This is a genomic window from Ruminococcus sp. FC2018, assembly GCF_000621805.1.
Lineage (GTDB): Bacteria > Bacillota > Clostridia > Oscillospirales > Ruminococcaceae > Hominimerdicola.
In genome coordinates this window covers 1-57,671 of record NZ_JHXH01000013.1, presented here as the reverse complement: position 1 = coordinate 57,671, position 57,671 = coordinate 1, and the positions used below count along the sequence as shown (strand labels likewise).

Here is a 57,671-nt window from a genome sequence, read left to right as displayed (position 1 = left end):
TGGCAAAACGGGAGGACATGATGGTGAAAAAGTACAATGAAAACAAGGCACGCCTTGCGGGGGAATACTTTATGAAAGGATACAACTGCTCACAGGCGGTAGTTGCCGCATGGGCAGAAGATGTGGGACTTGATATGCAAACAGCCATGCGCATCTCCTGCGGCTTCGGCGGCGGTATGGGCAGGCTGCGTGAGGTATGCGGCTCGGTGTCCGGTGCGGTTATGATACTGGGCTTAAAATTCGGATATACCGACGGCTCGGACCAGCAGGCAAAGGGTGAGATGTACAAGCTTATCCAGGCGTTTGCTGCCCGGTTCAAAGAGGAGAACGGCTTTGACAGCATAGTGTGCAGGGAGCTGCTGGGGCTGCCCGGGGCAAGCACACCACAGCCTGCGCAGAGAAACGGCGAGTATTACAAAAAACGCCCGTGCAGAGAGCTTGTGGAGCTTTCCGCAGGGCTGCTGGGTGAATTTGTGGAGGTGCAGGAATGAAAAGGATAATCGTTACACGAAAGAAAAAGCTTTCCTCTGCGCTGATGCCCTTTTGGATAATCCCCGGCTCAAAGCAGATGTTTATGAACCAGTTTGGACTTTTGGGCGACATCACCTCCCACGATATCATGGGACAGCCGGTGGACAGGATAGATGTCAGGGTGCTTGAGGCAAACGGAGTGCGGATAAAAAGCGGCGAACAGAAGGTGCTTGACCTGAGTGACGATACATACACCGTCTTTGCCTGCACCTCCACCGGCAGCCTTTCCAACGAGGTACTTTTGCAGGGCGGTCCGTTTATAAACGGCATAGAGACCTACTATCTCAGCATGACCGTTAAGGGAGGTATGACCACCGTCAGCTACCCCTGGTTTGAATAAAAACAACATCAAGGAGAATTATGGACATTACACATTTCAAAGGGGTCATTTTTGACCTTGACGGGACCCTTGTGGATTCCCACTGGGTATGGTCACAGATAGACATAGACTTTCTTGGCAAGCGTGGGTTTGAAGTGCCTGCCGACTACACCAAGGCGGTATCCGCAATGGATTTCCGCCAGGCTGCAATTTACACCAAGGAGCGTTTCGGGCTGAAGGAGAGCCTTGAGGAGATACGAAACGAATGGCGTGATATGGCGATATGGCACTACGCCAACGACATAGAAGCTGTAAAGGGCGCACCGGAATTTGTAAGAAAGCTCCACTCACGGGGAGTAAAGCTGGCACTTGCCACGGCTTCTTCAAGGGAGCTTTTTGAGCCTGTTCTGAAGCGTCACGGGATATTTGACTGCTTTGACTTTTTTGCCACCACCGAACAGGTGGAAAGGGGAAAGGGTTATCCGGACATCTATCTTTTTGCCGCAAAGGGTCTTGGTCTTTCCCGGAAAGACTGCGCAGTATTTGAGGACATAATCGAGGGAGTCAACGGAGCAAAAGCAGGCGGCTTTACGGTTTTTGCAAGGCTAAATCCTCTTTACACAGCAGACCGTGAAAAGATAATTTCCGCTGCCCACAGATGCTTTGAAAGCTTTACGGAGCTATAATTCGATATCCGCACAGCAACAAAAAGGGAGAAAGCTTCTTTAAAAGCTCTCTCCCGATTTTTTATCCGTCTATCAGCTTTTTCTTCTCACGCTTCTGGACATACAGCAGATAGTCTGCCTTGTCGATTATCTCGGCAATGCTCTTGTATTCACTTGCCTTGCACTCGAAGATACCCATTGACATGGCTATTTTATACGGTCTTTTCAGCCTTTCGTTAAGCTGGTCCATGACCTCGCTGCACTTGGATTTGACGTATTGGGTCATATTATCAAACACCGACGGCATCATTGCAACGAACTCGTCGCCGCCTACTCTGCCCACTATGCCCACATCGCCGATGACCTCACGCAGGCAGTCGGCAACGGCTTTTATAGCGATATCGCCTTCGGAGTGTCCGAAGTTATCGTTTATCATCTTCAGCCCGTCCAGGTCAACAAACACCACAATGAGCCGATCGGTCATCTGCTCAAACTGCTTTGAAGCCTCGCTGTAAAAGCCTCTGCGGTTAAGGGTACCTGTAAGCTGGTCAAGGCTGGACATATTATGCAGTGCAATATTTATTTTATTGAGCTGGATAAGGGTCTCGTTCTGTGTTTTGATAAGCTCCTGTATCTTCACCGCTGCGCTTAGCTGATATGTGAGATACTCAAGATAGTTGAAATAGTCGTATGGCATTTCAAACATTGCCAGTCCATACTGCACGTTGTTGGAATAAAGCACGGTGACAAGCATGGTCCAGCGTCTGTCAGAGGGCAGATACTCATGTCTGAAAAGATCCCTCGCCCGTATTTCCTGTCTGTTGCGGGGGACGATAAACACACGGCGGTCCTCGTTGTACGCTTCAAGGTTCCAGCTGAGCACATCAGGCAGGTCGTTTCTGCTGTTGCAGACAATAGGCTTCTCCAGAAGATAGAGATACCCGGTCTTTATGTTGAGCAAATGGAGCTGGCGAAGCATTGAGCCGCAGGCATTTTCCATATCCTCGGTGGCGAACATAAGAACGTCACGGGTGATGATATTTGATCTGTGGCTTACATCGAAACTGCGGTTGTTGTCATAGGTGCGGTGCAGCTCTATGCTGTAAGCTATCATCTGGTTCAGGTGGGTAAAGACAGTGATTATGTCGCTGAGCCTGTCGGGGAGCCGCTGCACCAGATACTTCATACCCGTATCCACCACTGCAAGGAACTTATTTATATTGAAAGCATAAAAGCCCTCTCTGCCTCTGAAAAGCCTGTTGATAAGAACGATGAAGTCGTCAACGCTCTTTTTGTTCTTATCCCCCTGCCGGGTGAGAAACACATTGTCTGCCATATCCAGGAACCGCTCGCAGGCTTTAAGCGTCTTTTTATATCTGTCCTCCGAAGCAAGATCGTCGTAGGCTATCTTCATTATCTCCCGGGCACATTCCCGGCTGCTGAGGTCAAAAATACCGCTGTAATCGGGATACTCCGCCTTACGGAAACAGGATTCTCTCAGAACGAACTTGGTAGCTACTCTTTCATGCTCCACAAAGTCGGTGTTCCCGTTAAGGTAGTCCACCGCTCTGGCAACGGCGGAATAGGCAAGCCCTTCCGCATCTGCGCTTACAGATGCAAGGGGCGGGTTGAGCTGCTGAGCGATAGGCAGGTCGTCAAAGCCCACCACTGCGATCTGGTCGCCTACGGTGATATTATGCCTTTCAAGGACCTCATAAACGGTGGCTGCGGTGGTATCGTTGCAGCAGACGATAGCGTCCATTTCCGGGTTGTCCGCAAGGAGCTTTTCCACCTGCTCATGGCAGAAGGAGGACATATCGTTGTATATGGTAAGCTTCTCGTTGTACTCCAATCCGCCCTCTTCAATGGCTTCCTTATACGCCGCATTACGCTCGATGCAGTCGTAGTTATAAGGCTCGCCCTTCATAAGTCCGATATGCTTTCTTCCGGATTTTATAAGATACCTTACAGCTTCCTTAACACCGGTCGTATTGTCAAAGATAAGGCTCTCGTAGCCCTCCACCTCGGCAGCAATGGAAAGCACAGGTGTTTTGCCGATGCTTTTCATAAGGCTCTGCATATCCTGTTTGGTCATGGAATAAGCTATCTCGCCTGTGGTTATGATTATATAATCAAGGCTGCGGTTGGATACATGGTTAAGCAGAGTATTGAACATATAATCATACTTTTCGTCGGCACTTTCCGGCGCAACATCTCTGCCAATATACTTCATAGGGATTATAGCAAGATTCACATCCATCTGCTCTGCGGCAGCCATGGCACCTTTGGCTATTTCTTTGCTGAACTGGTCAAAGGCGATATTAGCTATAACAAGTCCTACGGTAAAACGTTTGCTCATTTTTATTCTCCTTTCCCGGAGTATGTGACAAAAGCCGATACAAACGGCTGGGTTATTCAAACAATATTAACATCAACAGTATAACACATAGCTGTTTTTTTTGCAACAGTTTTTTTGCAAATAACTTTTCTGCGCATTTTCGCACTTTTTCGCTTGTGAAATGTCACAAATCCAAAGGCGGGTATTTTGTTAAACTTGCATAAACAATAAATCTCCCCCGGTTTTTCCGGAGGAGATCTTTATTATTTACTGATAAATTCTTATCTTGCTCTTTATCTGAGCGGTATGGGAAAGAATGGTCAGATTATCGTCGATATCCGCTTCCTTCATCGTGGGCGTTATGAACGCTATCTCGTTTTCAGGTCTGCCTGCTCTTTCGATATACATCAGCTTTCCGAACATTTCGCTCAGCGAGCCTTTGAGTGCCTCTGCATTGTCAGCCTGTATCCTTACATAAACAGAGGTATTTGTCTGCTTATAGGGGACCACAAAGCTCTTATCCTCGCTGTCCTCCCAGTTGACTGCAAGAACAGTCCGGGGGTGCTTGAGGCAGTCGATTATATCCCCCACAACAGCCGATGCGGTAGGCAGCTTTCCTGCGCCCTGTCCGTAGAACATTACATTGCCCACGCCGTCGCCCACAACGCTTATGGCATTGTACACGTCGTCCACGCTGGCAAGGAGGTTTGTCTTTGGCACGAACCTTGGGCAGACGATAGCTTTCAGCTTTCCGTCCTCCAGCTTTTTCACAGAGCCGATGAGCTTTATAACATAGCCTGCATTATCCGCATATTCCACATCGTCAAGGGTTATTCTCGTTATGCCCGAGCAATGCACCATTTCAGGGTAGATATGCTTTCCGTATGCCAGAGAGCCAAGTATGCATATCTTTCTGCAAGCGTCCTCGCCCTCAACGTCAGCCGTTGGGTCAGCCTCGGCATAGCCAAGCTCCTGCGCCATTTTAAGGGCATCATCAAATGACATCTGCTCTTTTATCATTTTGGAAAGTATAAAGTTGGTTGTGCCGTTGAGTATGCCGGAGATGCTGAGTATCTCGTTGCCTGCAAGGCACTTGTTTATAGGTCTGAGGATAGGTATTCCTCCGCCTACGCTGGCTTCAAAAAGATAGTTGCACTTATGCTCCTTCGCCAGCTTTATAAGCTCCGCTCCCTTTGCGGCAACAAGAGCCTTATTTGATGTGACAACGCTCTTTCCCTTTTCCAGCAGCCTTTTTGTGTAGTCGTAGGCAAACGTGGTTCCCCCCACTACCTCGGCTACAACGGTGACCTCGTCGTCGTTGAGTATCGTATCAAAATCCTTTATCATCCGATCCGCAAAGGGAGAATCGGGGAAATCCCTCAGATCAAGTATATACTTGATGTCACAGTCCTTTCCCACCTTCCGGGAGATAGACTCACGGTTTTTCATAAAAAGCTCTACCGTTCCCGAGCCTACCGTTCCGTATCCTATTATTGCGACCTTACTCATATGATTTTACCTTTCCTCTCTATCTCTGCTATGCTTCATTCTCCGGATATAAGCTTGACATCCACCACGCCTTTTACCCTGCCCAGCTCGGTCTTTAACTGCTGTGCGGACACAAGCTCATGGTCAAAGCGTACCGAAACGGTGACCGTGGCTACGGAGTCAACGGGTATGTTCTGGTTTATGGTTAGAATGTTTGTGTTCAGCTCATAAAGCTTGGAGATAATGGAGCTTAACACGCCTTTTTCATCCCGCAGGATAAGATAGACAGACAAAATATTGTTTGTGAGCTGTTCCTCATAGTTGAAAACACAGTCCTTATACTTGTAATACGCACTTCGTGAAATGCCCACGGCTCTGCACGCTTCAGCCGACGTTGCAGCCTCGCCCCTTGCCCTCATTCCCTTTGCGGTAAGCACTTTGAGGATTATCTCCGGGAGCACTCCGGAGCTTACTATTACAAGCTTGTCCTCTTTTGCAGACATTTTTTCAGTCCACCTCCTGCGAACAGATGTACTTGCGGTAAGTACGAATATACCACTTTTTGATAGATTTGTCAAGGGCGATCCTGCTTTGCATAAAGAGAAAATCCCCCCTTTGAAACTCCTTTGTATGTGCGTTTTGCACACCACCACAAGATGTTGTGCCCGGGCAAGTTCTTCGCTTCAACAGATTGTGCCCGAAAAGAGCTTGTTAACATAGTTTCCCCTTTTCAATAATGAATTAGTTACAAATATGATTTCGTTAACAAATTAGCCCTTGTTATAATTATTAAAAAGGTGTAAAATGAAAATTAGATTTTATTTTTGTACGAAACGGAAGTGAGAATGTGGATATAATCTCTGAAATCATACAGACAGACAAGCTGGCGGATGCAAAAATAATCAAAGCCAACGAGAAAAAGGCGGAACTTGAACAGCTCACCAATGACGAAATTGCAGGTTTTGAACGTGAGTCATCGGAAAAGGTGGAAACTTACAGGGCAAAGACCCTTGAAAGATGCAAAACACAGACCAAGGCACAGATCGCTAAGATCGAAAAAAGCGAAAAGGACAGGATCGCCGGGATCGACGAGCTTTATTCCGCTAAGCACAGAAAATGGGAAAAAGCCATTGTGGAAAGGGTGTTTTCCGATAAATGACAGCCAGGCGCTTCAAAGGGAGGGACCAGTATGCTTGAGAGCATGTCGTCAAATGCCACAGTGGCAAAAATACGTGCCCTGCACGGCAGGATGCTCACGGAGGAAAACTACCGTGAGATGCTTGCCCGGCGCAGCGTCCCGGAGATAACGGAATATCTTTCGTCTACCAGGCGTTTCGGGGACGCCCTTAAAGACATCGACCCGATGACGGTGCACCGTGGGTTTCTTGAAACACTGCTGGAAAAGGAAAACTTCGACACCTACATCAGACTTTGCAGATTTCAGCAGCTTGACAAGCTGCCCTTCTTCGATTTTCTCATAAGCAAGTCGGAGATAAACTGTCTGCTTATGCTTATCAACAGCATAAATTCCGGGCTGGACAGGTCGTATCTGGATTATCTCCCCGGATATATTACAAACTATTCCGGACTTGACCTGCTGGAGCTTAGCCGTGCAGAAAGCTTTACGGAGCTTGTGAAGCTTTTGCGCACCACCAAGTATTACAAGCCGCTGGTGCGTGTAGCCCTTGCCGAGGACGGCACGGTGGATTATACCGAATGTGAAAGACAGCTGCGGACAAGTTACTATGCCCGTATCCTCAATCAGGCAGAAAAGTCATTCTCGGACGAGGAAAAGGACGAGATGATAAAAATGCTCAAGGACGAGATAAACTTCCTTAACATGATAAATGCATACCGTATGAAGGCGTTTTTCGGCTTTACTCCGGAGCAGATAAAGCTCCACCAGATAAAGCTTCCCGGCGTGGGCAAAAAGCTTGACAACTATTACGAGCTGGACACACCGGAGCAGATGCTGGACTGGCTGAGCCGCAACGAGGCGCATCAGGAATTTGCCGACGGCACCAAAATAGAGGTGGTTATGCAGCGCAACAAGTACAAAAGGCTGGAACACACCCTCTACCGCAGCTTCCATGCTCCGGTGGTGCTTTACGCTTTCACCCAGCTTTGCGACTTTGAACTTTCAAACATCACACACATTATCGAGGGGATACGCTACGGCGTTGACCCGGTGTATATAGAAAACGAACTTTTGGTCTGCTGACAGACCGGGAAAGGAGTAATGCTCAAGTGGGTATTGAAAAAATGGAGCTCGTGAGCCTTGTGGGGCAGATGAACGAGCTTGACCAATGCCTGGGAAAGTGCTGCGAAAGCGGCTGCTTTCACATACAGCCTGCCTTTTCAAGTGCTTCGGCGGCAAACGGTCTGACCCTTTTGAACGAAAAAAACGGCTATGCGCCGCTTCTTAAAACATTTGAACGGCTTGCTGTGGAGCTTGGTATCGAGCTTAAAGAAACCGATTACAGCGCTTACTCACCTGCCTCGCCGGAGGAATTTTCTCAGCGTGCCCGTGAAATAAGCGAAAGCTTTGAGGAGGCAAACCAAAAGAAAAAGGATGCCCTGCAGAAGGTGGCTCAGATAAACGAGACCGTTACGCAGATACACCACCTCAAGGGCATGAACATCAACTTTGAGGACATTTTCTCCTGCAAGTATGTTGCTTCCAGGGTGGGCAGGATACCTACGGACAACCTGGCAAAGCTGGATTATTACGACGAAAACTTCTTCTTCGTTCCCTTTGAGACACAGGACCTGTACTGCTGGGGAATGTACTTCTGCCCCGAGCAGGACAAAGCTCTTGTGGACGACCTTTTCCATTCCATGTTCTTTGAGCGTGTTCATCTGCCCAATTTTGTAAAGGGCGATGCGGACAATGCCATAAAGACACTTTCGGCAGACATGACCTTGCAGCAGCAGAAGGCGGACGAGGCTCAGGCGGAGATAAACCGCATATCCATCCGGGTCAAGGACGAGATGCTTGCGGCATATTCAAAGCTTCAGTATCTTTACGGTACATTCGAGCTTCGCAAAAAGGTGGGATATTTAAGCGGAAAGTTCTATATCAAAGGCTTTGTTCCCATTAAGGACAAAAAACGCTTCAACCAGCTTATGAGCACACTGGAAACGGTGAGCGCAGCTTATATGCCGCCTGATGCGGACGCAAACTGCACACCGCCCACCATACTTAAAAACAGCTGGCTCACAAGACCCTTCGGCATGATGGTGGAAATGTACGGTCTGCCAAATTACGGAGGCTTTAACCCCACCGCTTTCGTTGCAATAACCTACACGCTGCTTTTCGGAGTAATGTTCGGCGACCTGGGGCAAGGCTTCCTGGTAATGCTGCTGGGACTTATAATCGGCAGAAAGCTGAACAGGGATGCCGGAGGAATGATGGTGCGATGCGGACTTTCAAGCATGGTCTTCGGTACCATATACGGTTCGGTGTTCGGATTTGAGGACCTGCTGGATCCGCTGTACGAACAACTGGGAATAAGCTTCCTTCCTCTGAAGGTCTTTTCAAAGACAAGCTTTATCCTTCTGACCGCCGTGGCAGTGGGCGTGGTACTGATAGTTTTATCCATGCTGATAAACATTTACATCGGCTTCAAGGAAAAAGATTACGAAAAGGCGATCTTCGGCTGCAACGGAATTGCCGGGCTTATCTTTTACAGCTCCATTGCCGTGGGGCTTGTGGGAACGATAATGTTCGACGTGAAGATAATGTCCCCCCCGTTTGTTATCTGCCTTATAGTTATACCGCTGATATGTATTTTCTGCCGTGTGCCTTTCTCATTGGCGGTCAAGTACAAAAAGTTCAGACTCAGTGCTGACGAGGAAGAAAAAATGACCATCGGCGGGTTTATCGTGGAAAACTTCTTTGAGATGTTTGAGTTCGTGCTTTCCTACATTTCAAACACTATGTCGTTTCTCAGAGTGGGCGGTTTCGTACTCTCCCACGCAGGCATGATGCTTGTGGTAATGACACTTATGGACGGTGCATCGGCTGCGGCTCAGCCGGTGATACTGGTTATCGGAAACGCTTTTGTAATGGCTATGGAGGGCATGATCGTAGCGATACAGATAATCCGTCTGGAATTCTACGAGATATTCAGCCGCTTCAACGAAAGCGACGGCGTGCCCTTTGAACCTGTAAAAGTACAGTTCAATGCGCAGACAGAATAAACAATAATTTATCTGGAGGATATAAAAATGATCATTTACTTTTTACCACTTATCGCAGTTGCACTTCTGTGCGTTCCTTTTATTTTCACGGCTAAGAAGCTGAAAACAGGAAAGGCTTGCAAGAGGGCGTTTATCGGAAATCTTTGCTCCTTCGGCGGAGTTATGCTCATCGCTCTTATCCTGCCGATCGGAAACCTGGTAAGCGCAGCAAGCGAGGAGGGAGCTGCGGTGGCTCTCACCACAGGCGACGGACTGGGATACCTTGCAGCTGCTCTGGCAGTTGGTCTTGCCTGCATAGGCTCGGGCATCGCCGTTGCGGCAGGTGCTCCTGCGGCTATCGGTGCAGTTTCCGAGGACCCGAAGGCTTTTGTTAAGGCTCTTATCTTCGTGGTTCTGGGCGAAGGTATCGCTCTTTACGGACTGCTTATCGCTATCCTTATCATTTCCGGTGTTCAACAGTAGACCCACAGGGTAAAAAGCAATGAAATTCTATCTTATAAGCGACAACATCGACACGCAGATGGGTATGCGCCTTGCAGGGATAGAGGGCGTGGTGGTACACTCCCCCGAGGAGATAAAAGGCGCACTTGACGATGCCATGAAAATGGAAGATGTGGGAATAGTGCTTATGACGGAAAAGGCTGTTCAGCAGGTGCGTGAAACAGTTTACGACTACAAGCTCAACCGAAAGCAGCCTCTGATAGTGGAGGTTCCCGACAGGCACGCCACCTCAAAAATTTCCGACACAATTTCAAGATACCTGTCTGACGCAATAGGCATAAAGCTCTGAGAAGGCGGCAGACTTTGGCTTTTTCAAAAAACCATCACCGCCCTTCACAGGCAGGCAGGGTGAATGTTTTTGAGATCGACTACCCCCTTGACCGTTCAAAACGGCTGGAGATAACGCCGGAAAAAGCCGGCGGTATCCCCCGCATTACAAACATAAAAACCATTTAAGGAGGAGCCTCTGTACACGGGGCGCACAAGGAATGAAAAAGGAAAGTGAAAGGCTGAATAAGTTTAAGCTGGCGGTGTTTTCTCAGGCGCAGAAGCAAGCTGATGACATTGTTTCGGACGCTCAGCAGGACAGAAAGCAGCGTCTTGCGGACGCCAAGGATAAGACCCACAGCGATATGCTCAGTGAACTTGAACAGATAGACAGAGAATACCAGGCGGACATGGTCCGTGAGATATCCTCCCGCAAGATACAGGCGCAGCGAAATGTGCTCACTCACCGCAGCGAAATGATAGACAGGGTGTTTGACAACATCAGAAAACAGCTGCTGGAGCTTTGCGACAGCGAAAAATATCCTGAGGAGCTTAAAGCAAGGCTTGACAAATGCGCCGCACAGGCTCCGGACAAAAAAGCAACAGCTTATTTCACCAAGCGTGACATAGAGCTGGGCAGAGAGCTTTGCAAGGGCACTGCATTTACGGCGGAGGAAACTTCGGATTTCTCTTTGGGCGGAGTGCTTGTGGTGTTCAAGGACAGCCAGATCGCCCTTGACTGCACCTTTGATTCGGCACTTGAACAGGAACGGGAGAATTTTTCAAAGTCCGCAGGGCTCGGACAGATCTGACGGAAGGGTTTATTTGCTATGGACAAGATTTTTTCTATAAACGGACCTGTTGTAAAGGTCAGAAAGGCTCGCAGCTTTTCCATGCAGGAAATGGTCTATGTGGGGAACAAGCGGCTTATCGGCGAGGTTATCCGGGTCACCGGCGAGTTTACCACCATACAGGTCTATGAGGGCACAACAGGACTTATGCCCGGGGAGCCTGTGGAGGGCACCGGTGCGCCCATGAGCGCAACTCTGGGTCCGGGAATACTTGACAATATCTTTGACGGCATCCAAAGACCTCTGAAAAAGCTGGAGGAGCTATCGGGGGCATTTATCGCAGACGGTGCCAACGTTACGGCGATAGATACACAGAAAAAATACAGCTGCACCATAAAGGTCAGCGTGGGAGACACGCTGAATGCAGGGGATATATACTGCACCTGCCCGGAAACACAGCTTATCGAGCACAGATGTATGCTTTCTCCGCTTTCAAAGGGTGGTCAGGTGATCTGGTGCGCTCCCGACGGAGACTACTCGGTAAACGACACGGTGGTAAAGATAAAAACACCCCAGGGCACTGAGGAGGAGCTTACCCTTTGCCAGAAATGGCCCATAAGGACCCCCCGCCCATGCAGTCAGAGACTGCCAGGCACAAGACCCCTTATAACAGGACAGAGGATAATCGACACGGTGCTGCCGATTGCAAAGGGCGGAACTGCGGCCATACCGGGAGGCTTCGGCACAGGTAAGACCATGACTCAGCACCAGCTGGCAAAGTGGTGCGATGCGGATATTATCGTTTATATCGGCTGCGGCGAGCGTGGAAACGAGATGACTCAGGTCCTTGAGGAATTCTCGGAGCTTATCGACCCTCACACACAGCGCCCCCTTACAGACAGAACGGTGCTTATTGCTAACACGTCAAATATGCCTGTTGCCGCAAGAGAGGCTTCTATCTACACAGGCATTACCCTTGCGGAATACTATCGTGACATGGGCTACCACATCGCTATTATGGCAGACTCCACCTCCCGCTGGGCAGAGGCTCTGCGTGAGATATCGGGACGACTGGAGGAAATGCCTGCGGAGGAGGGCTTCCCCGCTTATCTTCCGTCACGTATTTCGGAGTTCTATGAGCGTGCAGGCTACGTTGAGAACTTAAACGGCACAGAAGGCTCGGTAACGATAATCGGTGCGGTCTCGCCGCAGGGCTCGGACTTCTCCGAACCTGTTACACAGAACACAAAGCGTTTTGTACGCTGCTTCTGGGCACTGGACAAGTCCCTGGCTTACGCAAGGCACTACCCCGCTATCAACTGGAACTCAAGCTATTCGGAATACGTGGGGGATCTTGAGGAGTTTTACAAGAAAAATGTGGATCCCGAATTCATGAATGTGCGCCAGGAGATCTCCAGCATACTGGTCGAGGAAAACACCCTTATGGAAATAGTTAAGCTTATGGGCACAGACGTGCTCCCCGACGACCAGAAGCTTCTCATTGAGACCGCAAGGATAATCCGTGTGGGATTTTTGCAGCAAAACGCATACCACAAGGACGACACCTATGTGCCACTTGAAAAGCAGTATCTTATGATGAAGCTGATATGCAGCTTCTACCGCCTGGCAAAGAATGCTCTTGCTGGATCTGCGCCATACGACAGCATTCTTTCCCTGGGCTGGTCGGACAAGATAATAAAGGTGAAATACGATATACCAAACGACAAGCCGGAGATGTTCGGTGAATACGAAAAGGCAATGACAGCCGACTTTGAAGGGCTGACGGAGGTGGCATAAGTTGGAACTGAAATATGTGGGGCTTTCCGAGATAAACGGACCGCTGGTGGTACTGGACAACGTTAAGGACGTTGCCTTTGACGAGATCGCCCAGATCCGCCTTTCCGACGGCACACGCCGCCTTGCAAGAGTGGTTGAGGTCGAGCAGCAAAGAGCTGTGCTTCAGGTTTTTGAGGGCACAAAGGGGCTTTCTCTTACCAACACCACCACCAGATTCAGCGGCAAGCCAATGGAGCTTGGACTTTCAAAGGAAATGCTGGGGCGTATTTTCTCAGGCTCCGGCAGACCTATCGACGGGCTGGGTGACATTATCCCCGAAAAGTTCAAGGACATCAACGGCAGTCCTCTGAACCCTGTTTCAAGAACATATCCCAGAAACTACATCAATACGGGAATATCCTCCATTGACGCGCTTATGACCCTTATCAGAGGGCAGAAGCTACCTATATTCTCAGGCTCGGGCCTTTCCCACAACAAGCTTGCGGTACAGATCGCAAGGCAGGCAAAGATAGCCGATGACAATGGGCAGGGCTTTGGAATAGTTTTCGGCGCAATGGGCGTTAAAAACGACGTTGCGGACTATTTCAAGAGAAGCTTTGAGGAAACCGGCGCACTTGAAAGAGTTGCCATGTTCATCAACCTTTCAAACGACCCTATCATCGAAAGGATACTTACCCCGAGATGTGCGCTGACCTGTGCGGAATATCTTGCATTTGAGCATAATATGCACATACTTGTCATTCTTACGGATATGACCTCCTACGCTGAGGCGTGCCGTGAGTTCTCCTCCTCAAAGGGCGAGATACCGGGCAGAAAGGGCTATCCCGGCTATCTGTATTCCGACCTTGCTTCCATATACGAAAGAGCCGGCATCGTCAAAGGCTCAACGGGTTCTGTTACGCAGATACCTATTCTCACGATGCCGAATGACGACATCACCCACCCTGTCCCCGACCTTACGGGATACATCACCGAGGGACAGATAGTTATGGACAGACATCTGGAACAGACGGGAACTTACCCTGCGGTGGCAGTCCTGCCCAGCCTTTCAAGACTTATGAAGGACGGCATCGGTGAGGGCTACACCCGTGAGGACCACTCAATGTGTGCAAACCAGCTGTTTGCGGCTTACTCAAAGGTGCAGGACGCAAGAGCTCTGGCGTCGGTCATCGGCGAAGAGGAGCTTTCACAGGGCGACAAGGCTTATATGCACTTCGGCAAGCTGTTTGAGGAGTATTTCATAAATCAGGGCTTTGATGTAAACAGGTCCATCGAGGAGACTCTCGACTTAGGCTGGGCTTTGCTGTCTACTCTCCCAAGGGCAGAGCTGGACAGAGTGGACGACGAGCATCTGGATAAGTATTACGACCCTGATAAAGCTAAAGCTATGTTTCAGTAACTAATAATAACAGGTTTTTTCTGTCCCAAAGTAACCGTTACCACGGTTACTTTAGAGAATGGCTATGCCATTCTCTGCCTTCTTTCTCGTAAAAAAAGGTGGCGGGTCAAGGGCAGCGCCCTTGTCGCTGTCCGCAGACAGCGAAACGCTCCCGTGCCGCAGGCGCTCCGCATAGACGTGAACAACCGAACAGCAAGCTGTTCGCTCGAAAACAGTCCGGTGGACTGTTTTAAAAGAGGGCATGCCCTGCAAGAGAGGGCTGCCCTTATGAAAAGACCTGATGTTTTTCCCTCAAGCCCTAAGGGCTTGACAATCAATTCAGAGATAAAAAGGACGGTGACACAATGGAACAGCAGGTGTTCCCTACCAAGGGTAATCTTATGCTTTCCAAAAAGGCTTTGCAGCTGGCTACGCTGGGCTACGACCTTCTGGACAGAAAACGTAATATCCTTATCCGTGAGCTTATGAAGCTGGTGGACAAGGCACAGATGCTGCGTTCATCCATTGAGGGCACCTACTCTGAGGCTTATCTTGCTTTGCAGCAGGCAAATATCTCCCTGGGGGTGGTAACACCCTTTGCCCTCACCGTTCCCATCGAAAACGGTGTGACTATCAGCTCACAAAGCGTTATGGGGGTGGAGCTGCCTGCGGTGCAGCTGGAGAAAAAGCCTGAAAAGGTCTACTACGGTTTTTCAAGGACCACCTCTGCCCTTGACAGGGCGTACATCGCTTTTGAAAAGGTAAAGGAAATGACGGCGGTGCTTGCAGAGGTGGAAAACGGGATATACAGGCTCTCTGTCGCCATAAGAAAAACACAGCGGCGTGCAAATGCTTTGCAGAACATTATAATCCCAAGAAATCAGAACATCGTAAAATACATCACCGACTCCCTTGAGGAAAAGGACCGTGAGGAGTTCTCACGCCTGAAGGTGATAAAAGCCACAAGGCTGAAGGCAAAAGATTGATACAGACTTTGCAGCAAACAATAACAGGAAAGAGGTAAAGCCTATGCAAACAGTAAAAAGCGTTTTCAAAAACTTCTGGTTTTTGTCTATATTCTGCGCTGTGCTGGGTGCGGCACTTATTGCCGACCCGGGATTTTTCACCAAGACTATCGGCTATATCATAGCTGCACTGCTGGTGTGCTACGGTGCGGTTATGCTGGTTATATATTTCACACGCTCCTCCAACGGTTTCTCCGAGCAGGGTCCAAAGCTTGTGGGCGGACTTCTTCTTTGTGCGGCAGGCATATTCGTATTTATCCAGCCTGACATCATCGCAAAGGTGGTTGCTATCGTCTTCGGAATGTATATGCTCATAAACGGCATAGTCAATCTTCAGGGCACACTGCGTATGCGCAAGGCAGGCTATCCCGACTGGAAAACAACAGGTGTTCCTGCTCTGATAACTCTTGGTCTGGGTATTCTTCTTGTGCTCAACCCAATGATGTCGGTCAGCTTTGCAATGACTATCCTGGGGATATGTCTTTTGTTGTCAGGGCTTGTAAACCTGGTGAACTGTGCAATGATAACCCACAGGCTCAACAAGGTGGCGCAGAACTCGGATTCTACCCAGCTTGCATTAAGAGACGACGACAGCGACTCAACAGACATTATAGACATATGACCCACTGCCGGTTGTCTGTTTTTAACAAAAATACTCCGGCGCAAAGCTCTGCTTTTGCAGGATAGTAAGAAAATAAATAAAGCCCCTTGCAAACAGGGGCTCAATAAAGTATACTCAATAATGAAAAGTAATAGTCAAAGCTCTGAAAGGAGAAAAATGCATGGACATGACAAATGTACCCGGAATTTTCGGTTCGGACGTTTTTAACGAATCGGTGATGAGGGAAAGGCTGCCGAAGGTGACCTATAAACAGCTTAAAAAGACTATCGAGGACGGCGTGCCTCTGAATATCGAGCTGGCAAACGTGGTTGCAAACGCCATGAAGGACTGGGCTGTGGAAAAGGGCTGTACCCACTTCACACACTGGTTCCAGCCTATGACGGGTATAACTGCGGAAAAACACGACAGCTTTATCACCCCTGCCGATGACGGTCATGTTATCATGGAGTTCTCCGGAAAGGAGCTTATAAAAGGCGAACCCGACGCTTCAAGCTTCCCCTCCGGCGGTCTCAGATGCACCTTCGAGGCAAGAGGCTATACCGCATGGGACCCCACCTCTTACGCTTTTATCAAGGCGGGCACCCTTTGCATACCCACAGCTTTCTGCTCCTACGGCGGAGAGGCTCTTGACAAGAAGACCCCGCTGCTTCGCTCGGTGGATGCTATAAACAAAGCTACCCTGCGTATCCTCAGGCTGTTCGGTTCCGACGCAACAAGGGTCATTGCCAACGCAGGTCCCGAGCAGGAATACTTCCTTATCGACAGAGAGATGTACTCCCACAGAAAGGACCTTATCTTTGCGGGAAGAACTCTTTTCGGTGCCCCTGCACCAAAAGGTCAGGAGCTTGACGACCACTACTTCGGCACAATAAAAACCAGAGTTGCCGCATACATGAAGGACATTGACGAGCAGCTGTGGAGGCTGGGCATTTACGCAAAAACCAAGCACAATGAGGCTGCCCCGTCACAGCACGAGCTTGCTCCTATATACAATACCGTGAACATTGCCACAGACCATAACCAGCTGACAATGGAGATAATGAAGCGTACCGCAAGAAAGCACAACTTCAAGTGCCTGCTTCACGAAAAGCCATTTGAGGGAATAAACGGTTCGGGCAAACACTGCAACTGGTCCCTTTCCACCAACACGGGAGTCAACCTGCTCAATCCCGGAAAGACACCTGCCGAGAACGCACAGTTCCTGCTGGTGCTTGCGGCGATAATCAAGGCTGTCAACAAGCATCAGGACATTCTGCGTGCCTGTGTTGCAACCGCAGGAAACGACCACAGACTGGGTGCCAGCGAGGCTCCTCCGGCAATAATCTCCATATTCCTGGGCGACGAGCTTACCGATATACTGCGCTCTATCGTTGAGGGAACAAAATACGAGGGCAAGCGTGTTGAAATGGAGATAGGCGTTGACGTTCTTCCCCACTTCACAAAGGACACCACCGACAGAAACAGAACATCTCCTTTCGCTTTCACAGGAAATAAGTTCGAGTTCAGAATGCCCGGTTCAAGGCTCTCGGTTGGCGGACCGAACACGGTGATAAACACTATCGTTGCGGAGGCGTTTGATGAGTTTGCCGAGGTGCTTGAAAAGGCAGACAACTTCCAGGACGCTCTGGACGACCTTATCAAAAAGACAATAAAGGAAAATTCAAACATAATCTTCAACGGCAACGGCTACTCCGACGAATGGTGTCAGGAAGCCGAAAAGAGAGGTCTTCTTAACCTGAGGACCACACCGGACGCTATTCCTTTCTTCGAGGCACCGGAGAATATTGCGATGTTTGAAAAGTACGGCGTATACACCGAGACGGAGCTGCACTCCAGAGTCGAGATACTGCTTGACGAATACTGCAAGACCCTTTCCATTGAGGCAAATACCATGATAGACATGGCTAAGAAGGACATTCTTCCGGCTGTGGCATCCTACATAAAGGAGCTGGCAAGCACAGCTGAGCTGGCAAAGACCTGCGGTGCGGACGTAAGCTTTGAAACGGACATGGTCAAGCGTCTGTCCGAGCTCTCGGCAAAGATGTACAAGAATCTGGGCGAGCTTGAAAATGCGCACTATGCTGCAATGGGCTTTACCGACGTCAAGGAGCAGGCTAACTTCTACCGTGATATCGTTATCCCGGCTATGAACGAGCTTCGTGCACCGGCAGACGAGATAGAGTCCCTGGTGGGCGAAAAGTACTGGCCATACCCCACCTACGGCGCACTTCTGTTCTATGTGAAATAACAAAAAAGACCGCAATCAAGCGGTCTTTTTTTATTGCTCCTGTCTGTGCGAAAAGTCAAAATCCTCAAGCTGTACATCACCGGACATCTTTATATCCTCTTCTTTGGGCTGCTTTGGCTTTCTCTCCAGCCGCTCAAAGTCCTCGGCAAATACGTCCTGAGAAATAACTATCTCATCTGCATTGGGCTGATGCCTTTCGTTATAGTCCATATTCTGCAGCGTCCCGTCGTCAGGCAGCTCCTGAGGAGCAGGGACGGGGGCATTTTTATTTTTGTCCATGTCACGGTACAACAAACGGTAATCAGTATCGTCCTGCCTTGCAAACTCGTCGTCGGTCAGGGAAGTCACTATCATCTTTCCGTCTATGTAGGTCTTGGTGCGCTGCAAGTAATCCTCGGGAGTGTCACCCTTTTCATAACTGGGCTGCCCGGGGATGGGAACTTCAAAAACCTGCTCGGCATTTTCGCTGCATATGTTCCCCTTTGCGCTTTCTATAAGCTGCATCTTGCGCTGTTGATGTGCCACCTCGAACATCTGGGAGGATACTCTTTCGTTGAAGGGAAACGTGGGCATCGACCGGAGAAACTCAATGTCCTTGTCAACCTGGATAACGTAGAGGCGTATAAGTATCAGATATAAAGATATTACCACCGAAAAAGCCAGGTATATCCAGGTGGGTATAAAACAGAATAGTATCACCTGTATAACAAGCTCAAGTGCTGATATTATCAGAACTATATTGCTGCCCTTTTTTTCCTTGGTGGAAAAAGCAATAACATAGCGCCATATCAAAGATGCAAAAGAGATGGCTGCCGCTGTTAGAAAAAGCGCAACCGAACCGGTGACAGCAAGAAGGGAAACATCTCTTAAAAGATATACCACCGTGGACACAAGCATAATGCCGATCATAAAAACAAAGAATACGCCGGTGGTCAGCTTCCTCATTCTTTTTTTGCTTTCGTAAATTGTTTTCAGGTCTGCAAGCGGCAGCTGCAAAGCCTCTTCACGCCAGTCTGATGATATAACTTTCATTTTTCTCCCCCTCTCCGTCAAGACCTCACCCCAGTCTCATCACAGAGCCTATTTTGCACACATCAGCACATTTTCCGCAGCTGTCACACTTGTCGTAATCTATCACCGCATGATTTGCAACAATGTGGATAGCTCCCTTTTCACAGTTCTTTTCACACAATTTGCACCCCACGCAGCCTCCCTCGCAAAGGGACTTTGTCACCCTTGCGCTGTCCTTTGAGGAACAGGTGACATCAACGCTCTGGGATATCCTTCTTACCACTATAAGATCGTTGGGACAGGCATCAACGCACAGTCCGCAGCCGATACACTTTGACTTATCCACCTTGGCAATCCTGTCGATTATGGATATTGCCCCCCGTGGACAGACGTGGGCACAGTCGCCATAACCCAGACAACCGCTGGTGCAGGTCTTGCTGCCGCTGTAAAATCTGTTGCAGGCAGCACAGCTCTGGACTCCGCCGAACAGGTATTTATGAGGTGTTATATGGCAGTCCCCGTGGCAGCGCACAAACGCCACCTCCGGCTCGCTGACAGTTACCTCAACACCCATTATCTTCGCTATCTCCTTTGCGGTCTTTTCTCCGCCCGGACGGCACATATCGCACTTTGCGCCCTTTGAAACGATAGCCTCGGCATAATCCGAACAGCCTGAAAAACCGCAGGAGCCGCAGTTGACCTGGGGCAGGGCATAGTTTATCTTTTCTATCCTCTCGTCCACCCTGACCTCAAAGACCTTTGAAGCCACTGTCAGAAGTATCCCTGCCACAAGACCGATAAGGGCAAATATTCCCACAGCGATAAGTAAATTCATAGGGAAATTGTCTCCTTTTCAATAGGTTTTCCTTTACATCATACCTGCAAAGCCCATAAAGCTCACCGACACGATCGCTGCGGCGATAAGGGTTGCGGGCACTCCCTTGAAAGCCTGGGGGAAGTCGTTGTCCTCTATCCTTGAGCGCACGCCGCTGAACAGCAAAAGAGCAAGGGTAAATGCCAGACCTGTACCAAAAGCGTTGGTAAGGGATTGTAAGAATGTATAATCATTATTTATGTTGCCAAGGGTAACACCCAGCACCGCACAGTTGGTGGTTATCAGCGGAAGGTAAACACCGAGGGCTTTGTAAAGGGCGTGCATCTTCTTTTTCATCACTATCTCCACCAGCTGCACGAACATGGCTATTACCAGAATGAACGCAACCGTTTTGAGATAGGTCATTTCAAAGTGCTCCAGAAGCTTATACAGCGGATAGGTTATCGCAGTGGCGCAGACCATTACAAAGATGACTGCTCCTCCCATTCCCGCAGAGGACCTGACCTGCTTTGAAACGCCGAGAAAGGCACAGATGCCCATAAACTGCGAAAGGACCACATTGTTCACGAAAACGCAGCCCACAAGGATAAGTATATACGTCATCAGTCCTTACCCCCTTACGCCTTGCACTGCCCGGAGCAGCCTGCCGCATTGGGACAGTTCTCACAGGATATCTCTTTTGGCGGCTTACGCTTTGCTATCTTGTTCACCAGTGCGATAAGACAGCCAAGCACGAAAAATCCTCCTGCCGGCATTATGAATATGGTCATTGGCTTGTCGCACAGATACGGTATCTTCATACCCATCCAGCTTCCAAGTCCCAGTATCTCTCTTACAGAGCCCATGGCGAAAAGGGCAAGGGTAAAGCCTATGCCCATTCCAAGTCCGTCAAGCAGGGAGCGTCCCACATTATTTCTGCTGGCAAACGCCTCTGCCCTTCCAAGGATTATGCAGTTTACGGTGATAAGCTGCAAAAATACGCCCAGAGCCGAATGCAGCCCCGGCAGGTAGCCCTTCATCATAAAGTCTATGAATGTCACAAAGCCTGCTATGATAACTATAAAGCAGGGCAGGCGCACAGCCTTGGGTATAACGTTTTTAAGAAGGGAGATAACAAGGTTTGAGCACACCAGAACAAAGGTGGTGGCAAGACCCATACCTATACCGTTCACCGCCAGCACCGTCACCGCAAGGGTGGGGCACATTCCAAGCATGGTGACCAGCACGGGGTTTTCCTTTATTATTCCCTTTGTAAGATCGTAAAGGGCAGTCCTTTCCCCGTTCATGCAAATATCTCCTCCTTATGTGTGCTGTAAATATCAAGTGCCTCTTTGCAGGCTTTTTTCAAGCCCTTTGAGGAATATGTGGCAGCTGTAAGATTGTCCACATCATCTATCTGCTGGTGTTTGCTTTTGCCGGTAAATTTATCGGTGTAATCCTTATTCGCAACATTCGCTCCCAGTCCCGGGGTCTCGCCGTTAGAGAGAAAATGCAGTCCTTTTATCTCTCCCCGGCTGTCTATTCCCACCAGAAGGTGAAGCCCGCCTTTTGCGTATCCGTCACAGGTAAGCTCGATAAGGCAGTTATTGTTCTTCCTGTCGGCGATTATGGAGTTGACATGGTCAAAGCCGAAATCCACAGCTTCCTTTTCCCCTTTTTCGGTCCGGGTAAGTATCTCATATTCTCCCTGTCCGAAAATTTGGGTGCAGCCCTCTTTCATCTCCTTGGTGAGCACGCCTGTATTGTCAACATAGGTCATTTCGTGGGCAAGCACCACAAGTGCGCATACAACAGCGCATATCAGCGTCAGGACCAGCGGGGGCATAACTTTACTTTTCATTCTCCGCCGCCTCCTTTTTCACCGGTGCCGTACCGAAGGGTCTGCGGCGTGTAAGCAAGTCTATATACGGAGTAACTATATTCATAAGCAATATGGCAAAGGATACGCCCTCGGGGTAGTTGGCATAAAATCTTATAACGCAGGTGAGGACACCGCAGCCAATGCCGAAGATGACCTTTCCGCTGTTTGAAACAGGGCTGGTGACATAATCCGTCGCCATAAATATCGCTCCCAGCAGCAGACCGCCGGAAAGGATCTGATAAACAGGGTCCCTGCCTGCTATCCAGGAGAAAACAAATACCGTTCCCACGTATGCAAGGGGTATATGCGGCACTATCACCCTCATTACCACCAGATACAAGCCTCCTGCTATAAGCGCAGCGGCGCATACCTCCCCCAGACATCCGGTATGAAAACCAAGGAAAAGGTCAAGGTATGAATACTGTCCCGAGCTTGCCACAAGAGGAGTCGCAGAGGTGACTGCGTCGGGAACCACAAGGGGCTTTGACCAGCTGGTCATCTCCCCTGTGAAGGAGAGCATAAGCACTATTCTTCCCACTATCGCAGGGTTTGCAAAGTTCTGTCCAAGTCCGCCGAAGATCTGCTTGGTGATAACTATTGCGGCAAATGTACCTATTATCCCCATCCAGTAAGGAAGACTTGGGGGAAGATTGAACGCAAGTATCATTCCCGTCACAAGTGCCGAAAGGTCACCTGTGGTGTTGGGGCGTTTCATGACTATATTGCACAGCCGTTCCCATACAAACGCAGACAGCATACAAACGCCCGTAAGTATCAATGCCTCGGCGCCGAACAGCACCGCCGACATTACCAGCGCAGGCAAAAGAGCTATCATAACGTGCAGCATTATCCTGGACGTGGTCACATTGCTGCGTATATGGGGTGACGGACTGACCGTTAGATCTTTCAAGAATTACCCTCCTCACATTGTCCTGAGCAAAGCCTTGGCAAGCTGGTTTTTCTCGGCAAGGTCTCTTTTCGCCGGACACACATATGAACAGCTGCCGCAGTTCATACACAGCGACACCTTCATTTTGGACAATGTTTTTCTGTCCTTTTTATCAAACGCTTTTTCAAGCACCGTAGGCATAAGCCCCACCGGGCACACCCGTATACACCTTCCGCAGCGTATGCAGGCTGTCTGCACCCTCTCGCCGGGTCTGTCGCCCCCCTGCCTCATGGCAAGTATCCCGCTGCAGGTCTTGCACACAGGATCCTGAAGGTCAAACAGATCTGTACCCATCATAGGACCTCCCGAAATGACCTTACCTATCTTTTCCGGGTCGCAGTCGGCATACCACAGAACATCCTCAAAACAGGTGCCTACGGGAACATTTACGTTGCATGGGTTGCCCACCGCATCACCGCTGACAGTCAGCCTCCTGCTCACAAGGGGCATACCCGTGCGAAGATATTTTCCTATAAACGCACAGGTGGAAACGTTCAGCACAACAACTCCCACGTCCGCAGGTATCTGTCCCTCTCTGATAATTTTTCCGGTAAGGTTATAAACTATGACCTTTTCCGCTCCCTGGGGATACTTTGTCTCAAGGGCAGTTATCCTCACCGTGCTGTCATACTTGGCGGCGTTGCCACGCATAACGTCAATGGCATCGGGCTTGTTTTTTTCTATGCCTATGTGGACATTTTTTATCCCCAGATATTTTTTTATTGCCGCTATGGCATCAAAAATACTGTCTGTATCCTCAAGCATGGTGCGGTGGTCGCCTGTAAGATAAGGCTCGCACTCCGCAGCGTTTATTATAAGTGTATCCACATTGTATTTCTCACGGTCAAAGCCCAGCTTTACATGGGTTGGAAAGCCTGCTCCCCCAAGCCCGCAGCAGCCCGATTCTCTCACAGCCCTGCAAAAGCTTTCGGCGTCTGTTATCACAGGGGGCTTTATCCCCTCGAGCAGCGTCTGTGTGCCGTCCGTTTCAATGTCAACGCACTTACAGGTCCTTCCGCCTACCTGCAAAAGCTCGCTTATGCCTGTTACCTTACCCGACACCGAGGAGTGGACAGGCACCGACATATACTTATCACTGTCGCCTATCTTCTGCCCCACAAGCACCTGATCCCCGGGCTTTACAAGCACATCACAGGCTGCCCCGGCGCACTGCTGCATGGCTATGCGCACCTGCTTTGGCAGCGGCAGCTCAACCGTTTTAGCCCCGGCGGTATTCTTTTTATGGTCAAGGAACATACCCTTTATATTCATTTTCCGACCTTCCCGTTTTACAGCTGCCCGAAAGAGCAGTTTTTATTTTCAATGGTTATTTTATCTTTTATGCCGTCAGAGGCATAAATGTTACCCTTTTGGTCTATGGCGATAACATCTATCTGCGGAGTCTGCATATATTCTTTAAGCTTTGCCTTGCCGTCTATGAAAATGGCGGTAGAGAGCTGATCGGACATCAAGCCGTTTTTGCAGATCACCGTAACGCTTGTCAGATCGCTCTGCACAGGCTTTCCTGTGGTCTTGTCAAAGATATGTATATATCTTTTTCCCCCTGCTTCAAAGAACCTTTCATAGCCCCCTGATGTGGACACGAAACATTCGCCGCAGGTGAACTTCAGCGCATGGCTCCCGCTTTGGTCAGGGTCCCTCACCGCCACGGAAAAGTCCTTTCCGTCAGGCTTTTTCCCATAAAGCAGCGTGGACGAACCCATAGTCACCACAGCGCACTGTGCCTTCATATTCTCCAGTTTTTCCCTGGCTTTGTCAAGGGCAAATCCCTTTGCCGCAGCACCGGGGTCTATCTGCGATCCATTTTCAAGAGTACAGCTGTTGCCGCTTATGCGCATATTTTCAATGCCGCAGGTGGCAAGCGCAGTTTCTATCTCCCTGTCAGAGGGAACTGTGGGCGACTCCCCTGTAACATTCCACAGCCTTGTCACCGCACCTATGGTCATATCCGCAGAAGGGTAGCTCTTTGTCAGCGCTGCCGAAGCTTCCAGAAATTCTTTCAGGTCTTTTGAAAGCTCTCCCTGTCCGCTGCTGTTGAGCTTTGAAAGGTCCGAATCGCTTTTGTGGCAGTCAAGCTCCTTGTCAAGCCGCCTTATCTCATCGGTGACCTGCCCGGGTTCTGCACCCCATACACGGGCAGTGCAGGACGCATCCATGGCAAAAACCGTATTCTCCGTATATCCCCTGACGGAGGAACTGTCTGCGCAGGACACCGTAAGTATGCAGGCAAGACATATGCTCATTATTGCTCCTGCCGTTTTTCTACGTATCCTCATACCCTACCTCCGTGGCAAATATCCTCTTGAAAAGACGGGAAAAATATGCTATACTCTAACTGTAAAGCTTTGGGCTGTCAGGTTATATCCTCTTCGCAGCAGCCTAAAAGCTCTTCACATTCTTTTATAAAGCTGCGAAGCTCATGCCCCTTTTCCACCGCAAGCTCAAGCCTGCTTCGGTCTATGCGGCAGCCCTGAAGGATACTGCGGGTATGCCCGGGCATACGGCTGATAAGCTTCAAAACACTTTCAAACTCCTGCTGTGCATCTGCGGAAAACACCTTTGAGGTGTTGTGGGGATTTGCTTCGTACAGCTGTCTGAGCACTGCATATATACAAAGCTTGACATAATCCTCAACACCCTTTTCCAGCAGCTCCGACCCGGAGTTCCTCACCAGTTCATCAAGCAGGTCAAGCGCCTGCTGTGCACCGCTTTCCCCGGTGGTCTGCGGCGTCAGACTGCTGTGTGAGACAGCTTCTCCGAAAATCGCTTCATAGCTGACACCGTAAAGTGCAATAAGGTCAAGGATAAATCCCACGGAAAATGCTTTTTTTCCGTGTTCAACAGCGGAAAGGTAAGACTGGGTCCTGCCCGCAGCCTGTGCTGCACGGGACTGCGTAAGCCCTGCGGCTTTTCTTGCGGCGGCGAGTTTTTCGCCTATTTCCAGCATTTTTTCCCTATCCTGCGCAATGCTGCGACCACTGTACAAGGTTATCCCCTCCCTGCCTTTTTGACCTTAAAAGCATACACCATTATTATAGCACAATTATTCATTTTTGTAAATAGACTGACGCCTGAAAGGAGCACATCAGATGAAAGGCTACCGCATTACCTTTATACGCCACGGAATGACCGAGGCAAATGCCGACGGAAGATACATCGGTATAACCGACCTGCCGCTGAGCAGCGAAGGAGCTCAGGCTCTTTACGATAAACTGGAAAAATACGAATATCCCCCCGCTCAGAAGGTGTACACCTCTCCTTTGAAGCGGTGCAAGCAGACGGTTTCCATTTTACAGCCAAACAGGCTCACCGTTGAGCTGCCCGAGCTGGTGGAAATGGACTTTGGCGACTTTGAAAACAAGAAAGTATCTGACCTTATGGATACCGATGAGTACAAAGCTTTTATCAAGGGCGGTCTTGACAATCCGCCTCCGGGGGGCGAAAGCCTGAGGAGCGTGGTAAACCGCTGCTACAAGGCTTTGCAGATAATCATTTCCGACATGATGTATGAGGGACTTACAAACGTGTGCGTGGTCACCCACGGCGGCATTATTATGAATATGCTGTCCTGTTTCGGCGTGCCCAAACGCAGCCCGATGGATTATTCCTGCGATTTCGGCGAGGGATTTGAGGTAATTGTCACAGCATCCATGTGGCAGCGCAGCGAGGCTTTCGAGGTGCTTGGCACCTACCCTGCCCATGAGCAGGTCCAGCCGTACAGCTTCGCCGACATTGACCGTGACGCAGACTAAAAGCTGAGCTTAAAAGCCGGCTCAATGCCGGGCAGCGTCCTGCAAATACCGATAAAAAAGGGGGTATAGACTTGCTTAACGTCAGAGAGATAAAACAAAGCGCCCGTACAGAGCTTAACAAGCAGATAGGCGGCAGTCTGACAGCTACGCTTCATATGGTCACCAATGTCTGTATGATACTGCTGGTGGAATTCGGGCTGTATCTGCTGCTGAACAAATTTGGTCTGGGGTATTATTATAACATCAGAAACGTTTTCAAAATGCCCTGGGTCACACTGATGTGGGGCTTGCAGATCGCAGTCATAGTATGCTTTCTCACCTATCAGCGCCATGTGAACCGCAGATTGTTCCTTGACATAAGCATGGGCAGAGACTATATCCTCACCCGTCAGTATATATTCGCTCACACAAACGAGTTCATACGCCTTAGCCTGCGCACATCACTGGTGCTGACCTTTATGAAGCTGGTAATGCTCATGCCCCTTTTGCTTTCAAGCTACATGATATACCGCTGGAGCATGAGAAACACCACCCAGAGCCTTACCTCCTGGGGACTTTTCGTGTTCATGTTCTTCATCGGCTTCACCATCATCTGGCTGGCGGTGTATATCAAATACTGCGCCTCACTGGCACTTGCGCCGTATATAATGTCCCTTAACCCACGCACCAATATATTTGATGCCTGCGACCTTTCCGCAAAGCTTATGGATGGTCACTACGGGGATTATTTCTCCCTTATACGGTCCTTTGCAATATACCTGCCCCTGGTGGTGTTGGTCTATCCATTCTTCCTTTTGTACCCCTTCTGGGCAGCCTCGTATAACATAATGATAAAAGAGATAATGGGCAGCTACTGGCAGGACAAAATGCCCTCGATGATAAGAAGGTGGCAGAAATACCGGAAATAAAAATAATTTGCGGCAATGCCGAAAATGACCGCCGTCTGAGTGACGTACTGCGTGAGAGGGGCTTTTCCAGAAAATCTCTCACACGGCTCAAACGCACCGACGGCGGTATTATATGCGGTGATAAGCCTCTGCGCACGGTGGATAGGGTACACAGCGGTGACGTTATAATAATCAACGAGAGCCAGTCTGGAGCCACCCAGCCAAATCCACAGCTGGAGGTTTCGGTGCTTTTTGAGGACGAGCATCTGGCGGTTTTTGACAAGCCCCCTATGATGCCATGCCACGAGTCAATAAAGCACCGTGGAGATACCCTTTCAAACTTCTTTGCCGCCCATTGTCCCGGTGTGACATTCCGCTGCATCAACCGCCTTGACAGAGACACCAGCGGCTGCGTGGTCGTGGCAAAAAGCAGATTCTGCGCCAATGCCCTGCAAAGAAGCTGCGATAAGGTCTATTATGGTATATGCAAAGGACCAAAGCTGAGCGGAGGGCGTATATGTGCTCCCATCGCAAGGGAAAAGGATTCCATTATAAAGCGCTGTGTACGTGAGGACGGGCAGTTCGCCGCAACGGTGTTTTCAACTGTGCAAAGGCACGGGGACTATACCCTTTGCAGGTTTATTCTCGAAACGGGCAGGACCCACCAGATCCGCTGCCATATGGCGCACATTGGTGCTGCTTTGGTGGGGGACGATATGTACGGAGAAAAAAGCGAGCTTATCCAAAGGCAAGCCCTGCACTGCGGCAGGGTGAGCTTCACCCACCCTGTGACCGGAGAACGCATAACCGTAAACTCCCCTCTGCCGGAGGATATGAAAAGAATAATGAACACATAAAAACTCCCGCATCGCACTGATACGGGAGTTTGATTTATTATGAAAAGCTATCAGTCTATCTTCTCTATCCAGCCGAAGTCGTCAGGGATAGTGCCCCACTGGATACCTGTCATGGTATCATACAGCATCTGGGAAACAGGTCCTATCTCGTTGTTGTTGATAGTCATGACCTTGTCCCCCCACTTGAGATGACCAACAGGTGAGATAACAGCCGCTGTACCTGTGCCGAATACCTCGTCCAGCTTGCCGTTGTCGTAAGCATCGGCGATCTCCTGAATGGATATTCTTCTTTCGCTTACCTTGTAGCCCTTGCTCTTGCACACTTCAAGTGCGGACTTTCTTGTAATACCCGGCAGAACCGAACCTGTCAGCTCTGGAGTGATGACCTCACCGTCGATAACAAAAAAGATGTTCATCGAGCCGACTTCCTCAACGTACTTTCTCTCAACGCCGTCCAGCCACAGAACCTGCTCATAATCCTGCTCGTGAGCCTCTGCCTGACCTGCCAGCGAGATAGCGTAGTTTGCGGCAGTCTTAGCAAATCCTGTACCGCCTCTTACAGCTCTTACATACTGGTTCTCAACGTAGATCTTAACAGGGTTCAGACCTGTGGAATAATATGCGCCCGATGGCGAAAGGATTATCATAAGCAGATAGTGGTCTGCGGGCTTAACGCCTACATAAGGGTCGGTTGCGAAAATGAAAGGTCTTATGTAAAGTGATGTACCTGCGCTGTGGGGTACCCAGTCAGCCTCCATCTTTACCAGTTTTTTGAGTGCGTAGAGCATAAAGTCCTCGTCAACCTCAGGGATGACCATTCTCTTTGCGGAGTTGTTCAGTCTCTTGAAGTTCTCCTGAGGTCTGAACAGCTGGATAGAGCCGTCGGCGATCCTGTAAGCCTTGAGTCCCTCAAAGATCTCCTGACCGTAGTGCAGGCACATTGCCGCAGGGGAGATAGGGAAATCGCCGTAAGGGATTATTCTCGGGTTGTTCCAGCCCTTGCCCTCGTCATAGTTCATCACAAACATATGGTCTGTGAAGATATGACCGAATCCCAGCTTTGACTCATCGGTTGGCTTAGCCTTTGGCGAGGTGGTTTTTTCGATTTTGATTTCCATCATAAGATATATCCTTCTTTCATTTTAAAATATCTGTATCACATTATAGCACTTTAAAGCGATATTTTCAAGTACCTCAAAAAATTTTTATGTTTTTGGCGTATATTTATTTTCCCTTATTTTTCTTTTTCACCAGTCTGTCGGAGTTTATGATGATAATATCCCCGTTTTCAAAGGTCGTATTGTCCGTGGCAAGCACAGTCAGCTCGCTTCGGATTATGATATAAACGCTTACATCATACTCCATTTTCAGCTCCCCCACGGTCTTTCCCGCAAGTCCGCTGCCCGGGTCGATCATTATCTCTCCCAGCTTGTCTATGTCTATCTGTTTTTCGTCGGCGTGCTGGTCCTTCTGGTACTGTTCAACAAAGCCTGCGCTTATGATACCTGTGGGGATAGCGACCACTCCCACACCAAGAAAAGCTGTGATTATCGCCATAAGCTGACCTATGACCGTTATCGGGTAGGTGTCGCCGTATCCCACGGTGAGCAAAGCCGAAACGCTCCACCAGATGCCGGAAAAGGCGTTTTCAAAAACCTCCGGCTGAGCCTCATGCTCAACGCTGTACATTCCCAGGGAAGATGCCAGCATGAGAATAAGGATAATAAACACCGATGAGATTATCTGGTTTTTCTTTGTGGTGAGAACGTTCTTTATGACATTGAAAGAATCGTACTGGTTATTTATTCTGAAAAGGTGGAATATCCTTACCACTCTCAGAAGTCTGAACACCACAAATCCTGTAAGGAAAAACGCCGGTATGATAGTAAGCAGGTCAACGATACCGTCAAAGGAAAACAAAAATCTCACCACGGCAAGGGGCTTGCTTTTTTCGGGATAAAGAAAATCCGCGGTAAGTATCCTCAAAAAGTATTCAACGCAGAAAAAGCCCACCGTTACATACTCCACCACCTTGCAGGCGTAGTGGTACTCGGACAGGGACGAAAAGGTCTGCAAAAACATGGCAATAATGTTGGTGAAGATCACCATTACCAGCACTATATCAAACGCCATGCTGGGTGCATCGTCCTTTTTGCTTATCTGCATTATCTCAAAAATTCGCTTTCTCAAAGCTTACGCCTCCTGTTTCTGAAGCTTTACGGTTATGCGGGATATCTTCTGCTCATCCTCCATTTTCACGGTTATCTCAAAAGGCGGGCAAAGGATACTCTCTCCGTCCCGGGGGATCCTGTCCAGCATATCCATTATCCAGCCGCCCATAGAATTCATGTCCGTCTGGATAGTGTCCTCCTCCAGCTCCATTCGTTCCAGAAAATCCGTTACCGAAAGGTCGGGGGATATTTCCACCCTGCCGTCACGCAGCTTCACAAAGCTGGTGTCCTCTCCGTCGCTCTCATCGTAGATCTCTCCCACAAGCTCCTCGATTATATCCTCAAGGGTGCAGATACCCTCAGTGCCTCCGTACTGGTCGATGACCACAGCCATATGCACCTTTTCCTTCTGCATTGCACGCAGAGCCTCGGAAATTCGGATCGTCTCGGTGATATAAATGGGCTTTTTCATAATATCGGCAACGTTTTTTTTCTTTTTCCCCAGATACATTTCAAAGAAATCCGCCTGGTGTACCACACCCACAATGTGGTCAAGGTCCTTTTCATAGACAGGCAGACGGCTGTATTTTGAGGATATAAAAAGCTCCTTCACCCTGTCAAGGCTGTCGGAAAGCTCGATGCCCTCAACGCTCACCCTGGGGACAAGTATCTTGTCAATGGTTATCTCGTCAAACTCCAATGCCGAACGCACCAGGTCGGACTCCTGCTGTTCAAGCACACCCTCGTCCTCTATCTCACCTATCATATATTTAAGCTCGTCCTCGGTCATTGACGGGGGCTGTTGTTTTTTGCCTCCGCCCAGCTTTGATCCAAGCTTTGTCAGCCCTGTAAAGATCCATATAAGAGGCGTGATGATAAACATAAACACACGCAAAGGCGCAGCCATAGCTCTTGCAAAGGACTCCGCATTTTCCTTGGCAAGGCTTTTGGGAAGTATCTCACCGAAGATAAGCACCAGCACGGTCATCACCAGCGTTGCCACACCCACGCTGCGGCTGCCAAGATATCTTGTGAAAAGCACCGTTGCAAGTGCAGAGGAAAGTATATTCACCACGTTGTTTCCGATAAGAATGGCGGTTAGAGCCTTGTCGAAATTATCGCAGATATACATGGCGTTTTTTGCGCTTTTGTTGCCCTCGTCGGCAAGCTTTTTGAGCCTTATCCTGTTGCAGGCGGAAAAGGCTGTCTCCGTTGCGGAGCAGATCGCCGATATAAGCAAAAGTACAACTATAAAAAATATATCCATATAAAATATCCGGTCTCCTTGATAGACACATCTGTTATATTTCACGAAAATATAATATCATATAATACCTGAAATTGCAAGCAAAAAAGACGGAAAGCTGTTTTCCGTCTTTTGTTATCAAATATGTATCTTTTCCCGATCCAGCAGCGTATCCGACTCCTGCACCCACTGTGGCTTTGCCTTTTTCAGCAGAAGGTCAAAGTTCGGCTTTCTGGAACCCATGTTATGGGTGTCGCTTCCGAAAATGCAGCGGTGGTCGGATTCTATCACCTTTTTAAGAAAGCGTTTGCCGCCCCAGGTCTCAAAGACCTCGTTGTTGAACTGGATAACGGCGTTTAAGGAAAGCGCAGCTTCCATCTGAGCTTTGGTGAAATCCTCGGTATATCTGTGAAGGTGTGCGATGATCGGTGTAAGATGAAAGTTATATGTAATGTTCTCTATCTCCTCTATCATCCAGTCGTGAAAACCTGTGTAGGGGAACTCCAGCAGGATCAAATCTGTACCCTGAAACGCCAGCTTTTCGATGCCATCAAGCTCGGATATTCCCCGCTCGATAGCCACCTCTGCTCCAAGAATGATGTTATCCACCGCCGGAGCCGAAGCCATAAGCCTTTCAAAAGCCTGCTGTCTTTTTTCCATATACTCCTGCACCCCGTTTTCACGGTGAGCGTAAAAGTGCGGTGTGGCAACGATGCGCTGCACCCCTTGTTTTTTGAGACATCCTATCATCTCCATGGACATCTCGACGCTTTTTGCACCGTCATCAATCCCCGGAATGATATGGCTGTGATGATCTGTAAGCAATTTTGTTTCTCCTTGTGTCCTTTAAAACATTAATCCTTATCTGTTATTGGCGCCTGAGCGCTGCTGCCGGACTTGCCGGAACGTCTGTTGTTTCCGTAGCCGTAGGAGTAATATGACTTGTATTTGTATTTATATTTATAGTCATGAACTCCGCCGCTTCTCTTTATGCCGTTGAGAACGCAGCCGACAATATTGGTGTTGGAAAGCTCAGATCTTCTCAAAGCTTCCTTTACGTCCTCAAAGGTTGTCGAACCGTATTTGAGCACCAGCAGTATGCCTGCGATAGATCTGCTTATTACCATTGAATCGCTGACAACGTTTACAGGCGGCGTGTCGATTATAACGTAGTCATAAAGCTTTGACATTGCGCCCAGAACGTCTGCGGTATAATCGGATGCAAGCAGCTCGGAAGGGTTGGGCGGCTTTGTTCCCGTGGTGAGCAGGTCAAGGTTTGGTATTACATCTCTCTTGACGCAATTCTCAAATATATCCATCTGTACCAGAACATTGGTAAGACCGCTCTTGTTATTTACCTTGAATATCCTGTGCTGAACAGGCTTTCTCAGGTCTGCGTCCACCAGCAGCACCTTGCAGTCCATCTGCGCCAGGGATATGGCGATATTGGCAGCGGTGGTGGATTTACCCTCACTGGGGTTTGCGCTTGCTACTGCAAATACGTTTCTGCTCTTTGAAGAGCTTGCCGCAAGAGCAAAGGTAAGGTTTGTTCTCATGGCTTTGTATGCTTCATTTACATAGAAAGGCGTATCCGGATCAAGTATGGTATATCGCTTGGCATTGGTTGAAGCCTCGCCCTTCTTGAGCTTGGTGTTTCCGAACTGGTCGATCTCACCGATAACAGCCATCTCTGTTTTATGGTTAAGGTCATCTGCGCTCTTGACAGTATTGTCAAGCAGATCTGCAAGGATAACCACTACCACCGCAAGGAAAAGACCTGCTGCGGCACCGATAAGGCAGTTCCTCTTTGTTTTTGGCGAAACCGGAGAATAGTTAGCCTCTGCACTGCCGATAGTTTCCACAGAGCCTGCGCCCACAACTCTTACGAGTACCGAGGGGGCTACCTTTGAATAAGCGTTGCAAAGTGCAGCAGATACCTCAGGATCCTTTGTGGTCGCTGTCAGCTGAAGCACCTCGGTATTGTTCACCGATGCCATTGCAATGCAGCTGACTATGGATTTTGGATCTATGGTACCTTCACTTGTGATAGAAAAGCACTTCTTCAGCTTTTCGTCATCAACATTGCCCACAAGCTCGTTGCTTACTTCCTTGACAACGGACGTGTTTTTGAGCACAACGATATATGTTTCAACCAGGGATTTTGAAGCATTGATCTCGTTAAGATTAACGTTTTGCTGCTCGTTCCTGTTGGCGTTGCTCTTAACATACATTGAGACCGAGGAGCTGTATTTTACGGGCATAACGAATTTGGAAACGCAAAACGCCACTATCAGCCCCAGAACAGTAACTATCAGAATGAACCATATTTTCGATAAAAGCAGTGAGAATATATCCGCAATGGATATTTCCTTTTCTTTTTCGTCCATGATCTACGTCCTTTCATTGTTTTTTACATTTACCATACTATCATACACTATTTTAAAAGGTTTGTCAATATTTCCGCAAAACAGGGCATATTGATACAAAATGAAATTTTGCCTTTGTGCAGTTGACAAACGAAGGAAAATGCAGTATAATATATAGGCTGGAAAGCTTAACGAGGTGTGGCTCAGTTTGGTAGAGCGCTGCGTTCGGGACGCAGAGGTCGTGGGTTCAAGTCCCGTCACCTCGATAAAGGAAAAATCGTTCCACCGAGGAAAACGAGGTGTGACGGTTTTTTCTTTTTATCGAAACGCAGACTTGAAACCACGTTCAACGTCCCGTCACCTCGATAAAGGAAAAATCGTTGCACCGAGGGAAACGAGGTGTGACGGTTTTTTCTTTTTATCTTTTTTATCCCTCGGTTTTCTTTTTTTTGAAAACAAACAGCTTACTTATCACATAATTGAGTATCAGCACCACTACGTTGGCAGCTATCTTTGTCACCCAGTAGTTTATACCCATTACCGAGTATCCAAGCCACATCATTCCCATTTCCACGAGCAGCGTGAAAAGCCTGCCGCCGTAGAAGGACGCCATTTCCTCAAGTATCCCCTTTGCGCCGCTCACCTTTGAGTCAAACACCCAGATCCGGTTTGTAACATACGCAAATGTCACCGCACACACCCAGGATATAAGCGTGCTGAGAACGGAAACAGGATCCTTCCCCAGCCCTGCAAGCTCCAGCAGATACTTTGCTATACCTGCCGTTACAAAGCTTACCACCGTGGTCATCACGCCGAAGAACAGGTACATCAGCACCTCTCTGTTCTTTTGGAAAAACGGCTCAAACCAGCGGAATATCTTTAAGTGCACCAGCTTGTCAAATATATCCGGCTGGCGCTGCTGTTTCTCATCCACCGATATTTTCACTCTCCGTTCTTATCATCTGTGCAAATCTGTCAAGGTCTTTAAGCTCCACAAGCTCGCCGCACCTTGCTCTTAACTTTGCCGAGCCCCGCAGACCCTTTAAGTACCACTGAACATTCTTTCGGGCTTCTTTCATGCCCTGTTTTTCACCCTTGTATCTGCATATCATCCCGCAGTGCTTTTTCATCACCGCAAGCCGTGTCTCAAGGTCCGGCTCCGGCACTGTCTCACCGCTTTCAAGGTACTTGCTCACCTGCTCAAATACCCACGGTCTGCCGTAAGAACCCCTGCCTATCATCACAAGGTCGCAGCCTGTGTAGTCATACATAGCTTTTGCGCTTTTGCCGTCGGTAACATCGCCGTTGCCGATAACAGGTATGCTTACCGCCTCTTTCACAGCCTTTATTGTGTCCCAGTCGGCTTTGCCCGAGTAAAACTGCGTCCTCGTCCTGCCGTGACAGGCTATTGCCGCAACCCCTGCCTGCTCCAGCATTTTTGCGAACTCCACAGCGTTTTTGCTCTGCTCGTCCCACCCTGCACGGAACTTTACCGTCACAGGACAGCAAGCATTTTTTACCACCTCTGCCGCTATGGCAAAAGCCCTGTCGGGGTCTTTCATAAGTGCACTGCCGCTGCCGTTTGAAACTATCTTGGGGACGGGGCAGCCCATGTTTATGTCGATAATGTCCGGCTCAAACCTATTGAGCATATCCGCCGCCTTGCCCATGTAGTACGGGTCCTCTCCGAAAAGCTGCAGGGCATAGGGTCTTTCCAAAGGCTCTATCTCGCAAAGCCTTGCGGTCTTTTTGTCACCAAAGCAAAGCCCCTTTGAAGATATCATCTCGCTTACAAGATAGCTTGCGCCGTAGGCTTTGCACATAAGGCGGTATGACTTGTCTGCCACCGATGCCATGGGGGCAAGGGCAGCTGTCTTTTCAATTCGCACGCTGCCGATGTTTATATATTGCATACTACTTTTTCTCGTTACCGAACATACGGTAATATTCCACGATGTTGTATTCGTTTCTTATATCCTTGGTCTTATCGTCCTTTTCGCTTATCTCAAACCACTTTTCGTCGGAATTCATAAATCCGAAGGAGCTTATAACAGGCAGCTTCTGTCTTACCTTTTCAAGCTCCTGCTGATAGGATGACAGGGGCAGACCCGCTACCTTCATCACCTCGTTGGAAAGATAGTTGAGGCTTATCTGCTTTATCTCCTTTGACTGTGTTCCCTTGTTGCTCCAGATTATGAACGGAGTCTGGTGCAGACGGGAGAAGTCCTGTGTGGAAAGGGTGGACACATCCTGTCCGTAAAGCTTCTCGGTAAAGGACATTATGTGAGGGAAATGGTCGCCGAACATAACGATGACAACCTCACGATCGTAATCTCTGAAATAATCCACCAGCTCGCCGAAGTACCTGTCGGAAAGATAGATAGAGTCAAGGTATATACTTGCCTCGTCATTGTCGATGCCCTCTATCTTTATGTTGTAAGGGGTGGTCTTTCTGTTTTGTGGGGTGTAATCTCCGTGGTTCTGCATGGTGGTGGTCCAGATAAAGAGAGAATCATCCTTGTCCTTGTTTTCCTCAACCGCTTTCTTCACACAGTTGAATGTGGTAAGGTCGGAAATATTGGCGTTGATGGTGGTTGAAGTGCCAAAGTATTTCAGATGTGCCTTATACACCGCATCGTCAAACTGCAGATACTTATACACGTTTTCAAGGTTCCACAGTCCCGGTCTGCACGGCGTCACAGCCATGGTGTGATAATTCTGTGAGTTGAGATATGACACAAGGCTTTCCTGATTGCCGTTGATGTACTGGGTAAAGGCTGCGCTTCCTGCAGGGAGAAATCCCATTGTATTGCCCGAAAGGAACTCATATTCCGAGTTACAGGAATATCCGCCGTATGCCGAAACGGTCACATAGCCGTAGACCGATTCTTTTTTCAGAGCGTTGTAGCAGGGCATATAGTCCTTGTCCGTTTTTAAATCGCCGATATGCTTGAAGTCGGCAAAGGACTCGTTCATTATGCCGATAATAATAGGCTTTTTGCTCTTTTCGGCTTTTTCCTCCTTGTACTGTCCCAGTATCTCCTGAGCCTTGTCTTTTGAGTAGTCCTCAGGCTCGTATACATGGTTGTACATACCGTCAAAATAGAACATAAGGTCATATCCCACGTTGGAATAGGTGAGCTTGTTCTCGTTGCCGGAAAAATTCATTATGATATATCTGTTCTTGATACCGATATCGTATCCTATTTTTCCCACAAACACCAGCGCAAGTGCGCAAAGCACCGAGCCTGCCGCAGACATTATCCTCTGCTTTGCCGTTACGGGCGTAAGCTTGACCTTTATGAATATTATTATCATCAGAGCCACATTTATTATTGCATACACCGGCATAAGGGCAAATGTGAACTCATAAAGGTCGCTGGCTTCCTTTGCGGATTCAATGTTGAAAAGGTCGGAAAACTGTATGGGCGCACCTCTGAACAGGAATATGTAGTACTGCATAAACCCGTAGAACGCAAAAAATCCGTTAATGATGCCGAACCAGACCTTTGGGTTTTTGAACATCGCCGCACCCATAAGATAAAGACACATACAAAGGCTGAGTCCCAGCAGGGTATAAAGGATATTTCTTTTCACCGGGGGGGAGCCCATTATAAGGTCGGGCATGAGCATTGAGTTAAAGGAAAAGATAAGCGCCAGCACAAACCTGTTCACAGGGGAACCGAAGTTCTTTTCCTTGTTCTTCCTTGAGGCACGTATAACACGGAAGGTCTGTATCCCTGCCAGCAGAGTGAGCACTCCTGCCGGGATAGCACACCACCTGAGCCATGAATAATCCTCACGCTCATAGCCGTATTTGAGCAAACATATAACGCCCCACAAAAAATATATCGTCAACAGAGAATACACTGTAAATGCGTAGCCTCTGCCCTTGTGGGTGGGTGTTATCAGTCTTGAAAAAATATTGCGGTTTTTTTCCTGCTCTTTTTCTTCTTCGCTTTCTCCGTCTGTCTTCTCGTCAGCGTCTGCCGCCGCTTGTTCGGCTGTCGTGACTTCCTTTTCGGCAGCTTCCTGCTTTTCCTGCTGCTCAGCTTCTTCTATGCCGTCGTCAAGCTCTTTTTCCAGCTCCTTAACGTCACTCATCAGCAAGCTCTCCTTTCTTCCTACACTTTTGCAAAATACACAAATATCATACCACAGCTTTGTTAAAATTGCAAGCAAAAATGGGCAATTTCACGTTGTTACACAAAATTTCCTGATTATTCTGCAATTATTTGTAAAGCAATTTAGCACTCTTTTTGTCCGAGTGTTAGCACTCTACCTCCAAGAGTGCTAATTTTCAGCATTGCGTCACCGCTTTATCACAAAACCAACACAAATGGGCAGTATCTTATAGTCAGTGAACGAAAGGAAATGATACCGATGGAACGAAACACAAATGCATAGCGCCGCATACAGCGCATAAGATAGTAACGGACATCCGCAGTACCGAATGTCTCGCAGTAAGGAAATTCAACAGATACACAAGGAGGAATCACTATGTTTGCACTTACACCTTTTGAGAGAAAGAGCTTTGATCTTTTCAACGCTTTTCATGACTTTGAGAACGACTTTTTTACCGGCACAGCCTTAAAGGGCTTCAAGACCGACCTTCGTGACGAGGGAGACAAGTATGTTATGGAAGCAGAGCTGCCGGGATTTGAAAAAGAGGACATCAGCCTTGACATTACCGGTAACACGCTGACCCTTTCCGCTCAGCACAACGAGGAGAAACAGGACAAGGAAAACAGCAAGTATGTTTACAGAGAGCGTACCTATGGCTCTTATCAGAGAAGCTTTGACATCTCCGCCATTGATGCAGACAAGATCGAGGCAGAGTACAAAAACGGCATACTCTATCTTGCAATGCCAAAGAAAGAGGCACGCCAGCCCGAAACAAAGAGGCTTGAGATCAAGTAAGCTCATATTCCCACCCCTTGCAATATTAAAGGCTCACCACAGTCAATGCGGTGAGCCGATTTTTTTATTTGTTATCACACAGCTTATTCCCATTCGATAGTTGCAGGGGGCTTGGTGGTTATGTCGTAAACTACCCGGTTGATGTTTTTCACCTCGTTGACGATACGGCTTGCACAAACCTCAAGCACCTCGTATGGTATGCGTGCAAACTCTGCGGTCATAAAGTCGGTGGTTGTCACCGCACGCAGGGCAAGGGTGTAATCATAGGTCCTGAAATCGCCCATAACGCCCACCGAGCGCATATTTGTCAGCACGGCAAAATACTGGTTTATGCTGCGGTCAAAACCCGCTTTTGCTATCTCCTCACGGAAGATAAGGTCTGCGTCCTGGAGCACCTCAAGTCCCTCATCGGTTATCTCGCCAATTATCCTTATGGCAAGTCCCGGACCGGGGAAAGGCTGTCTCCAGACAAGAGTATCCGAAAGTCCCAGCTCTGTGCCCAGCTTTCTTACCTCGTCCTTGAAAAGCATTCTCAGCGGCTCGATTATCTCCTTGAAATCCACATAGTCGGGAAGTCCGCCCACGTTGTGGTGGGACTTGATGACTGCCGCATCACCGCTTCCGGACTCGATAACGTCAGGATAGATAGTGCCCTGTGCAAGATAATCCACTGCACCTATCTTCTTAGCCTGCCGCTCAAAGACTCTTATAAACTCCTCGCCGATTATTTTGCGCTTTGTTTCCGGCTCGCTGACACCACGAAGCTTGTCCATGAACTGCGCCTTAGCGTTTACACGGATAAAGTTGATGTCCCAGTCCCTGAACGCAGCCTCTACCTCGTCGCCCTCGTTTTTGCGCATAAATCCGTGGTCAACAAAGATACAGGTGAGCTGGCTGCCCACAGCCTTTGAAAGCAGCGCAGCCGCAACAGAGGAATCCACTCCCCCGGACAGTGCCAGCAGCACCTTGCCGCTGCCTATTTTTTCACGCAGCTGCTTTATAGCGGTCTGTGCGTAGTTCCCCATTGTCCAGTCGCCGCTGCATTGGCATATATTGCGCACAAAGTTATATATCATGTCCGTGCCGTGAACGGTGTGGTTCACCTCGGGGTGGAACTGCACGGCATACAGCTTTTTCTCGGCGTTCTCCATAGCCGCAACGGGGCAATGGGCTGTATGTGCGGTTATCTTAAATCCCCGGGGAATATCGCTTATGTAGTCGGTGTGGCTCATCCATACCGTATTTTTTTCGCCCAAGCCGTCTATTCTGAACAGCTCACAGTCGGTGTCAAACTCCGTTTCGGTCTTACCGTACTCGCTGGACTCGCAGGTCTGTACCCTGCCCCCAAGGACGTGCGCCATAAGCTGAGAGCCGTAGCAGATGCCCAGAACAGGCACTCCAAGCTCGAAAATGCCCTTGTCAACGGTAGGTGCGCCGTCGCCGTAGACGCTCTGCGGTCCGCCGGTAAAGATAATGCCCTTTGGCGAGAGTGATCTTATCTCGTCAAGAGTGATCTTGTTGTATGGCTTGACCTCGCAATAGACATTGCACTCACGCACACGCCTTGCGATAAGCTGGTTATACTGTCCGCCGAAATCAAGAATAAGCACAAATTCGTGATCCATAATAACTTTCCTTTACACAAAAAATATCAGCACCATTAAGATGCTGATATATTATAGCACATATTTTTTTCACTGCAAGAAAGATTTTATTAACAAAAATCTATTGTCGGTGAGTTCCGCTGCTGTTTCAGCTCTGCTTTGCCATTTCGTCAAGCAGCTCCCCCACAGCCTGTATGTGGCAGCCCTTGCAGTCCTCTATCTCGCCCTTGTCGCATTTTTGCGCCACAGTCTGCTTCATGGGTATCTTGCCAAGGACCTTCAGTCCCTTTGCGGCAGCTATCTCCTCGATCCTGCTCTCGCCGAAGATATTTATCTTCTTTCCGCAGTCGGGACACTCAACATAGCTGTAATTCTCCACCAGACCAAGAATAGGTATATTCATCATCTTTGCCATGTTCATCGCCTTTTCAACGATCATCGACACAAGATCCTGGGGCGAGGTGACTACGATTATCCCGTCGATCCTTATGGACTGAAAAACCGTAAGCGGAACATCTCCCGTTCCCGGAGGCATATCCACAAACATAAAGTCAACGTCTCCCCAGATAACGTCCGTCCAGAACTGGGTCACCACTCCTGCGATAACGGGACCTCTCCAGATAACAGGATCCGTTTCGTTCTCCGTAAGCAGATTAAGGCTCATCACCTCAATGCCGCCCTTTGTGTTCACCGGCAAAAGTCCGTCCTCGTTTTGCTGTGCCCTTTGGTGTATACCAAACATCTTAGGTATCGAGGGACCTGTGATGTCTGCGTCCAGTATGGCTGTCTTATATCCCTTTTTGCTTGAAAGCACCGCACTCATTGCGGTAACAAGGGACTTTCCTACGCCGCCCTTTCCGCTTACAACGCCTATGACCTTCTTTATCTGGGACAGATCGTGGGGGTCTACGTGCATATCCTGCGGCGCAGTCCTCTGTCCGCAGTTGCTTGAACAGCTCTCACAGTTATGTGTGCAGTCTTCGCTCATTATTGATCACTCCGTTTCAAAATATATCCATATAAGCATATCACACAACTTCCCTTTTGTCAATCACAGACCACGCCTTCCGGAAACTGTGAAAACGGCGTAAATTTTATTACAATCTGTAAAAAATTTGAGGGAAAACTATTGTACTTTTAAAAAGTATATGCTATAATATTGGGTGTATACAAAATAAACTGCTTGTTTTTGGTAAAGTCTGGATAATATATGGGTTTGTAACCGTTTTGTAATATATTGTTCCGTAAATTTCAAGAAAGTGAGGTGAACAGTCGGTATGGAGACCATCAAGTCCTACATAAACTCCGCATGGGGCGTTTTCAAAAGCATGGGCATCAACGATATTATCGACATACTGATACTGTCCTACCTCTTTTATCATATCATGCGCCTTATCCGTGAGACAAGGGCTTTGCAGCTGGCAAAGGGTATCCTTTTGCTGGTGGGAAGCTACATAATTGCGGTGGTGCTCAACCTTCAGACCATAAAGTTCCTGCTGAAGATATGCTTCCAGTGGGGCTTCCTTGCAATAATCATTCTGTTCCAGCCGGAGCTTCGGCGAATGCTTGAAAGGGTGGGCCGTTCAAAGATCGCAGACCTTGCTTCATTCAAAGCCGGCGATACCGAAGTGGAGAGCGACAAGATACGTGCTGCCATAAGGGCAGTGTGCGACGCATCAGTAAAGCTTGCAAGCACAAAGACAGGTGCACTTATCATCTTTGAGCGAAAGACCAAGCTGGGCGAACAGATAGCTACCGGTACACGCCTTGACTGTGTTCCTTCCGCAGCGGTGCTGGGGAACATATTTGTGCCCAACACGCCTTTGCATGACGGAGCAGTAATAATCCGCAACGGCAAGATCCTTGCCGCAGGCTGTTTCCTGCCCAAGCCGGAAAAGGAAGAGCTGATAAACAAACAGCTTGGCTCACGTCACCGTGCTGCAATAGGTATGAGCGAGAACTCGGACGCTATCGTTATCGTTGTATCCGAGGAAACGGGAACTATATCGGTTGCGGAAAACGGAGAGCTTACAAGGGGCTATGTTGAAGATACGCTGAAGAGGCTGCTTTATAACAGACTGCTTCCGGACAAGAATGCTGATTCCACTAAGGAAAATTCTCTTGCGGGGAGGGTGATCTCAAAATGGAAAAAGTAAACGGCGAGCTGCCCGAGAGAAAACAAAAGCAAAAGCCGGTGAAAAAGGGTCACGGCATAGACTTTCCGCTGAGAGTCGTGGCTGCTGTTGCGGCGGTGCTGGTGTGGTTCGTTTTGTCCATAACCCAGTATCCCACCGTTAACAAGTCCATAAGCAATGTCCCGTTAACACTTTCTCTTGAGGGTACGATAGCTAAGGAAAAAGGACTTTCTGCTCTTAACTTCAAATCCATTACCGTGGATGTGGAGATAAAAGGAATGAACTATGTTATAGGAAACTACACCTCCTCTGACCTTGTTGCCACGGTGGATGTGAGCAAGGTCACAAAGGAAGGACAGTACGACCTGGACATAGACGTTAAATCATCCCATGCGTCAGACAGCTGCACCATAGTTTCGGTGTCGCCAAGCAAGGTAACGGTGGACTTTGACCGCATTACCGAAAAACAGTTCACCCTTGAAGCTGAGGCTCCCAACGTGACCGCAGCAGAGGGATTCACCCTTAAAGACTCTACGGTAAATCCCGAGGTCATAACCCTTACGGGACCGGAGAACAATCTTGAGAACATAGCCAAGGTGACAGCTAAGGTGAATAAGACCGCCAAGCTCACCGAGGATACCAACATCAAGGCGGACGAGATAGTTCTTTACGACAAGGACGGAAACGGTATAAACGACTCGGCTATAACCCGTGACGAGAACCAGACGTTCAATGTAAACTTTATCGTATATAAGAAAAAGACGCTGAGATTCAAGGTGGATGTCGCAGGGGCACCGGACGGCTTTGACGTTTCGGCTATGCCTATAACCTACTCACTCAACGAGGTAACTATCCTTACACCGAAGCTGAACGAAAACGCAACGGAAACAGTCACCCTGGGCACAATGCCTCTGTCACAGATGAGCCTTGGAAAACAGGAGACCTTTGATATACCACTCTCCGAGGGCGAGGTCATACTCAGCGGAGAGAGCAAGGTAACTGTAACAGTTGCGTCCACAGGTTACACTACGGCGATCTACAAGGTCAGCAAGATAGAAACAAAGAACAAGCCAAGCGGAAAGAATGTTTCCATTGAGACAGTTTCCCTGCCTGCGGTCACGGTAATAGGACCGGAAAACGAAGTGGGAAATCTGAACGAAAGCGATCTTGTGGCAACGGTGGATCTGGCGGGTACCACCAACAACGGCTCCTATTCAAAGGTGGCTACCATAAAGGTCACAGGACATAATAAGTGCTGGTGCTTCGGTACAAACGAGATCCAGCTGGTGGTTTCCGACCCGTCGTCAGATTAAACAGAATAATAACATCAAAGATCCGAAAGACCCGGCAAAACCCTGCCCGGGTCTTTCTTGTGAAGGAGGAAAGCAAGTGCCTTTTATCATAAACAGCATTAACGCTGCCTTGGACGAAACAGAGGATAAAGTGCTCCGGCGTGCCTTGCAGCGTCTTGGCAGCCACAGGGACAAGGTGGCTCAAAGCAGTATACACAAGGTCTCTCTGGACGCAAGAAAACGCAAGGAGATACACTATGTCTACTCGGTCTATGTATGCCTTGACGACGAAAAGCTGGAACGCTCCCTCTGCCGCAGGAACAAGGACTTTTCACCTGTGGCGGCAAGCGAACTCAAGCCTGTTATATCCACCAATAAAGTACAGGGCAGAGTGGTCATCACCGGCTTCGGACCTGCGGGAATGTTCTGCGCCCTTGCCCTTGCCGAGCAAGGCTACAAACCGCTGGTGATCGAGCGGGGCGAAAGAGTGGAGCAGCGAACAAAGACAGTCAAAAGCTTCTGGACAGGGGGAGAGCTTGATGAGCAGTCCAACGTTCAGTTCGGCGAAGGCGGCGCAGGTACTTTCTCCGACGGAAAGCTCACCACAAGGATAAACGATCCCCTTTGCCGCTATGTCCTTGAAAAGCTTGTACAGCTTGGTGCGCCTGAGGAAATATGCACCAGGGCAAAGCCCCACATAGGCACCGACAAGCTACGCCTGGTGGTGAAAAATATCAGAGAGCGTATCATAAGCCTGGGAGGAGAGATCCGCTTCTGCGAAAGGCTGGAGGACATCACCATTGCAAATGCAAAAGCACAACGCATTACCACCACAAGATCAACCGAACAGACCGCCGCCCTTGTGCTTGCTCTTGGACACAGCGCAAGAGATACCTTTGAGATGCTTGCACGAAAAGGGATATTCATGCAGCCCAAGGCTTTTTCTGTGGGGGCAAGGATAGAGCACCTGCAAAAGGACGTGGAAAAAAGTCTTTACGGCGACCTTGCAGGCAGCGATGTGCTCCCCAGGGGAGAATACCAGCTCAGCTTCCGTGAAAACGGGCGGGGCGTTTACACGTTCTGTATGTGCCCCGGGGGAACGGTGGTGCCTGCGGCTTCGGAAAGGGGCGGCGTGGTCACCAACGGAATGAGCGAGTTTGCCCGTGACGGAGAAAACGCCAACGCAGCTCTTGTTGTGGGCGTAACTCCACAGGACTTCGGAAACGACCCTCTTGACGGGGTCGTATTTGCAAAAAGCATTGAGCAGGCGGCATTTCGTGCCACAGGCAGCTACAAGGCTCCCGCCACCACCGTCCGGGGCTTTTTAAGCGGCAAGCCCGACCTTGACACAAACATTGTGCCCACTTACAGCCGAGGTATCGTTGCCTGTGACATATCAAAGCTTTACCCCGAGAGCGTCTCACGAATGATGAAGCTGGGGCTGGAGCAGTTTTCAAGGAAAATGGCTTGCTTTGGCGACGAAAATGCCGTTCTTACCGCCCCCGAAACACGCACCAGCTCACCTGTGCGAATTACAAGGAACGAAAGTCTGACCGCCCCGGGAGTGGATAACCTCTACCCCTGCGGCGAAGGAGCAGGCTACGCAGGAGGCATTATGTCCGCCGCCGTTGACGGTCTGCGAGTGGCATTGCAGATAATGTCAACAATGGCACCGTGCGAAAACTCTTAATGATTTTCTCCAGCTGCCATGCAAGGTGACTGAACTAAACAAAAAAAGACACGCCCTGCAAGAGAAGGCGTGCCCCTGTGAACAGCTTTGAGCCGGGTTTCTCCGTTAGAGTCGGAGTCCGCAGCGCAGATATATTTATCCCTTATTCTCCCTCAATGTACAGCACTCCCAGAGTGCCCGGTCCGCAATGGCTGGATACAACGCCCCCTGCTTCGGTCTCAAGCACCTCTTTGAAGTGCCCCAGCCCTTGAAGATAGCTGCACACCTTTGCGGTCACTTCCTTATCGCAGGTGGAATGTGTAACAAACACCCTGTCGGGCTTTGCTTTCAGCAGCTGTTGCTCCATGTCCTTTGCATAGTTCACTATTATATCGCTGTACCTGCCACGGTACTTTTTCCCTGCTCCCATAACGCCGTCCTTAACGTGTATCTTTGGGTGCAGCTTCAAAACGCTGCCTGCAAGGGCTGCAAGTCCGCCGCAGCGACCCCCTCTGTGCAGATATGTAAGGGTATCCACCACAAAGCTTGCCCGCACTCTGGGAATAAGCTCGTTTATCCGCCTTACGATCTCATCTGCACTCATACCCTGCTGCGCCATAACAGCCGCTTCCACAACAAGGTGACCAATGCCTGTGGACAGGTTACGTGAGTCGATATAATGCACCCTGTCCTCAGCTTCAAGGGACTGCGCCGCCAGACGTATAACGTTGCCCATGTTGGACATTTCAAGTGAGATAGAGAACACAATGATCTCATCTCCCCTGTCCAGTACGGGCTTTATTTTTTCGGTTATGTCCTCAAGGGACGCCGCCGAGGTCTTGGGGGTAGTCTTGTGTCGGTCGGACCAGTTGAAAATGTCCTGTGGGGTGATATTCACCCTGTCCTTGTACTGTTTCTCCCCGAGAATAATATAAAGTGGCAGCAAAGTTATCCCGTAACGCCTCAGCAGCTCATCCGACAGATCGCAGGTGCTGTCCGAAAAGATCCTTATCATAAAACGCACTCCCTTTGGTATTTTTAAACATCTTTCAACTGTGAGTATACCACACTTTCACCTCCTTTTCAACAGTTTTGGCAAGATAGTTGAAAATTTGCCTGCGGGTATTGAAAAAAGGATAAAACCGTGGTATAATTATTAGATAGATTTGATAAAAGGAGGATATGCCTTTTTTACGGGCATCACCACACCTATGACTGAGATCTTAGCTAATACAGGGCTGCAGAATATCTATGTTCCTCTGCCCTTTACGGCGCACCTTCTGTTCTGCATTATCGCAACTGCGGTGTATGCACTTGAGGTGTACCGCAAAAAATCCATACATTACATATTTATTGCCGCCGGTGTGGACGCAACTCTGCTGATGCAGTTTTTCCCCAACAGCACAATGGTTGTTGTCCTTGCGGTGATGGAAGTCCTTTTGCTGGGCACTGCCATAACCCTTTCGGTGCTGCACAGCAGAAAGCTGAAGGCTGAAAAGGCGCAGCAGGCAAAGACAGCACAGGAGATATCTGTCCCGGAAAGGGTTGAGGCTGACGACACGGCAGATCCTGACCGTACCGGAGAGGACAAAGAGGACGAAGAAAATGAAGATAGTGATACTTGACTCCGAAACGGTCTCCCGAAACGATGTTTCCCTTGACTGTATAACAAGCCTTGGTGACTGCACCGTTTACGGCTTCACTCCCAACGAGGAGATAGCCGACAAGATAGGCGATGCCGACGGGGTCATATGCAACAAATGCCTCATCACCGAAGAGGTGTTTTCAAAGTGCCCCAACCTTAAATATGTGGGGCTATTTGCAACAGGCTACAACAACGTTGACACAGACGCTGCCACCCGCCACGGCGCAGTAGTTTGCAACGTGCCGGCATATTCCACAAACTCCGTGGCACAGCACACATTTGCCCTTATCCTCAACCACTTCAACAAGATAAGAGAGTATTCCGATGCCGTTGACGACGGAGCATGGGTAAACTACAAGCTGTTTTCCTATTTCGGCATACCCACCTTTGAGCTTGAGGGCATGACCCTGGGCATTATCGGCTACGGGGACATCGGAAAGAAAGTTGCTGTGATCGCAAAAGCCTTCGGCATGAAGGTGCTTGCCTGCACAAGAACTCCCGCAAGGGTGGACGAAAACGCACAGGCTTGCTCACTTGACGAGCTGCTTGAACAATCGGACGTAATAACCCTGCACTGCCCTCTTACGGAGCAGACCAGGGAGCTTATAAACAAAGACACTATCGCAAAAATGAAAAAGTCCGTCTACCTTGTGAACACCGCAAGGGGGGCAATAGTCAACGAAAAGGACCTTGCCGATGCCCTTAACTGCGGACGTATCGCAGGGGCTGGGATAGATGTGCTGACGGCTGAACCTATGCAGGAGAGCTGTGCGCTCAGGGGCTGCAAAAACTGCACTATAACGCCGCATATTGCATGGGCACCCAAGCAGACAAGGGAAAGGCTGCTTTCAACAGTCGCACAAAACATAAAGTGTTATATCAATGGAAACCCGCAGAATGTTGTAAATGGATAACCGGGGGAAGTCACACAAGACAATATGGACCTGCCAAGGACAAAACAGGTTTTTCGATCCCAGAGTAACCGTTACCACGGTTACTCCCAAGAGAATGGCAAAGCCATTCTCGGAGCCTTCTTTCTCGTAAAAAAGGCTGGCGGGTCGAGGGCAGAGCCTTCGTCGCTGACCGCAGTCAGCGAAATCTCCATACAGCGTGCGCTCCGCAAGGGGTGAATTCCAAAGCAGTCCGGTGGACTGTTTTGGAAGAGGGGACGCCCTGCAAGAGAGGGCGTGCCCCTTTGAAAAGCTTTAAACCGGTTTTCCTCAAGCTGCTTGCGGCTTGACGATGGGAGTTTGGCATAGCACTGCTAATACAAATTCCGATTTATCACAGGAACAAAAAGAAAAAAGAACAGTCGGTGAAAAATATGGATCTGAGTAAAAAGAAAAGAGTTGTGGTGAAGATAGGTACTTCCACCCTTACCCACCACAAAACAGGAAGGCTGAATATACGGCGTGTGGAAAAGCTGGTCAAGATACTTGCCGATCTGCAGAACGAGGGCAAGGAGATAATCCTTGTTTCAAGCGGTGCGGTAGGTCTTGGCGCAGGCAAGCTGGGACTTGCCGAAAAGCCCAAGGACACCCCCTCAAAACAGGCTTGCGCCGCTGTGGGGCAGTGTGAGCTGATGTATATGTATGACAAGCTGTTCGGGGAGTACGGTCTTACCGTGGCTCAGCTGCTGCTTACAAAGTTCGTGCTTATGGAGGACAGGAAGCGCAACGTGCAAAATGCCCTTACGAGGCTTATACAAAGCAACGTTATCCCCATTGTCAACGAAAACGACACGGTGGCTATCGACGAGCTGGAGCTTGAAATGGGCGAGAACGATTCCCTGGCGGCAAATGTTGCAGTAATCTCCGGGGCGGAGCTTCTCATAATAATGTCCGACATCGACGGACTTTTTGACAAGGACCCGAAAAAGAACGATGATGCACTGCTTATCCCCGTGGTGGAAGAGATAACCGAGGATATTGTCGCCTCGGCAGGGGGCGCAGGCTCCGCATTCGGCTCCGGTGGAATGGCAACAAAGATAAAGGCCGCAAAGATCGCAAACGATGCAGGGATAGACCTTGTGATAATAAACGGCAGACACCCCGACAACCTTTACGGTGTGTTTGAAAATAAGCCTGTGGGAACAATTTTCCAGGCGGCAACCACTCAGGCGTGACACAGAGGTATTTGAAAAACCATACGGCATCACAATGCTGAAAACAGACAGGAGGAAGATCTATGGGCTATATTCAGGATCTCGGGCGCAAAGCAAAGGCTTGCAAAAACAGGATCGCAACAGCTTCCACCATGGAGAAAAACGACGCTCTTATGGAGATAGCTTACGTGCTGCGCCGCTGCAAGACAGAGATAATCGAAGCCAACAACATTGACATTCAGAATGCCCGGGCAAGAAAAATGAGCGAATCCCTTATCGACAGACTGGCTCTGTCCGAGGACCGTATCGAAGGCATGGCTCAGGCGTGCGAAAAGCTGGTTTCTCTCAGCGACCCTATCGGCGAGGTGGTCTCAGGCTCGGTAAGACCAAACGGTATGAACATCCGTAAGGTCCGTGTGCCCATGGGCGTTATCGGAATTATCTACGAGGCAAGACCAAACGTTACCGTGGATGCGGCGATCTTGTGCCTTAAAAGCGGAAACTGCTGTATTCTCAGAGGCGGCAAGGAAGCTATAAACTCCAATATGATACTGGTTGAGCTTATGCGCAAGGCTGTGAGCTGTGCAGGTCTGGACGCAGACATTATCCAGCTTGTAAGCAACACCGACAGAGAGCTTGCGGTGGATATGATGCGGGCAAACGACTACATCGACCTGCTTATCCCCCGTGGCGGCGCAAGGCTGATAAAGACCGTGGTGCAGAACGCAACTGTACCTGTTATTGAAACAGGCACAGGCAACTGCCACGTTTACGTTGACCAGTCCGCCGACCTTAAAATGGCTGTGGATATAGTTGACAACGGCAAGACTTCAAGACCGAGCGTGTGCAACGCTGTGGAGACCTGCCTGGTACACAAGAGCGTTGCGGAGAAGTTCCTGCCTATGCTCAAAGCCCGTCTTGACGAGCACAACGTTGAGATACGAGGGGACGAGATGACCGCCTATATCCTTGGCAAGGAGAATGTTACTCCTGCCGACGAGGACGACTATGCCACCGAGTTCCTGGATTATATCATCGCAATAAGAGTCGTGGACGACTTTGCCCAGGCACTGGAGCATATCGAGAGATTTTCCACAGGTCATTCCGAGTGCATCGTCACAGAAAGCCTGTTTGCAGCCACCGAGTTCCAGAAGCGTGTTGACGCAGCGGCGGTTTATGTGAACTGCTCCACAAGGTTCACCGACGGGGATATGTTCGGTCTTGGCGCAGAGATAGGCATTTCCACCCAGAAGCTCCACGCAAGAGGACCTATGGGGCTCACCGAGATGACCACCACCAAGTATCTCGTTACAGGCGACGGACAGATAAGAGAATAACTTTGTTGACAATATGCTTTTTGATCAAGCAATCACTATATTGTAAGGAGAATGAAAAATGAACAATTCCGAAAAGACAATGGACAAGATCGTTGCACTTTGCAAGGGCAGAGGCTTCGTTTACCCCGGCAGTGAGATCTACGGCGGTCTGGCTAACACCTGGGACTACGGTCCGCTTGGCGTTGAGCTTAAAACCAACATCAAAAATGCCTGGAGAAAGAAGTTTATCCAGGAGAATAAGTACAACGTAGGTCTTGACTCCGCTATCCTTATGAACCCCCAGACATGGGTGGCTTCCGGTCACCTGGGCGGCTTCTCCGACCCCCTTATGGACTGTAAGGAGTGTAAGACAAGACACAGAGCCGATAACCTCATTGAGGACTTTGACGGCACAAACGTTGCCGGCTGGTCAAACGAGCAGATGATGGACTACATCAGAGATAAGAATATCCCATGCCCAAGCTGCGGAAAGCACAACTTTACCGACATCCGCCAGTTCAACCTTATGTTCAAGACATTCCAGGGCGTTACCGAGGACTCCAAGGCAGAGCTTTACCTGCGTCCTGAAACTGCACAGGGTATTTTCGTGAACTTTGCAAATATCCAGAGAACTACCAGAAGAAAGATCCCCTTCGGCGTTGCTCAGGTGGGTAAATCCTTCAGAAACGAGATAACTCCCGGTAACTTCATCTTCCGTGTGCGTGAGTTCGAGCAGATGGAGCTTGAGTTCTTCTGCAAGCCGGGCACAGACCTTGAGTGGTTCGAGTACTGGAGAAGCTTCTGCAAAAACTTCCTGCTTAGCCTGAACATCAAAGAGGAGAACCTGCGTCTGCGTGACCATTCCGCAGAGGAGCTTTGCTTCTACTCCAAGGCGACTACCGACTTTGAGTACCTGTTCCCATTCGGCTGGGGCGAGCTGTGGGGCGTTGCCGACAGAACCGACTACGACCTTACCCAGCATATCAACACCAGCGGAAAAACTCTGGATTACTTTGACCCGGAGACAAACGAAAGATACGTTCCATATGTTATCGAGCCGTCTCTTGGCGTTGAAAGACTGTTCCTGACCGTTCTGGTGGAAGCTTACGACGAGGAGAATATCGGCACCGAGGACAAGCCCGATGTGAGAACGGTTATGCGCTTCCACCCTGCACTTGCTCCGTTCAAGGCTTGCGTGCTGCCACTTTCAAAGAAGCTCTCCCAGCAGGCAGGTGAGGTTTACGATATGCTGGCTAAAAAGTTCAGCGTTGACTACGACGAGGCAGGCTCTATCGGTAAGCGTTACAGAAGACAGGACGAGATCGGTACTCCCCTTTGCGTGACCTATGACTTTGAGTCTGTACAGGACGGCTGCGTTACCGTTCGTGACAGAGATACCATGCAGCAGGAGCGCATAAAGATAGATGACCTCGCTGCATATATCGAAAAGAAAATAGAGTTCTGATAAACCATTGTGGGAAACCCTTTTGGAGAAGGGTTTCCCTCAAACTCCTATGATACCCTTAGGGTAGTTAAACCCAAAACCGAATAGGACGAACAAAGCCGGTGCTTACTGAAATCAGTAGACATCGGCTTTATTGGTTAGTTTTAATTTGGTGTTCTATTATCCGTTCATTACATTGAGCTAATAGTTTGATTCATCGGCGATTTTGAACTTGGCGGTATTATTCTTTGTTATCATGCCCTTATTCAAGTTGAGTTATAAAATCTTTGCTAACCATTTTTTAGCATTTCACAAATCACATTGTTACCAAGACTTGAAGCTTTTTTTATATATCCACTAATCTTCGAATCATCAACTAGTCCATGCTTGAGCATTTCTCTTATTATTCCCGTACTGCCTATCTCTATTGCGTCTTTAATGATTTTATCGGCGTTGTTCTTTACAAATTCTTCTGATTCACTTTTTTCATCATATACAAAGTACATAAGCTCTGCGGCAGCTCTTTTATAAATTGCATCTTTAAGCTTTGCAAACGAAGATTTATGGCTACCTGGATATCTGATAAACCAATCCAAGTTCTGTTCTTCAGTAAATAAATCCCAGTTGCGTTTTAGTCTCATTGGAATAAGAATATCATCTTTGCAGAATATGAGCTTAACATCATGGTGATGATCTTTTGCATTATATTCTGTAACAAAAGCTACTTGACCAATATCTGTAGCTGTATAAGGAACAACGATTTCAGCTAGATTATCAGTTAATGCAAATGCCGATTGCCCAATCTGAGTAACTCCCTCAGGAATAATAACTTTTTTGATTTTAGTGCACCATTCAAAAGCAGCGTGATTGATGGTTTTTACAGTGTTAGGAACTCTGTATTCATCACATTCCTTATAAATTGGGAATCTTAACAAGGTCGTCATTTCCTTGTTGAACAAAACTCCGTCAATTGTTTTGTAATTTGGGTTGTTTTCATCAACTATGATTTCTTTGAACGGAGAAAACTGAGAAGCATCCAGTTCAGTTACAGTATCTGAAATGTAAACTGTTTCATACTCTGTATCCTTATGAAAAGATTGATTATTGCTATAATTAAAGAAATCATCAGGTATTTTTACAACTCCAGATTTAAATCTGAAAATCTTAGCAGAAGAATCAAATTCAACAGGTACATCCCCACAGTATTTAATGCCGTCTACAAAATCATTATCTTCAAGTCCGCTGCCTGTGAATGCATCATCAGCAACCTTGACATTAGCAGGTATGCTTATTTGTTTCAATGAAGAACAGTTTGCGAATGCTTCACTGTAAATATCTGTAAGCGTGGATGGCAAGGAAACATTTACCAATGCGGTACAATCTTTAAAACATCCTGCTCCGATAATCTCAACACCTTCCGGAATATCAATTTTTTCAAGTGCAGTACACTCTTGAAATGGTGATTTAAATGAATAATTGCTACCTAATGATTTGATTCCAGCTGATAGTTTTACTTTTTTGAGTAAAGTGTTGCCGGCAAGAGTATTTGAAATCTGAGTTACCGAATCTGGCATGGTTATGCTTGTAATTCTTTTTGCTCTATCAGAACACCTTGAAAAAGAAACGCTTGTTACATTATCCGGAACAACGACCTCTGATATTGTGGAGTCAAAATAAATAAGCTCAGCTGAAAGATCGCAATCATTGCTTTTAGACTTTTGAATAAGGTATCCATCGGTGTATTCAAAGAATTCGCTGCCTTCTTCAATACTAATCTTATCAAAGCTGTCAAGCCCTGGATAAATACATCCAATTATTTCACAAGATTTTGGAATAACGAGTTCCTTCAATCCCCTCGGCACAGCAATAAGAGTAAGTCCCTCTCGTTTCTTTTCAAACAGGAGTCCGTTTACCGATATATATTTTTTGTTTTCAGGATCAACTTCGATTATTTCAAGATCAACTAAACCATCAAGACCGTGAATATTATCAACATTCTTGGGAATAACAATCTTTTTTATTCCAGAGTAAACCGGTCGTTCATTTAATGTGCGAAATACATCATATAGTTTAATAATACTATCAGGCAGTATTACTTCAGTAAGCCCTGAGTTGACTGAAAAATCCTTTAATACGCCATCGACTATTTTGCAGAACTGCATTATATTTTGACTATTTGATTTTGATGGCTTTTCATTTTCGCCCGCCAATTCTTTTATCAAGATTACATCAGGATCACCTGAAGCCTCTTTTGCCGCAATAATGTTAGCCATAGGAATAACACCAATACAATCATAAGCTTTTTTATCAAGAAGCTTTTTGTAGAACTCGTAAAAACATTTTGCCGAAATGCTATTTCTGTATTTATCAAAAAACTCAGTTACATTGGTTAGGTGCTTTTTGGTATACTTCATGGCTGCAAGTAAACTCAGCACTGATTCTGCTATCGCGTCGGCTCCACCATCCCTAACTTCAGAGTTATATCCAGTTATCTTTTCTTTTCGCTCGCTCGCTTTGCCGTTCAAAATGATATCAGCATAGAATTCGGGATATGCACTTTGAATCATCTTTCTGCATTTATTAATCATGAAATCAGGTAAACCTTCTATTTCCTTGATGCTGAAACAACATAAAAATGGTTCATAGATTTTCCTGCCCCAAAGCCCTAGATTCTCAGTTCCTTGATAATAATCGATTTTATCGTGCAAAACTAGCTTTTGAAGATGGGTCGTGTTGCGAAACGCATGCTGAGAAATGTATTCTACATCGTGAGGAACAATAAACACTTCATCAGGTTTGTTTGCAGGATAGTATAGCAATGTTTTTGTATCTTTTGTGTACAATACGCCGTCAATTGAAGCATAGTTAGGATTGTTTGCTGAAACATTAACCGCCTCGATTGTACCAATAATACTTAAAACCGAAGAAATATTATTAAATGCTCCAGGTAAAGATAATGTTTGTATACCTTTGCAATCTTTAAATGCACTATAATAAACCTCTGTAACTCCTTCAGGTATTATTACCTCAGTTTCCCCATTCTCAAGTATACATTTTTTCAATACTCCGTTTTCAATTTCAAATGCCATAATCTATTCTTCCTCCTATTTCTTCGACGGCATATTCACCGATCTGCGAATATGCTTCTGCCGTTTAAGTTTCTGTGATTCCTTATCGATCGTCCTCGCATAAGCAAGCCCGAGCGCCGCTTTGTCCTCAAGCTCCTCATACAAGCTGTAAATATTCTTTGTCATCGCTCCGTGAATGACCTCGTTGCGGTATTCCCGCCAACTGTGTAGTTCTGCCAGGTCAGCTTTCAGACTTTCAAGATCGAGCTTCTGCAAGCCCTTGTGCAGAGCGGTCAGATAGCGGTCGTCACCGTCATACTCGGTTTCGGCAAAACTGATCATGGCAAGAACCATATCAATTTTCGCCGAGATGTTTTTCAGATTAGCAAGCTTGTCCTTGCCGGTGTAAGCCGAATAAAGCTCGAAAAGCTGTGTTTTGTTACGCTTGTTGCCAAGACCAAAACGGTCAATGTCATTGAGGGCGCCCGCCGCCCAAAGGAAAGCCGCAAGCCTGTCTTCGAGCACAGCGTAGTCTATCAGCAGTGCCTCAAAGAAGAAACCGTGTTTCATAGCGAGCTTGTGCCTGCCGGTCAGTTCACGGTAGGTTGTGTACTTGTCCTTAGAGGTCTCGGTGTTTTGGATTACTGTAGCCATGGTGATCATCCTTCCGTAAGTTGATCGGTTACTTTGTTCGTTCAAGGCAAAAAACAAAATAACTATTACATCACATATTATATCATTTTACGACATATTTTTCAACCGACATTTTGACTAAAATGTACAAATCGCATTGTGCATAATGCACTTTCGTTCGTTAAAATGCCTAAATAGATATTTGCAATGACATGAGCAAGTCCCGTGATTCTGCGGTTTTCTTGCCGACATCCGTGTGAATATGGTCGAAAGCGTGGTCGCTGCGGTATACTTGAATTATCAGTTTTCAGGAGGTAATTCTATGTCCAGACGAGGAGATAATATTCACAAACGCAGCGACGGGCGCTGGGAAAGGCGTTACATTTCGGGCAGAAACGAGCTTGGCAAGGCGGTTTACAAATCCGTATACGCTCATTCTTACGCCGATTGCTCCGAAAAACTCAAGCTTGCTCAGTATGATTTGCTGCCCGTCAGCAAGCCGATGACTGTTGACGAGTTGTTCACGGTGTGGCATTTAAGCCGCAAAAACAAGGTCAAGCGGTCGACATTTGTCAACTACCTGACCTTGTACAACAACTATCTGCGTGAGCGTTTCGGCTCATTTCGAGTGGACAAACTCAACTCTTTTATGCTCAACCGATTTGTTGATGAAATGCTCACAAACGGCGGAAAGAAAGGATTAGGACTGTCTTCGACTACGATGCAGTCGGTAATGATACTGCTTCGCTCGGTGCTTGAATATGGTGAACTGGAGTACGGTTTGTCCAATGCTGCAAAGCACATTTCGCTGCCGAAATCACAATCCACTGAAATATCAGTCTTCAGCGAATTTGAGGTCCGCAGGGTAAGAAACTGTGCAGATCTGTGCAATAGCACTGAACTTGGCATTGTGCTGACGCTGTTTACAGGTCTGCGAATAGGCGAGCTTTGTGCACTCATTTGGGAAGATATCGACATGGCGGAACAGCTTATTCATGTGCGAAAGACGTTGTTTCGCATCGCAAATCAAGACGATTCTGCGCAGAAAACAGGGATTGTTATTGACACTCCGAAAAGCAAAAGCTCACTGCGAGATGTGCCGATACCGACTTTTCTGCTTGAGCCTATTGCAAGGCTGAAAGCCAATCAGTACAGCCAAAACTATTTCCTGAGTTGTTCTTCAAGACCGGATGAGCCGAGGACTTACACCGAGCAATACAAGTCATTTCTAAGGCGAATTGGCGTGCCATACCGTAACTTTCACTCCCTGCGTCACACATTTGCAACGCAGTGCGTCAAGAGCGGAGTTGATGTGAAAACGCTCAGCGAGTTGCTGGGACATTCGAGTGTCAAAATCACGCTCGATAGGTATATACGTCGGTTTCGGGAGGCTTATCTTGTTTTAATATATTATACGAACCCTGCCGCCGCTGTGGTGTTGTATGTTAACTCTTATCAGCTGCAATGTCAACATCTGAATTGATAACAAAGTGTTAGAACAGAGAAACGGACAGCCTAGTAGCTGTCCAACAGATTGTACAGTTAACTATTGACACATCATGCCCCGAATGATAGAATAAAGCCGTGACCTGACGGCACTCATGATACATAAACCTTCAACCTGAAACCGAAGGGGGTATTCATGAGGATCCAATACTACCACAAGAAAGACAATTCGAGTGTCGTCAAAGGGTTACCTACGCCGCTTGAAC

General features: G+C 48.3%; 53 protein-coding genes and 1 tRNA gene (1 of these 54 running past the window's edge). 29 read left to right on the top strand and 25 right to left on the bottom strand.

Annotated features, from left to right (window positions below):
* The 3 genes in view from T494_RS0109525 to T494_RS0109515 are tightly spaced (at most 20 nt apart) and all read left to right on the top strand, a layout consistent with a single transcriptional unit that may run on beyond the window.
* Positions 1-491, top strand: the 3' portion of a protein-coding gene (locus tag T494_RS0109525) for a C-GCAxxG-C-C family protein (RefSeq protein WP_051540309.1). 1 nt of this gene lie to the left of the window's left edge; 491 of the gene's 492 nt are visible here — the last part of the coding sequence; its start codon straddles the left edge of the window (only 2 of its three bases are visible, at positions 1-2); its stop codon occupies positions 489-491.
* Complete coding sequence (locus T494_RS0109520; RefSeq protein WP_028506102.1) at positions 488-871, top strand: hypothetical protein; 384 nt, start codon at positions 488-490, stop codon at positions 869-871. Before T494_RS0109525 ends, T494_RS0109520 begins: the two co-directional genes overlap by 4 nt.
* A 20-nt stretch (positions 872-891) precedes the next feature.
* Complete coding sequence (locus T494_RS0109515; protein ID WP_028506101.1) at positions 892-1,536, top strand: HAD family phosphatase; 645 nt, start codon at positions 892-894, stop codon at positions 1,534-1,536.
* A gap of 61 nt (positions 1,537-1,597) precedes the next feature.
* Here the strand turns inward: T494_RS0109515 and T494_RS0109510 are convergent, their stop codons facing one another.
* The 3 genes from T494_RS0109510 to T494_RS0109500 form a co-directional block, all read right to left on the bottom strand.
* Positions 1,598-3,874 carry a GGDEF domain-containing protein gene (locus T494_RS0109510; protein ID WP_028506100.1) on the bottom strand — a complete coding sequence of 759 codons (2,277 nt, stop codon included), beginning with the start codon at positions 3,872-3,874 and terminating at the stop codon, positions 1,598-1,600.
* Positions 3,875-4,120: 246 nt separating this feature from the next.
* Complete coding sequence (locus T494_RS0109505) at positions 4,121-5,362, bottom strand: homoserine dehydrogenase (protein WP_028506099.1); 1,242 nt, start codon at positions 5,360-5,362, stop codon at positions 4,121-4,123.
* 35 nt (positions 5,363-5,397) lie between these two features.
* Entirely contained in the window at positions 5,398-5,844 is a 447-nt protein-coding gene (locus T494_RS0109500) for an ACT domain-containing protein (RefSeq protein ID WP_028506098.1), read from the bottom strand.
* 344 nt (positions 5,845-6,188) lie between these two features.
* Between T494_RS0109500 and T494_RS0109495 the strand changes: the two genes are divergently transcribed.
* The 12 genes from T494_RS0109495 to T494_RS0109440 all read left to right on the top strand — a co-directional run bounded on the left by T494_RS0109495 (position 6,189) and on the right by T494_RS0109440 (position 18,173).
* Positions 6,189-6,500, top strand: coding sequence for a hypothetical protein (locus tag T494_RS0109495; protein ID WP_028506097.1), 312 nt, complete (start codon positions 6,189-6,191; stop codon positions 6,498-6,500).
* A gap of 30 nt (positions 6,501-6,530) precedes the next feature.
* Positions 6,531-7,562 (top strand): V-type ATPase subunit, encoded by a 1,032-nt coding sequence (locus tag T494_RS0109490; protein WP_028506096.1) that lies wholly within the window; start codon positions 6,531-6,533, stop codon positions 7,560-7,562.
* A gap of 26 nt (positions 7,563-7,588) precedes the next feature.
* A complete protein-coding gene (locus T494_RS0109485; RefSeq protein ID WP_028506095.1) occupies positions 7,589-9,544 on the top strand; it encodes a V-type ATPase 116kDa subunit family protein in 1,956 nt (651 codons plus the stop codon).
* Between the two features lie 27 nt (positions 9,545-9,571).
* Entirely contained in the window at positions 9,572-10,006 is a 435-nt protein-coding gene (locus T494_RS0109480; RefSeq protein WP_028506094.1) for an ATP synthase subunit C, read from the top strand.
* 19 nt (positions 10,007-10,025) lie between these two features.
* Entirely contained in the window at positions 10,026-10,334 is a 309-nt protein-coding gene (locus tag T494_RS0109475) for a V-type ATP synthase subunit F (protein WP_028506093.1), read from the top strand.
* A 14-nt stretch (positions 10,335-10,348) separates the two neighbouring features.
* On the top strand, positions 10,349-10,501 hold the full coding sequence (locus T494_RS13885) for a hypothetical protein (protein WP_155984079.1): 153 nt from the start codon (positions 10,349-10,351) through the stop codon (positions 10,499-10,501).
* 32 nt (positions 10,502-10,533) lie between these two features.
* Positions 10,534-11,124 (top strand): V-type ATP synthase subunit E family protein, encoded by a 591-nt coding sequence (locus tag T494_RS0109465; protein ID WP_028506092.1) that lies wholly within the window; start codon positions 10,534-10,536, stop codon positions 11,122-11,124.
* Positions 11,125-11,142: 18 nt separating this feature from the next.
* Positions 11,143-12,900, top strand: a complete 1,758-nt coding sequence (locus tag T494_RS0109460) for a V-type ATP synthase subunit A (protein WP_028506091.1) — start codon at positions 11,143-11,145, stop codon at positions 12,898-12,900.
* 1 nt (position 12,901) lies between these two features.
* Positions 12,902-14,299 (top strand): V-type ATP synthase subunit B, encoded by a 1,398-nt coding sequence (locus T494_RS0109455; RefSeq protein WP_028506090.1) that lies wholly within the window; start codon positions 12,902-12,904, stop codon positions 14,297-14,299.
* 344 nt (positions 14,300-14,643) lie between these two features.
* Positions 14,644-15,264: a V-type ATP synthase subunit D gene (locus T494_RS0109450; protein WP_028506089.1), complete on the top strand. Its 621-nt coding sequence runs from the start codon at positions 14,644-14,646 to the stop codon at positions 15,262-15,264.
* A gap of 43 nt (positions 15,265-15,307) precedes the next feature.
* Positions 15,308-15,925, top strand: coding sequence for a DUF308 domain-containing protein (locus T494_RS12875; RefSeq protein ID WP_051540303.1), 618 nt, complete (start codon positions 15,308-15,310; stop codon positions 15,923-15,925).
* Between the two features lie 166 nt (positions 15,926-16,091).
* A complete protein-coding gene (locus T494_RS0109440) occupies positions 16,092-18,173 on the top strand; it encodes a glutamine synthetase III (RefSeq protein WP_028506088.1) in 2,082 nt (693 codons plus the stop codon).
* 30 nt (positions 18,174-18,203) lie between these two features.
* Here the strand turns inward: T494_RS0109440 and T494_RS0109435 are convergent, their stop codons facing one another.
* The 9 genes from T494_RS0109435 to T494_RS12865 form a co-directional block, all read right to left on the bottom strand.
* Complete coding sequence (locus T494_RS0109435) at positions 18,204-19,205, bottom strand: YIP1 family protein (protein WP_028506087.1); 1,002 nt, start codon at positions 19,203-19,205, stop codon at positions 18,204-18,206.
* Between the two features lie 25 nt (positions 19,206-19,230).
* Positions 19,231-20,019: an RnfABCDGE type electron transport complex subunit B gene (locus T494_RS14295; protein ID WP_028506086.1), complete on the bottom strand. Its 789-nt coding sequence runs from the start codon at positions 20,017-20,019 to the stop codon at positions 19,231-19,233.
* Between the two features lie 33 nt (positions 20,020-20,052).
* Positions 20,053-20,622: an RnfABCDGE type electron transport complex subunit A gene (locus T494_RS0109425; RefSeq protein WP_037344535.1), complete on the bottom strand. Its 570-nt coding sequence runs from the start codon at positions 20,620-20,622 to the stop codon at positions 20,053-20,055.
* Between the two features lie 14 nt (positions 20,623-20,636).
* Positions 20,637-21,305: an electron transport complex subunit E gene (locus tag T494_RS0109420; RefSeq protein WP_028506084.1), complete on the bottom strand. Its 669-nt coding sequence runs from the start codon at positions 21,303-21,305 to the stop codon at positions 20,637-20,639.
* On the bottom strand, positions 21,302-21,859 hold the full coding sequence (locus T494_RS0109415) for an FMN-binding protein (RefSeq protein WP_028506083.1): 558 nt from the start codon (positions 21,857-21,859) through the stop codon (positions 21,302-21,304). The genes T494_RS0109420 and T494_RS0109415 overlap by 4 nt, the downstream gene beginning before the upstream one ends.
* Positions 21,849-22,790, bottom strand: coding sequence for an RnfABCDGE type electron transport complex subunit D (locus T494_RS0109410; protein ID WP_028506082.1), 942 nt, complete (start codon positions 22,788-22,790; stop codon positions 21,849-21,851). The genes T494_RS0109415 and T494_RS0109410 overlap by 11 nt, the downstream gene beginning before the upstream one ends.
* 12 nt (positions 22,791-22,802) lie before the next feature.
* On the bottom strand, positions 22,803-24,101 hold the full coding sequence (rsxC, locus tag T494_RS0109405; RefSeq protein ID WP_028506081.1) for an electron transport complex subunit RsxC: 1,299 nt from the start codon (positions 24,099-24,101) through the stop codon (positions 22,803-22,805).
* A 17-nt stretch (positions 24,102-24,118) separates the two neighbouring features.
* On the bottom strand, positions 24,119-25,126 hold the full coding sequence (locus T494_RS12870; protein WP_051540300.1) for an FAD:protein FMN transferase: 1,008 nt from the start codon (positions 25,124-25,126) through the stop codon (positions 24,119-24,121).
* A 77-nt stretch (positions 25,127-25,203) separates the two neighbouring features.
* Positions 25,204-25,836, bottom strand: a complete 633-nt coding sequence (locus T494_RS12865; RefSeq protein ID WP_155984078.1) for a helix-turn-helix domain-containing protein — start codon at positions 25,834-25,836, stop codon at positions 25,204-25,206.
* 103 nt (positions 25,837-25,939) lie between these two features.
* On the opposite strand from T494_RS12865, the gene T494_RS0109390 reads away from it, so the two are divergent.
* From T494_RS0109390 to T494_RS0109380, 3 genes are all read left to right on the top strand, one after another.
* On the top strand, positions 25,940-26,602 hold the full coding sequence (locus T494_RS0109390; protein WP_028506080.1) for a histidine phosphatase family protein: 663 nt from the start codon (positions 25,940-25,942) through the stop codon (positions 26,600-26,602).
* Between the two features lie 71 nt (positions 26,603-26,673).
* Positions 26,674-27,510: a hypothetical protein gene (locus T494_RS0109385; RefSeq protein ID WP_028506079.1), complete on the top strand. Its 837-nt coding sequence runs from the start codon at positions 26,674-26,676 to the stop codon at positions 27,508-27,510.
* On the top strand, positions 27,489-28,346 hold the full coding sequence (locus T494_RS0109380; RefSeq protein WP_051540298.1) for an RluA family pseudouridine synthase: 858 nt from the start codon (positions 27,489-27,491) through the stop codon (positions 28,344-28,346). The genes T494_RS0109385 and T494_RS0109380 overlap by 22 nt, the downstream gene beginning before the upstream one ends.
* A gap of 50 nt (positions 28,347-28,396) precedes the next feature.
* On the opposite strand, the gene T494_RS0109375 is transcribed toward T494_RS0109380, so the two are convergent.
* From T494_RS0109375 to T494_RS13490, 5 genes are all read right to left on the bottom strand, one after another.
* Positions 28,397-29,464: a branched-chain amino acid aminotransferase gene (locus T494_RS0109375; RefSeq protein WP_028506077.1), complete on the bottom strand. Its 1,068-nt coding sequence runs from the start codon at positions 29,462-29,464 to the stop codon at positions 28,397-28,399.
* A 106-nt stretch (positions 29,465-29,570) separates the two neighbouring features.
* The gene (locus T494_RS0109370; RefSeq protein ID WP_028506076.1) at positions 29,571-30,536 is read right to left on the bottom strand and encodes an ion transporter; all 966 of its coding nucleotides are present in this window, start codon (positions 30,534-30,536) and stop codon (positions 29,571-29,573) included.
* A 3-nt stretch (positions 30,537-30,539) separates the two neighbouring features.
* Positions 30,540-31,784, bottom strand: a complete 1,245-nt coding sequence (locus tag T494_RS0109365; protein WP_028506075.1) for a hemolysin family protein — start codon at positions 31,782-31,784, stop codon at positions 30,540-30,542.
* 117 nt (positions 31,785-31,901) lie between these two features.
* The gene (locus tag T494_RS0109360; protein WP_028506074.1) at positions 31,902-32,588 is read right to left on the bottom strand and encodes a CpsB/CapC family capsule biosynthesis tyrosine phosphatase; all 687 of its coding nucleotides are present in this window, start codon (positions 32,586-32,588) and stop codon (positions 31,902-31,904) included.
* Positions 32,589-32,617: 29 nt separating this feature from the next.
* Positions 32,618-34,150, bottom strand: a complete 1,533-nt coding sequence (locus tag T494_RS13490; RefSeq protein WP_051540296.1) for a polysaccharide biosynthesis tyrosine autokinase — start codon at positions 34,148-34,150, stop codon at positions 32,618-32,620.
* Between the two features lie 171 nt (positions 34,151-34,321).
* Here T494_RS13490 and T494_RS0109350 point away from each other — a divergent pair.
* Positions 34,322-34,395, top strand: a tRNA-Pro gene (locus tag T494_RS0109350).
* Positions 34,396-34,556: 161 nt separating this feature from the next.
* On the opposite strand, the gene T494_RS0109345 is transcribed toward T494_RS0109350, so the two are convergent.
* From T494_RS0109345 to T494_RS0109335, 3 genes are read right to left on the bottom strand one after another with little or no spacing between them, the layout of a single operon-like run.
* Positions 34,557-35,063 (bottom strand): GtrA family protein, encoded by a 507-nt coding sequence (locus T494_RS0109345; RefSeq protein WP_037344528.1) that lies wholly within the window; start codon positions 35,061-35,063, stop codon positions 34,557-34,559.
* Positions 35,056-36,042, bottom strand: coding sequence for a tRNA dihydrouridine synthase DusB (gene dusB / locus T494_RS0109340; RefSeq protein WP_028506072.1), 987 nt, complete (start codon positions 36,040-36,042; stop codon positions 35,056-35,058). Before dusB ends, T494_RS0109345 begins: the two co-directional genes overlap by 8 nt.
* 1 nt (position 36,043) lies before the next feature.
* A complete protein-coding gene (locus T494_RS0109335; RefSeq protein WP_028506071.1) occupies positions 36,044-38,233 on the bottom strand; it encodes an LTA synthase family protein in 2,190 nt (729 codons plus the stop codon).
* 396 nt (positions 38,234-38,629) lie between these two features.
* On the opposite strand from T494_RS0109335, the gene T494_RS0109330 reads away from it, so the two are divergent.
* The gene (locus T494_RS0109330) at positions 38,630-39,049 is read left to right on the top strand and encodes an Hsp20/alpha crystallin family protein (protein WP_028506070.1); all 420 of its coding nucleotides are present in this window, start codon (positions 38,630-38,632) and stop codon (positions 39,047-39,049) included.
* An 83-nt stretch (positions 39,050-39,132) separates the two neighbouring features.
* On the opposite strand, the gene guaA is transcribed toward T494_RS0109330, so the two are convergent.
* Positions 39,133-40,674 carry a glutamine-hydrolyzing GMP synthase gene (gene guaA / locus T494_RS0109325; protein WP_037344526.1) on the bottom strand — a complete coding sequence of 514 codons (1,542 nt, stop codon included), beginning with the start codon at positions 40,672-40,674 and terminating at the stop codon, positions 39,133-39,135.
* Positions 40,675-40,801: 127 nt separating this feature from the next.
* Positions 40,802-41,641: an Mrp/NBP35 family ATP-binding protein gene (locus T494_RS0109320; RefSeq protein ID WP_028506068.1), complete on the bottom strand. Its 840-nt coding sequence runs from the start codon at positions 41,639-41,641 to the stop codon at positions 40,802-40,804.
* Positions 41,642-41,930: 289 nt separating this feature from the next.
* Between T494_RS0109320 and cdaA the strand changes: the two genes are divergently transcribed.
* From cdaA to T494_RS0109305, 3 genes are all read left to right on the top strand, one after another.
* Positions 41,931-42,809, top strand: coding sequence for a diadenylate cyclase CdaA (gene cdaA / locus T494_RS0109315; RefSeq protein WP_051540293.1), 879 nt, complete (start codon positions 41,931-41,933; stop codon positions 42,807-42,809).
* A complete protein-coding gene (locus T494_RS0109310) occupies positions 42,797-44,101 on the top strand; it encodes a CdaR family protein (protein ID WP_028506066.1) in 1,305 nt (434 codons plus the stop codon). Before cdaA ends, T494_RS0109310 begins: the two co-directional genes overlap by 13 nt.
* Positions 44,102-44,177: 76 nt before the next feature.
* Positions 44,178-45,770 (top strand): FAD-dependent protein, encoded by a 1,593-nt coding sequence (locus tag T494_RS0109305; protein WP_028506065.1) that lies wholly within the window; start codon positions 44,178-44,180, stop codon positions 45,768-45,770.
* A gap of 142 nt (positions 45,771-45,912) precedes the next feature.
* Here the strand turns inward: T494_RS0109305 and T494_RS0109300 are convergent, their stop codons facing one another.
* Positions 45,913-46,764, bottom strand: coding sequence for a DegV family protein (locus T494_RS0109300; protein ID WP_028506064.1), 852 nt, complete (start codon positions 46,762-46,764; stop codon positions 45,913-45,915).
* Between the two features lie 151 nt (positions 46,765-46,915).
* On the opposite strand from T494_RS0109300, the gene T494_RS12855 reads away from it, so the two are divergent.
* The 5 genes from T494_RS12855 to T494_RS0109270 all read left to right on the top strand — a co-directional run bounded on the left by T494_RS12855 (position 46,916) and on the right by T494_RS0109270 (position 52,279).
* Positions 46,916-47,374, top strand: coding sequence for a hypothetical protein (locus T494_RS12855; RefSeq protein ID WP_242836423.1), 459 nt, complete (start codon positions 46,916-46,918; stop codon positions 47,372-47,374).
* Positions 47,355-48,308 (top strand): D-2-hydroxyacid dehydrogenase, encoded by a 954-nt coding sequence (locus tag T494_RS0109290; protein ID WP_028506063.1) that lies wholly within the window; start codon positions 47,355-47,357, stop codon positions 48,306-48,308. The genes T494_RS12855 and T494_RS0109290 overlap by 20 nt, the downstream gene beginning before the upstream one ends.
* Positions 48,309-48,718: 410 nt before the next feature.
* Positions 48,719-49,519 (top strand): glutamate 5-kinase, encoded by an 801-nt coding sequence (gene proB, locus T494_RS0109280; RefSeq protein ID WP_037344524.1) that lies wholly within the window; start codon positions 48,719-48,721, stop codon positions 49,517-49,519.
* Between the two features lie 62 nt (positions 49,520-49,581).
* The gene (locus T494_RS0109275) at positions 49,582-50,835 is read left to right on the top strand and encodes a glutamate-5-semialdehyde dehydrogenase (protein ID WP_028506060.1); all 1,254 of its coding nucleotides are present in this window, start codon (positions 49,582-49,584) and stop codon (positions 50,833-50,835) included.
* Positions 50,836-50,893: 58 nt separating this feature from the next.
* The gene (locus T494_RS0109270; protein WP_028506059.1) at positions 50,894-52,279 is read left to right on the top strand and encodes a glycine--tRNA ligase; all 1,386 of its coding nucleotides are present in this window, start codon (positions 50,894-50,896) and stop codon (positions 52,277-52,279) included.
* A gap of 269 nt (positions 52,280-52,548) precedes the next feature.
* On the opposite strand, the gene T494_RS0109265 is transcribed toward T494_RS0109270, so the two are convergent.
* Both T494_RS0109265 and T494_RS0109260 read right to left on the bottom strand, forming a co-directional pair.
* Positions 52,549-55,347, bottom strand: coding sequence for a leucine-rich repeat domain-containing protein (locus T494_RS0109265; protein WP_028506058.1), 2,799 nt, complete (start codon positions 55,345-55,347; stop codon positions 52,549-52,551).
* 15 nt (positions 55,348-55,362) lie between these two features.
* Positions 55,363-55,980, bottom strand: coding sequence for a hypothetical protein (locus T494_RS0109260; protein WP_028506057.1), 618 nt, complete (start codon positions 55,978-55,980; stop codon positions 55,363-55,365).
* Between the two features lie 301 nt (positions 55,981-56,281).
* Between T494_RS0109260 and T494_RS12850 the strand changes: the two genes are divergently transcribed.
* Entirely contained in the window at positions 56,282-57,442 is a 1,161-nt protein-coding gene (locus T494_RS12850; RefSeq protein WP_051540289.1) for a site-specific integrase, read from the top strand.
* Positions 57,443-57,671: the final 229 nt, after the last annotated feature.

Excerpts from the sequence above, each read along its gene's own strand:
- T494_RS0109270 (WP_028506059.1), top strand. The coding sequence starts at position 50,894 with ATGAACAATTCCGAAAAGACAATGGACAAGATCGTTGCACTTTGCAAG.
- T494_RS0109435 (WP_028506087.1), bottom strand. The coding sequence starts at position 19,205 with ATGAAAGTTATATCATCAGACTGGCGTGAAGAGGCTTTGCAGCTGCCG.
- T494_RS0109290 (WP_028506063.1), top strand. The coding sequence starts at position 47,355 with ATGAAGATAGTGATACTTGACTCCGAAACGGTCTCCCGAAACGATGTT.
- dusB (WP_028506072.1), bottom strand. The coding sequence starts at position 36,042 with ATGCAATATATAAACATCGGCAGCGTGCGAATTGAAAAGACAGCTGCC.
- T494_RS0109465 (WP_028506092.1), top strand. The coding sequence starts at position 10,534 with ATGAAAAAGGAAAGTGAAAGGCTGAATAAGTTTAAGCTGGCGGTGTTT.
- T494_RS0109265 (WP_028506058.1), bottom strand. The coding sequence starts at position 55,347 with ATGGCATTTGAAATTGAAAACGGAGTATTGAAAAAATGTATACTTGAG.
- T494_RS0109320 (WP_028506068.1), bottom strand. The coding sequence starts at position 41,641 with ATGAGCGAAGACTGCACACATAACTGTGAGAGCTGTTCAAGCAACTGC.
- T494_RS0109375 (WP_028506077.1), bottom strand. The coding sequence starts at position 29,464 with ATGGAAATCAAAATCGAAAAAACCACCTCGCCAAAGGCTAAGCCAACC.
- T494_RS0109425 (WP_037344535.1), bottom strand. The coding sequence starts at position 20,622 with ATGACGTATATACTTATCCTTGTGGGCTGCGTTTTCGTGAACAATGTG.
- T494_RS0109440 (WP_028506088.1), top strand. The coding sequence starts at position 16,092 with ATGACAAATGTACCCGGAATTTTCGGTTCGGACGTTTTTAACGAATCG.
- T494_RS0109260 (WP_028506057.1), bottom strand. The coding sequence starts at position 55,980 with ATGGCTACAGTAATCCAAAACACCGAGACCTCTAAGGACAAGTACACA.
- T494_RS0109365 (WP_028506075.1), bottom strand. The coding sequence starts at position 31,784 with ATGGATATATTTTTTATAGTTGTACTTTTGCTTATATCGGCGATCTGC.
- guaA (WP_037344526.1), bottom strand. The coding sequence starts at position 40,674 with ATGGATCACGAATTTGTGCTTATTCTTGATTTCGGCGGACAGTATAAC.
- T494_RS13490 (WP_051540296.1), bottom strand. The coding sequence starts at position 34,150 with ATGGACGAAAAAGAAAAGGAAATATCCATTGCGGATATATTCTCACTG.
- T494_RS0109335 (WP_028506071.1), bottom strand. The coding sequence starts at position 38,233 with ATGAGTGACGTTAAGGAGCTGGAAAAAGAGCTTGACGACGGCATAGAA.
- T494_RS0109300 (WP_028506064.1), bottom strand. The coding sequence starts at position 46,764 with ATGATAAGGATCTTTTCGGACAGCACCTGCGATCTGTCGGATGAGCTG.
- T494_RS0109505 (WP_028506099.1), bottom strand. The coding sequence starts at position 5,362 with ATGAGTAAGGTCGCAATAATAGGATACGGAACGGTAGGCTCGGGAACG.
- T494_RS0109515 (WP_028506101.1), top strand. The coding sequence starts at position 892 with ATGGACATTACACATTTCAAAGGGGTCATTTTTGACCTTGACGGGACC.
- T494_RS0109510 (WP_028506100.1), bottom strand. The coding sequence starts at position 3,874 with ATGAGCAAACGTTTTACCGTAGGACTTGTTATAGCTAATATCGCCTTT.
- T494_RS0109460 (WP_028506091.1), top strand. The coding sequence starts at position 11,143 with ATGGACAAGATTTTTTCTATAAACGGACCTGTTGTAAAGGTCAGAAAG.
- rsxC (WP_028506081.1), bottom strand. The coding sequence starts at position 24,101 with ATGAATATAAAGGGTATGTTCCTTGACCATAAAAAGAATACCGCCGGG.
- T494_RS0109330 (WP_028506070.1), top strand. The coding sequence starts at position 38,630 with ATGTTTGCACTTACACCTTTTGAGAGAAAGAGCTTTGATCTTTTCAAC.
- T494_RS0109480 (WP_028506094.1), top strand. The coding sequence starts at position 9,572 with ATGATCATTTACTTTTTACCACTTATCGCAGTTGCACTTCTGTGCGTT.
- T494_RS0109500 (WP_028506098.1), bottom strand. The coding sequence starts at position 5,844 with ATGTCTGCAAAAGAGGACAAGCTTGTAATAGTAAGCTCCGGAGTGCTC.
- T494_RS0109420 (WP_028506084.1), bottom strand. The coding sequence starts at position 21,305 with ATGAACGGGGAAAGGACTGCCCTTTACGATCTTACAAAGGGAATAATA.
- T494_RS14295 (WP_028506086.1), bottom strand. The coding sequence starts at position 20,019 with ATGAATTTACTTATCGCTGTGGGAATATTTGCCCTTATCGGTCTTGTG.
- T494_RS0109275 (WP_028506060.1), top strand. The coding sequence starts at position 49,582 with ATGGGCTATATTCAGGATCTCGGGCGCAAAGCAAAGGCTTGCAAAAAC.
- T494_RS12875 (WP_051540303.1), top strand. The coding sequence starts at position 15,308 with ATGCAAACAGTAAAAAGCGTTTTCAAAAACTTCTGGTTTTTGTCTATA.
- T494_RS12870 (WP_051540300.1), bottom strand. The coding sequence starts at position 25,126 with ATGAGGATACGTAGAAAAACGGCAGGAGCAATAATGAGCATATGTCTT.
- T494_RS0109490 (WP_028506096.1), top strand. The coding sequence starts at position 6,531 with ATGCTTGAGAGCATGTCGTCAAATGCCACAGTGGCAAAAATACGTGCC.
- T494_RS0109415 (WP_028506083.1), bottom strand. The coding sequence starts at position 21,859 with ATGAAAAGTAAAGTTATGCCCCCGCTGGTCCTGACGCTGATATGCGCT.
- T494_RS0109450 (WP_028506089.1), top strand. The coding sequence starts at position 14,644 with ATGGAACAGCAGGTGTTCCCTACCAAGGGTAATCTTATGCTTTCCAAA.
- cdaA (WP_051540293.1), top strand. The coding sequence starts at position 41,931 with ATGGAGACCATCAAGTCCTACATAAACTCCGCATGGGGCGTTTTCAAA.
- T494_RS0109520 (WP_028506102.1), top strand. The coding sequence starts at position 488 with ATGAAAAGGATAATCGTTACACGAAAGAAAAAGCTTTCCTCTGCGCTG.
- T494_RS0109475 (WP_028506093.1), top strand. The coding sequence starts at position 10,026 with ATGAAATTCTATCTTATAAGCGACAACATCGACACGCAGATGGGTATG.
- T494_RS0109310 (WP_028506066.1), top strand. The coding sequence starts at position 42,797 with ATGGAAAAAGTAAACGGCGAGCTGCCCGAGAGAAAACAAAAGCAAAAG.
- T494_RS0109390 (WP_028506080.1), top strand. The coding sequence starts at position 25,940 with ATGAAAGGCTACCGCATTACCTTTATACGCCACGGAATGACCGAGGCA.
- proB (WP_037344524.1), top strand. The coding sequence starts at position 48,719 with ATGGATCTGAGTAAAAAGAAAAGAGTTGTGGTGAAGATAGGTACTTCC.
- T494_RS12850 (WP_051540289.1), top strand. The coding sequence starts at position 56,282 with ATGTCCAGACGAGGAGATAATATTCACAAACGCAGCGACGGGCGCTGG.